This window comes from Paenibacillus daejeonensis DSM 15491 (genome assembly GCF_000378385.1).
Taxonomy (GTDB): domain Bacteria; phylum Bacillota; class Bacilli; order Paenibacillales; family Paenibacillaceae; genus Paenibacillus_D; species Paenibacillus_D daejeonensis.
In genome coordinates, this window is record NZ_KB899662.1 from 1 (window position 1) to 57,671 (window position 57,671).

At 54.7% G+C, this 57,671-nt stretch carries 55 protein-coding genes and 1 rRNA gene (1 of these 56 running past the window's edge); 14 read left to right on the forward strand and 42 right to left on the reverse strand.

What is annotated here, in order from left to right; translation table 11 throughout:
- The 10 genes from F556_RS33975 to F556_RS0113450 form a co-directional block, all read right to left on the reverse strand.
- Positions 1-192, reverse strand: a 16S ribosomal RNA gene (locus tag F556_RS33975); the annotation flags it as partial.
- 240 nt (positions 193-432) lie between these two features.
- Positions 433-1,332, reverse strand: a complete 900-nt coding sequence (gene sdaAA, locus F556_RS0113410; protein ID WP_020617478.1) for an L-serine ammonia-lyase, iron-sulfur-dependent, subunit alpha — start codon at positions 1,330-1,332, stop codon at positions 433-435.
- On the reverse strand, positions 1,329-2,012 hold the full coding sequence (gene sdaAB / locus F556_RS0113415; protein ID WP_020617479.1) for an L-serine ammonia-lyase, iron-sulfur-dependent subunit beta: 684 nt from the start codon (positions 2,010-2,012) through the stop codon (positions 1,329-1,331). The genes sdaAA and sdaAB overlap by 4 nt, the downstream gene beginning before the upstream one ends.
- 48 nt (positions 2,013-2,060) lie before the next feature.
- Entirely contained in the window at positions 2,061-3,125 is a 1,065-nt protein-coding gene (locus F556_RS0113420; RefSeq protein ID WP_020617480.1) for a dihydrodipicolinate synthase family protein, read from the reverse strand.
- Complete coding sequence (locus tag F556_RS0113425) at positions 3,126-4,145, reverse strand: NAD-dependent epimerase/dehydratase family protein (protein WP_026297278.1); 1,020 nt, start codon at positions 4,143-4,145, stop codon at positions 3,126-3,128.
- Between the two features lie 156 nt (positions 4,146-4,301).
- Positions 4,302-5,633, reverse strand: coding sequence for a GGDEF domain-containing protein (locus tag F556_RS0113430; RefSeq protein ID WP_020617482.1), 1,332 nt, complete (start codon positions 5,631-5,633; stop codon positions 4,302-4,304).
- A 48-nt stretch (positions 5,634-5,681) separates the two neighbouring features.
- Entirely contained in the window at positions 5,682-6,401 is a 720-nt protein-coding gene (locus tag F556_RS0113435; protein ID WP_020617483.1) for a response regulator transcription factor, read from the reverse strand.
- A gap of 133 nt (positions 6,402-6,534) precedes the next feature.
- Entirely contained in the window at positions 6,535-8,337 is a 1,803-nt protein-coding gene (pnpS, locus tag F556_RS0113440) for a two-component system histidine kinase PnpS (protein ID WP_020617484.1), read from the reverse strand.
- A gap of 38 nt (positions 8,338-8,375) precedes the next feature.
- Positions 8,376-9,233, reverse strand: a complete 858-nt coding sequence (locus F556_RS33980; RefSeq protein ID WP_245583063.1) for a bile acid:sodium symporter family protein — start codon at positions 9,231-9,233, stop codon at positions 8,376-8,378.
- A 136-nt stretch (positions 9,234-9,369) separates the two neighbouring features.
- Complete coding sequence (locus tag F556_RS0113450; protein WP_026297279.1) at positions 9,370-10,908, reverse strand: fumarate hydratase; 1,539 nt, start codon at positions 10,906-10,908, stop codon at positions 9,370-9,372.
- 185 nt (positions 10,909-11,093) lie between these two features.
- Between F556_RS0113450 and yfbR the strand changes: the two genes are divergently transcribed.
- On the forward strand, positions 11,094-11,717 hold the full coding sequence (yfbR, locus tag F556_RS0113455) for a 5'-deoxynucleotidase (protein ID WP_020617487.1): 624 nt from the start codon (positions 11,094-11,096) through the stop codon (positions 11,715-11,717).
- A 1-nt stretch (position 11,718) separates the two neighbouring features.
- Here the strand turns inward: yfbR and F556_RS0113460 are convergent, their stop codons facing one another.
- The 5 genes from F556_RS0113460 to F556_RS0113480 form a co-directional block, all read right to left on the reverse strand.
- The gene (locus tag F556_RS0113460; RefSeq protein WP_020617488.1) at positions 11,719-11,955 is read right to left on the reverse strand and encodes a hypothetical protein; all 237 of its coding nucleotides are present in this window, start codon (positions 11,953-11,955) and stop codon (positions 11,719-11,721) included.
- A 22-nt stretch (positions 11,956-11,977) separates the two neighbouring features.
- Positions 11,978-14,902: a DEAD/DEAH box helicase gene (locus tag F556_RS0113465; protein WP_020617489.1), complete on the reverse strand. Its 2,925-nt coding sequence runs from the start codon at positions 14,900-14,902 to the stop codon at positions 11,978-11,980.
- Positions 14,899-16,485, reverse strand: a complete 1,587-nt coding sequence (locus F556_RS0113470) for an SWIM zinc finger family protein (RefSeq protein ID WP_020617490.1) — start codon at positions 16,483-16,485, stop codon at positions 14,899-14,901. The genes F556_RS0113465 and F556_RS0113470 overlap by 4 nt, the downstream gene beginning before the upstream one ends.
- Before the next feature lie 427 nt (positions 16,486-16,912).
- The gene (locus F556_RS33985; RefSeq protein ID WP_020617491.1) at positions 16,913-18,130 is read right to left on the reverse strand and encodes a hypothetical protein; all 1,218 of its coding nucleotides are present in this window, start codon (positions 18,128-18,130) and stop codon (positions 16,913-16,915) included.
- Between the two features lie 49 nt (positions 18,131-18,179).
- Positions 18,180-18,857, reverse strand: coding sequence for a tetratricopeptide repeat protein (locus F556_RS0113480; RefSeq protein WP_020617492.1), 678 nt, complete (start codon positions 18,855-18,857; stop codon positions 18,180-18,182).
- A 202-nt stretch (positions 18,858-19,059) separates the two neighbouring features.
- Between F556_RS0113480 and glsA the strand changes: the two genes are divergently transcribed.
- Together glsA and F556_RS0113490 are read left to right on the forward strand one after the other, a co-directional pair.
- Complete coding sequence (gene glsA, locus F556_RS0113485) at positions 19,060-20,004, forward strand: glutaminase A (protein ID WP_020617493.1); 945 nt, start codon at positions 19,060-19,062, stop codon at positions 20,002-20,004.
- Positions 20,005-20,122: 118 nt separating this feature from the next.
- Positions 20,123-20,989, forward strand: a complete 867-nt coding sequence (locus tag F556_RS0113490) for an SDR family oxidoreductase (protein ID WP_020617494.1) — start codon at positions 20,123-20,125, stop codon at positions 20,987-20,989.
- Positions 20,990-21,287: 298 nt separating this feature from the next.
- On the opposite strand, the gene F556_RS0113495 is transcribed toward F556_RS0113490, so the two are convergent.
- Positions 21,288-21,710, reverse strand: coding sequence for a thiol-disulfide oxidoreductase DCC family protein (locus tag F556_RS0113495; protein ID WP_020617495.1), 423 nt, complete (start codon positions 21,708-21,710; stop codon positions 21,288-21,290).
- Positions 21,711-21,857: 147 nt separating this feature from the next.
- On the opposite strand from F556_RS0113495, the gene F556_RS0113500 reads away from it, so the two are divergent.
- The 4 genes from F556_RS0113500 (at position 21,858) to F556_RS0113515 (ending at position 25,365) form a co-directional block, all read left to right on the forward strand.
- Positions 21,858-22,880, forward strand: coding sequence for a GntR family transcriptional regulator (locus F556_RS0113500; protein ID WP_020617496.1), 1,023 nt, complete (start codon positions 21,858-21,860; stop codon positions 22,878-22,880).
- Between the two features lie 22 nt (positions 22,881-22,902).
- Positions 22,903-24,381 carry an alpha-N-arabinofuranosidase gene (locus tag F556_RS0113505; RefSeq protein ID WP_020617497.1) on the forward strand — a complete coding sequence of 493 codons (1,479 nt, stop codon included), beginning with the start codon at positions 22,903-22,905 and terminating at the stop codon, positions 24,379-24,381.
- A 1-nt stretch (position 24,382) separates the two neighbouring features.
- Positions 24,383-24,667, forward strand: coding sequence for a DUF6171 family protein (locus tag F556_RS0113510; protein ID WP_020617498.1), 285 nt, complete (start codon positions 24,383-24,385; stop codon positions 24,665-24,667).
- 221 nt (positions 24,668-24,888) lie between these two features.
- Entirely contained in the window at positions 24,889-25,365 is a 477-nt protein-coding gene (locus F556_RS0113515; protein WP_020617499.1) for a hypothetical protein, read from the forward strand.
- A 17-nt stretch (positions 25,366-25,382) separates the two neighbouring features.
- Here the strand turns inward: F556_RS0113515 and F556_RS0113520 are convergent, their stop codons facing one another.
- The 8 genes from F556_RS0113520 to F556_RS0113555 all read right to left on the reverse strand — a co-directional run bounded on the left by F556_RS0113520 (position 25,383) and on the right by F556_RS0113555 (position 33,078).
- Entirely contained in the window at positions 25,383-26,522 is a 1,140-nt protein-coding gene (locus tag F556_RS0113520) for a response regulator (protein WP_020617500.1), read from the reverse strand.
- 4 nt (positions 26,523-26,526) lie between these two features.
- A complete protein-coding gene (locus F556_RS0113525; protein ID WP_020617501.1) occupies positions 26,527-29,613 on the reverse strand; it encodes a hybrid sensor histidine kinase/response regulator in 3,087 nt (1,028 codons plus the stop codon).
- A gap of 124 nt (positions 29,614-29,737) precedes the next feature.
- On the reverse strand, positions 29,738-30,370 hold the full coding sequence (locus tag F556_RS0113530; protein ID WP_026297280.1) for a fumarylacetoacetate hydrolase family protein: 633 nt from the start codon (positions 30,368-30,370) through the stop codon (positions 29,738-29,740).
- A gap of 63 nt (positions 30,371-30,433) precedes the next feature.
- Entirely contained in the window at positions 30,434-30,820 is a 387-nt protein-coding gene (locus F556_RS0113535; RefSeq protein WP_020617503.1) for a LytTR family DNA-binding domain-containing protein, read from the reverse strand.
- A gap of 21 nt (positions 30,821-30,841) precedes the next feature.
- Positions 30,842-30,964 (reverse strand): cyclic lactone autoinducer peptide, encoded by a 123-nt coding sequence (locus F556_RS37125; protein ID WP_020617504.1) that lies wholly within the window; start codon positions 30,962-30,964, stop codon positions 30,842-30,844.
- Between the two features lie 4 nt (positions 30,965-30,968).
- Positions 30,969-31,484 carry an accessory gene regulator ArgB-like protein gene (locus F556_RS0113545; protein ID WP_020617505.1) on the reverse strand — a complete coding sequence of 172 codons (516 nt, stop codon included), beginning with the start codon at positions 31,482-31,484 and terminating at the stop codon, positions 30,969-30,971.
- On the reverse strand, positions 31,481-32,116 hold the full coding sequence (locus F556_RS0113550) for a hypothetical protein (RefSeq protein ID WP_020617506.1): 636 nt from the start codon (positions 32,114-32,116) through the stop codon (positions 31,481-31,483). The genes F556_RS0113545 and F556_RS0113550 overlap by 4 nt, the downstream gene beginning before the upstream one ends.
- 86 nt (positions 32,117-32,202) lie before the next feature.
- Entirely contained in the window at positions 32,203-33,078 is an 876-nt protein-coding gene (locus tag F556_RS0113555; protein WP_020617507.1) for an AraC family transcriptional regulator, read from the reverse strand.
- Positions 33,079-33,213: 135 nt separating this feature from the next.
- On the opposite strand from F556_RS0113555, the gene F556_RS0113560 reads away from it, so the two are divergent.
- On the forward strand, positions 33,214-34,050 hold the full coding sequence (locus F556_RS0113560) for a sugar phosphate isomerase/epimerase family protein (protein ID WP_020617508.1): 837 nt from the start codon (positions 33,214-33,216) through the stop codon (positions 34,048-34,050).
- Positions 34,051-34,132: 82 nt separating this feature from the next.
- On the opposite strand, the gene F556_RS0113565 is transcribed toward F556_RS0113560, so the two are convergent.
- Both F556_RS0113565 and F556_RS0113570 read right to left on the reverse strand, forming a co-directional pair.
- Positions 34,133-34,357 carry a helix-turn-helix domain-containing protein gene (locus F556_RS0113565; RefSeq protein WP_020617509.1) on the reverse strand — a complete coding sequence of 75 codons (225 nt, stop codon included), beginning with the start codon at positions 34,355-34,357 and terminating at the stop codon, positions 34,133-34,135.
- Between the two features lie 240 nt (positions 34,358-34,597).
- Positions 34,598-35,182 (reverse strand): YhcN/YlaJ family sporulation lipoprotein, encoded by a 585-nt coding sequence (locus F556_RS0113570; RefSeq protein WP_020617510.1) that lies wholly within the window; start codon positions 35,180-35,182, stop codon positions 34,598-34,600.
- A gap of 231 nt (positions 35,183-35,413) precedes the next feature.
- On the opposite strand from F556_RS0113570, the gene F556_RS0113575 reads away from it, so the two are divergent.
- On the forward strand, positions 35,414-36,415 hold the full coding sequence (locus F556_RS0113575) for a ketoacyl-ACP synthase III (protein WP_020617511.1): 1,002 nt from the start codon (positions 35,414-35,416) through the stop codon (positions 36,413-36,415).
- A 53-nt stretch (positions 36,416-36,468) separates the two neighbouring features.
- Here F556_RS0113575 and F556_RS0113580 read toward each other — a convergent pair whose 3' ends face one another.
- The 13 genes from F556_RS0113580 to F556_RS0113640 all read right to left on the reverse strand — a co-directional run bounded on the left by F556_RS0113580 (position 36,469) and on the right by F556_RS0113640 (position 49,513).
- Positions 36,469-37,662, reverse strand: a complete 1,194-nt coding sequence (locus F556_RS0113580; protein WP_020617512.1) for an ATP-grasp domain-containing protein — start codon at positions 37,660-37,662, stop codon at positions 36,469-36,471.
- Positions 37,659-38,792 (reverse strand): DegT/DnrJ/EryC1/StrS family aminotransferase, encoded by a 1,134-nt coding sequence (locus F556_RS0113585; protein ID WP_020617513.1) that lies wholly within the window; start codon positions 38,790-38,792, stop codon positions 37,659-37,661. The genes F556_RS0113580 and F556_RS0113585 overlap by 4 nt, the downstream gene beginning before the upstream one ends.
- Positions 38,793-38,831: 39 nt before the next feature.
- On the reverse strand, positions 38,832-39,857 hold the full coding sequence (locus F556_RS0113590; RefSeq protein WP_020617514.1) for a glycosyltransferase family protein: 1,026 nt from the start codon (positions 39,855-39,857) through the stop codon (positions 38,832-38,834).
- Between the two features lie 21 nt (positions 39,858-39,878).
- Positions 39,879-41,162 carry a glycosyltransferase gene (locus F556_RS0113595; protein ID WP_026297282.1) on the reverse strand — a complete coding sequence of 428 codons (1,284 nt, stop codon included), beginning with the start codon at positions 41,160-41,162 and terminating at the stop codon, positions 39,879-39,881.
- A gap of 5 nt (positions 41,163-41,167) precedes the next feature.
- The gene (locus tag F556_RS33990; RefSeq protein ID WP_020617516.1) at positions 41,168-41,452 is read right to left on the reverse strand and encodes a FliH/SctL family protein; all 285 of its coding nucleotides are present in this window, start codon (positions 41,450-41,452) and stop codon (positions 41,168-41,170) included.
- Between the two features lie 26 nt (positions 41,453-41,478).
- Positions 41,479-42,801, reverse strand: a complete 1,323-nt coding sequence (locus F556_RS0113605; protein ID WP_020617517.1) for a glycosyltransferase family 2 protein — start codon at positions 42,799-42,801, stop codon at positions 41,479-41,481.
- On the reverse strand, positions 42,798-43,805 hold the full coding sequence (locus tag F556_RS0113610) for a GT-D fold domain-containing glycosyltransferase (protein ID WP_245583065.1): 1,008 nt from the start codon (positions 43,803-43,805) through the stop codon (positions 42,798-42,800). Before F556_RS0113610 ends, F556_RS0113605 begins: the two co-directional genes overlap by 4 nt.
- Before the next feature lie 100 nt (positions 43,806-43,905).
- Positions 43,906-45,048: a CgeB family protein gene (locus tag F556_RS0113615; RefSeq protein WP_020617519.1), complete on the reverse strand. Its 1,143-nt coding sequence runs from the start codon at positions 45,046-45,048 to the stop codon at positions 43,906-43,908.
- A gap of 33 nt (positions 45,049-45,081) precedes the next feature.
- Entirely contained in the window at positions 45,082-46,068 is a 987-nt protein-coding gene (rfbB, locus tag F556_RS0113620; RefSeq protein ID WP_020617520.1) for a dTDP-glucose 4,6-dehydratase, read from the reverse strand.
- A complete protein-coding gene (locus F556_RS0113625; protein ID WP_020617521.1) occupies positions 46,068-46,787 on the reverse strand; it encodes a sugar phosphate nucleotidyltransferase in 720 nt (239 codons plus the stop codon). The genes rfbB and F556_RS0113625 overlap by 1 nt, the downstream gene beginning before the upstream one ends.
- Positions 46,788-46,805: 18 nt before the next feature.
- Positions 46,806-47,534, reverse strand: a complete 729-nt coding sequence (locus F556_RS0113630) for a glycosyltransferase family 2 protein (protein ID WP_020617522.1) — start codon at positions 47,532-47,534, stop codon at positions 46,806-46,808.
- A gap of 12 nt (positions 47,535-47,546) precedes the next feature.
- Positions 47,547-48,689: a glycosyltransferase family 2 protein gene (locus F556_RS36280; protein ID WP_157272768.1), complete on the reverse strand. Its 1,143-nt coding sequence runs from the start codon at positions 48,687-48,689 to the stop codon at positions 47,547-47,549.
- A gap of 11 nt (positions 48,690-48,700) precedes the next feature.
- On the reverse strand, positions 48,701-49,513 hold the full coding sequence (locus F556_RS0113640) for a glycosyltransferase family 2 protein (RefSeq protein WP_020617524.1): 813 nt from the start codon (positions 49,511-49,513) through the stop codon (positions 48,701-48,703).
- A gap of 194 nt (positions 49,514-49,707) precedes the next feature.
- Between F556_RS0113640 and F556_RS34000 the strand changes: the two genes are divergently transcribed.
- Entirely contained in the window at positions 49,708-50,595 is an 888-nt protein-coding gene (locus tag F556_RS34000) for a hypothetical protein (protein ID WP_020617525.1), read from the forward strand.
- Positions 50,596-50,884: 289 nt separating this feature from the next.
- Here F556_RS34000 and F556_RS0113650 read toward each other — a convergent pair whose 3' ends face one another.
- The 3 genes from F556_RS0113650 to F556_RS0113660 are packed head-to-tail and all read right to left on the reverse strand — an operon-like array spanning position 50,885 to position 53,811.
- Positions 50,885-51,643 carry a GT-D fold domain-containing glycosyltransferase gene (locus F556_RS0113650; protein WP_020617526.1) on the reverse strand — a complete coding sequence of 253 codons (759 nt, stop codon included), beginning with the start codon at positions 51,641-51,643 and terminating at the stop codon, positions 50,885-50,887.
- A gap of 2 nt (positions 51,644-51,645) precedes the next feature.
- Positions 51,646-52,590 (reverse strand): SDR family oxidoreductase, encoded by a 945-nt coding sequence (locus F556_RS0113655; protein WP_020617527.1) that lies wholly within the window; start codon positions 52,588-52,590, stop codon positions 51,646-51,648.
- A gap of 12 nt (positions 52,591-52,602) precedes the next feature.
- A complete protein-coding gene (locus F556_RS0113660) occupies positions 52,603-53,811 on the reverse strand; it encodes a glycosyltransferase family 4 protein (protein ID WP_020617528.1) in 1,209 nt (402 codons plus the stop codon).
- A gap of 189 nt (positions 53,812-54,000) precedes the next feature.
- Between F556_RS0113660 and F556_RS0113665 the strand changes: the two genes are divergently transcribed.
- The 4 genes in view from F556_RS0113665 to F556_RS36285 are tightly spaced (at most 19 nt apart) and all read left to right on the forward strand, a layout consistent with a single transcriptional unit that may run on beyond the window.
- Positions 54,001-55,275 (forward strand): nucleotide sugar dehydrogenase, encoded by a 1,275-nt coding sequence (locus F556_RS0113665; RefSeq protein WP_020617529.1) that lies wholly within the window; start codon positions 54,001-54,003, stop codon positions 55,273-55,275.
- Between the two features lie 8 nt (positions 55,276-55,283).
- Positions 55,284-56,297 (forward strand): glycosyltransferase family protein, encoded by a 1,014-nt coding sequence (locus F556_RS34005; RefSeq protein ID WP_020617530.1) that lies wholly within the window; start codon positions 55,284-55,286, stop codon positions 56,295-56,297.
- Complete coding sequence (gene cuyB / locus F556_RS0113675) at positions 56,284-56,994, forward strand: cysteate racemase (protein ID WP_020617531.1); 711 nt, start codon at positions 56,284-56,286, stop codon at positions 56,992-56,994. The genes F556_RS34005 and cuyB overlap by 14 nt, the downstream gene beginning before the upstream one ends.
- Before the next feature lie 19 nt (positions 56,995-57,013).
- On the forward strand, positions 57,014-57,671 hold the 5' end (the start) of the coding sequence (locus F556_RS36285; protein ID WP_020617532.1) for a YheC/YheD family protein. Its footprint extends 1,727 nt past the window's final position; 658 of the gene's 2,385 nt are visible here — the first part of the coding sequence; its start codon is at positions 57,014-57,016; its stop codon lies beyond the right edge, outside the window.

Here is a 57,671-nt window from a genome sequence, read left to right on the forward strand (position 1 = left end):
CTCGACTGCGTATCCGGTATTAGCTGTGGTTTCCCGCAGTTATCCCAGGCTTGCAGGCAGGTTGCCTACGTGTTACTCACCCGTCCGCCGCTAAGTTTCAGAGAAGCAAGCTTCTCATCAACTCCGCTCGACTTGCATGTATTAGGCACGCCGCCAGCGTTCGTCCTGAGCCAGGATCAAACTCTCCATGATAGAAAGCTGAATAGCTCATTTCTTGCTGGTATTGCTATCTGTAACTCCGAAGAGCTACAGGACATTTCGCTCGTTGTTCAGTTTTCAAAGAACACATTTTCTTTCTCGTCCAGCCCGTATCTCTCGGCCGGAATTAGAATATACCATAGACTTTTAGGTTTTGGCAAGTGTTTTTGCAAAAAAAATATAAAAAAGCGTATAATACTGTTTTTCTCTATTAAAACCGTTTATTTGTGATACTTATGGAGTGCTATTCCGACGGCGACGGCTGGCTTGCAGCTCCTTCATGATCTTGCGGCCCGTTGGGGTCTGAGCCAAACCACCCTTGGCCGTCTCACGATGCTTGTCAGGCATAGCCTGCCCTACCTCCAGCATCACTTCCACCACTTCGTCCGAGGGAATGACACTGCGGATTCCTGCAAGGGCCATATCTGCAGCAGTCATGGCAGATACAGCGCCGAAGCCATTGCGAACGATGCACGGAATTTCGACCAGCCCGCCAACTGGATCGCAGATGAGTCCGAGGGAATTCTTTAGCGCCAGTCCCACCGCATGCATGGCCTGCGTCGGACTGCCACCTCTCAATTCGGTCAGCGCGCCTGCAGCCATAGCGACTGCTGAGCCGACCTCAGCCTGACAACCGCCTTCCGCTCCAGAGATAAAAGCATTGTTGGCGATAATATATCCGATTGCGCCAGCGGTGAACAAACCATCGACCAAGCGATCGTCAGTCCAGCCGAATCGTTCCTGGCAGCTCACAAACACACCAGGGATAATGCCACAAGAGCCGGCAGTCGGCGTGGCGATAATTCTTCCCATAGATGCATTGACCTCCGAGACAGCCAGTGCATAAGCCAGCGCATTGCCCGCGTCCTTACCCAGCAGAGATTCCGCCTGGCCCAAATAAGAATGTACCCGCTGGGCATCTTTTCCGGTGAGCCCGCTCCTGGATGTCGTATCCTCCGTAAGCCCCTTCTGCACCGCTTCTTTCATAATGCGGTAGTATTCGCTCATCTGTCCGCGTATCTTGATTTCACTCTCGCCGCTCTCCCGTACCTGCTCAGCAATCATCAGTTCTGCAATACTTACTGTCTCTTGCTCGCATAGCGCTACAATTTGCGCCAGGCTTTGGAATCTCATCCCGAACCCTCCACTTCGCTTGGATCAATACGGCTCACCCGCTGGACGCCGACAAGTCGGCTAAGCAGCTGAACAGAACCATCCGGCAGCATGCCGTCGCTCTCGATGACCGTGAGCACATCTCCGCTCCGCGACTTGCGGTCCACTTCCATATATCCAATATTCAGTCCCGCATCCCGATATAGGTCCGTCATGTCCGCAAGCATGCCAGGGCGATCACCATGAAAAACCAGAATTGTCGGATACCCCGCCGTGAACTTGACATCAAATCCGTTTACACCTGTAATCTCGATATTGCCGCCACCGATCGAACAGCCTGTCACCACGTGCTCCCGGCCGCCGTTTCGGAGTCGCATACGAACCGTATTGGGATGGGCAACGGGTTTATGTCCTGTTTTGAAGGTTACTGCCATCCCCTCCTGTTCCGCAATCGAGAGCGAATCGCGGATACGGGTATCGCTCGGAATGTAACCCAGCAGACCCGCCACGAGTGCCAGATCGGTACCGTGTCCTTCATACGTATCAGCAAATGAACCAAACAGCTCGATTTCCGCTTGCTCTGGCGTCTCTCCGACAATCGCCCGTGCAGTGCGTCCCAACCGGGCCGCCCCTGCCGTATGCGAGCTGGAGGGCCCAATCATGCTTGGGCCAATAATTGAGAATACATCTCTGAAGCGCATCGCTCCTGCTCCCTTCTCCTGCTGACACTGGGTGGCAATCGGTATATCTCAGGCCAGCCACTTCTCCAAATGCTCACGGACAAATGCATCGTCATGCAAATGCGGATACTGGGCATACACCCGATCAATCTCTTCCGCCTGACCCTCGGACAACTGTTCCTGTGGATTGAGGCACCACGTTCCCTCCAGCAAGCCTTGACGCCGAAGCACTTCATGGATACCGGGAATGCAGCCCTCGAAATGATGGGCAGGATCAAAAAAAGCAGCATTGCTGTCCGTCACCTCAATATTGCGGGTCAGCCATTCCGAATCCATGACCGCTTCGCCACGAACACGCTTGACCTCCTCTAGCAGCTCCACAGCCTTGCGTGTCCACACGGCCCAGTGACCGAGCAGACCGCCCACGATACGTTTTTCAACGGTTTGCCCCTCAACCTGGAAGCGATAGACGGTTAATAAATCATTGACGATATTGTCATCATTCCCGGTATAGAGCGCAATCTCATCGCGACGGCTCGAATGCATCACTGCCCGCACTACATCGATAGTCTGGTACCGATTGAACGGAGCCATCTTGATGGCCACAATTCCCGGAATCTCGGCAAACGCCTGCCAGAACGCATAACTGAAGATTCGTCCGCCTACCGAAGGCTGCAAATAAAAACCGATAACAGGGATCTGCGCCGCCACTGCACGTGTCCGCTCCAGAATCTGCTCCTCTGTCCACCCCTGCAGGCCGCCCATGCTAAGGAGTCCCGCGTCATAACCGAGAGCGATGGCTGTCTCCGTTTCACGCAGCGCCTGCTCTGTAGGACCGCAAATACCGGCTACCAGCAAAAAGGGACGCTCCGGCGCCGCACGGCGCACTTCCTCCGCAGCCAGCCGGAGCACAGGCTCAAACAATTGATGCTCCGGATCGCGAATTTCGAATTGGGTGGAATGAACCCCAACCGCGATGCCGCCTGCCCCGGAGGCGACATAATAGCGAGTCAGAGCGCGCTGCCGCCGCTCATCCAGCTGCCGATCCGCATTCAGTGCAAGCGGATGTGCCGGAATGACCAGTCCTTCATGGAGCGCTGCCAGCTGCTCCTGAGATAGTGCTCTTGTTGCCATCTAGAATTTCCCCTTTCGTTGCTGAAAATGCGTCGGCTTGTTCCATGTGGCTCCACCGGCCTGTACCCAATCACTAAGCCAATCGATCATCTGAAGCAGCGAGACCTTGGGATAGCCGAGCAATTGATGCGAGCGAGAAGCATTATTGAGGAGTGCCGTTTCCGATTCGGTCCCGATGATTTGTGGTTCTTTGCCAAGACGCTGACCGAAGACGTGGGCCGCCCAACGGATCGAGACTGTCTCTGGACCTGTAATGTTAACAATGGTTGGAGGGTTACTGCACAGATTGAGACAACGCAGCGCCATCGCATTGGCGTCGCCTTGCCAGATGACATTGGCGTGCCCCATCGTCACATCGACCGGACGGCCCTCATGGACGGCGCGTGCAATCTCCAACAGCACGCCGTAGCGCAGATCAACGGCATAGTTCAGCCGGTACATGGCCATAGGGGTTTCATTTTTGCGGCCATGATATTCGAAGATCCGTTCTCTACCCAAGCAGGATTGCGCATATTCACCGAGCGGCTCAGGCGCTACCGATTCATCGGCACCACCGCTGCCCACCGGGGTGAAGGGATAGATGTTGCCGGAGGAGAAGACGACCGTGCGGGATTGTCTAAAATGGTTGGCCACCCGACCTGGAAGATAGGTGTTCATAGCCCAGGTAAAATGTTCATTGCCGGTCGTGCCGAATTTGTTGCCAGCCATATAGATGACATTGGCCGCCTGCGGCAGCGAGGTTAGCTCCTCATCATTCAAGAGATCACAGGCAATGGTCTCCACGCCACCCTCTTCCAGTTCCTGACGCGCCTCTGCGCTGGAAAAACGGGAAACAGCAATAATGCGCTTGCCCCCAAGTCCGCCTTCCCTGACTGCACGAGCTGCCAGTCTTGACAGGCTTGGCCCCATCTTGCCTCCAGCCCCCAACACCATGATGTCTCCATCAATTGCCGCCAAATCGCGCACCAATTCCTCACTGGGCGTACTTAAGAGATCTTCCAATTGTTGTACCGATTGAATCACGTAAGTTCCTCCTTCGCTGACTTTGATATTGCTATCTTACCGAGAAATCCTATATAAAGACAAATCTTTTAATCGTCTTTAAATAAGCAAAAAAAAGAACCAGGAGCTTGCCTTCGGTTGGCACATACCTGGCTCAACTTCATGAAACGAATATTACACATCCTGCAGGAACGCTATGCGATAAATTTGGCGTGGCCTGCCCTTCGGGACCTTCTCCATTCCTGCGATCGTTACCAATTCATGATCCATCCATAATAATAGCAGCCGGTGAGCGCTACGAACCGTGATGTCGAGCAGCGAGGCCAACTCGTGCACGGTATAGTCCACTTTGCCGAACTTGGCTTTGCTGCCGAGCAGCCTGCTCAGATAGGCGCTCGTCATCCCGGCGTCCTCCGCGCGCTTGATCACCCCGGCTTCCGTCGGCGCCAAAACGGCTTGTACCGGGTCCGTCATCTCGAGTGGACCGATGAGCGTTCGGTCTTCCCGGACGATAAAGCAGGCATTACCGCCGGATTCCTTGGCTTTGCGAAGCGCCGCCCGCGCATGGGTGCCCGCTTCATTGGCCGAAGCCCCGAAGCCCACACCGATACTGAGCGACAGTCCGTAAGACTTGGAAGCTTCCCTGGCCAGCGGAATCATCTTGTAGCCTCCGGTCTCCCGCTCGAAGATGCCCCGGGTTGTAATGAACAGATATTCATCGCCCCCCAGCGCCGTCAGATACCCGTCCAGCGTCGCTACGTACCCCAGCAGCAAGCGATGGATATCCAGCTTCAGTCGCTGTACCTCATGCTCATTAACACTGCGCATCACAAGGCCGTTAAAATCATCAATGTTGATCATGCCGATCACCATCTGTGATTCTTTGCTGCGCCTGGACTCCGTAGACAGCAATGCTCGCTCCAGAGCGACGGAAATATCCTGCGGGGAGGGAGCCAGATGCCAGCTGGCGATACCGGCCACTTCCAGCGCTTCCGCGACCGCTCCATCTCCGGTTAACGCAGCGCTGCACCTGCCAGCCTGCGCCGTATGGAAACGCAACAACTCAGCTTCTGATGCATGAGAAGGTCCGTCATAGAGGACGACCTCTACATCCTTCAAGCCAAGTTCGGTAAGCGCTCGCTTCACCATGGTAGATGTAAGAGAGTCAATGGATAGTCCACCTACCAGCTTACCTGCCTGCCACGCCATCATCAGCGAACGATACAAAGCCACATCCGTCAGGGGTACATGCAGCACGGGGATCCCCGCCTCGACTTCTTCTTTAACTGCCCGATGCAATCGATCGCCTGCGATCAGCAGCACTTCTGCTTGTGCAGCCAGCTCGGTTGCCGCCTGAACCGCCTCTCGTTCATGCTCTGCGATGCGGGACAGCGGGGCAAACGTAGGGAATCGGCGCGCGACCTCTTTCATAGAGGCAACCGCCGGCTCAGGGCCAATCAGACCGATTGTTATCTGCGGCACATGCGGGGTATCCCGAATAACCATTCTCATCGCTCCCTTTTTGCATCATCTATAAAAAAGACCCACTCACCTCTATTTAGGTGACGTGAGTCTTTTGGGCATGACCAGCTTGTAGCCGACGCCACGAATCGATTCGATGCGAACTGATTGTTGGCCCAGCTCCAGCTTCTTGCGCAAGGAGCTGACATGAACGTCCACTGTACGCTGGCCTCCAATATAATCAAAGCCCCATACGACGTTCATCAGATCATCACGGGTGATGACCATGCCTGGTCGCTGAACCAAGTAGAGCAGGACCTCGAATTCCTTGGGCCGCAGCGGGATGACTTCCTCTTGCAGCAGCACCTCATACTTGTCGGGATAGATGGAGAGCTCACCCGCTACGATGACCTTCTCGTTCGTATTCTGTTGACGCACATCCTCATTGCGCGTGCGGCGAAGCACAGCGGATACCCGGGCCAGCAGCTCGGCCACGCCAAACGGCTTCGTAATGTAGTCGTCCGCCCCGTGCTTGAGCCCCTGTACCACTTCTTCCTCCGCATTGCGGGCCGTAAGGATAATGACCGGCGTAGCCACTCCGTTCTGCCTCAGCTTGCTGAGGATTTCAAACCCGTTCATTCCCGGCAGCATAATATCCAGAATAATCAGGTCGAAATTGCGCTGCAGCGCCGTTTGCAATCCTTCTCCGCCGTGGTCCGCTACCGTAATTTCGTACCCTTCTTGCGTTAAATTATACGATAATAGACGAGCCAGAGTCGGCTCATCCTCGATGACCAGCACCCTCTGCGACATGAAAACCTCCAGCTTCGCGTTCCATCCTACCGCGTAATGTACTGCTCTTGCACAATCACTTGTCCGTCCAGTGCACACCCTAGGCTGGGTGCGACCTTTTCCTCCCTAGCATACCACACCTGCCGATGCATTACTATGAGTGCAGCACCGGCAGTTCAATGGTAAAGGTCGATCCCACACCAGGTGAGCTGTCCACGACAATGGTTCCCTTATGGAGCTCAACCAGATGCTTCACAATGGAGAGACCCAGACCTGTTCCTCCGGAGCTGCGCGAGCGGGCTTTGTCGACCCGGTAAAAGCGTTCGAAGATTCGAGGCAGATCCTTCTTGGGAATCCCGATACCGGTATCGGCGATTTTGATCCGGATCATGTCATAGTTCTCATGATCCTTCACCCCGGATTTATGAACCGGCTCAACCGTGATAGAAACCTTGCCGCCCTCCGGTGTATAGTTCACGCCATTAGCCAGCAGATTAATCAAAATTTGACTCAAACGGTCTTCGTCCGCCTCTACATAAAGGCCTTCCTCGACGGACATCTCCAGCGAGATATGCTTGCGCGTCGCTTCAGATGAGATGAATTCCATCGTCCGCGCAACGAAGGGCGACATTTCCACAGGCGAGAGCTGCAGCGGCACCCGTCTCGATTCAACCTTGGAGAGCTCCAAGATATCACCAATCAACCGGTTAAGTCGCTCACTCTCGTCAAAAATAATCTGCAAGAAGGAATTTGCCGTAGCCGGGTCATTCACCGCACCGCCCAGCAGTGTCTCGGCAAAGCCTTTGACAGCGGCAATCGGTGTCTTGAGCTCATGCGATACATTGGCTACAAATTCGCTGCGCATCCGCTCCAGCCTGCGAATCTCCGTGACATCCCGGAGTACGAGCAGCACCCCTCCGAACTCTTCCCGGGTATGGAAGACCGGAACCAGATGGATTTCCAGCAGGCGTTCATCGGGATAATAGAACGTAATCTCTTCCCGAATATGCTCCCGCTCCTCCAGCCCTTCCTGGATGATCTGTGCCAGCTCGTATTGCTGCTTGGCTTCGGCATAGTGCCGCCCGACCAGTTCGCGCGCCGAGAACCCGAGCACCTCTTCAGCCATCCGATTGAGCAAGACGATGGTCCCTTCCCGGTCGATCATGACGATGCCATTAATCATGTTATCCAGGACACTTTCGAGCCGAGTTTCGTTCTGCTTCAGCTGACGCATCTGACCTTGCAGACTGTCAGCCATCGCGTTGATGGCATGCGCCAGCTCGCCGATCTCGTCCGTCTTGCGAACCGAGACCCGGGCCTGATAATCCATATTCTTGATACGCTGGGCAACTCGGGTAATCGACTCCAGTGGCCGTGTCAGTCCCCGCGCGATTCGGTAACTGACGAGCGCAGCCAGAATGAACAGCACTACCAGCCCGATCAGCACAACGGTCCAGAGCTCGCCGACACTCTCATCCACGTCCTGCAGACTCATCGCAAGTCGCACATAATCACTTGTGGGAGAGCCAGGATCGATGGGGATAGCCACATACATGGAATTGACCTGGGTCGTATCGCTGCGACGAATCTCCCGACCAATGCCGTCTTCTCGTGCCTCACGGATCTCTTCGCGGTTGAAATGGTTCTCCATTAACTGTGCGTCATAACCCGAATCCCCCAGCACCGTACCGTCCCCACGGATGAAGGTCACCCTCACACCGGCAATATCATGGTACATCTTCGCCGTCTCCGTGAAATACGTGTAGACATCTTGGGTGTTGCCTGTGGGCCATTCCATCTTGGCAATCATAATTTTCATCTCTCGCAGCATGTTGTCCTGCAGCGCATCGAGATGATTATTGCGGAACGTTTGCGCCATGAACAGACCTGCCGTAAGGACCGACAGGCCGATCATGCCGATAATAATTAAGGTGAGTCTTACTCGAAACCGGTTCATTCCCTCATCCCGCCTTTTTGCTCGCATCATGCCCGTGACTATCGTACCTGTCCCTGACGGGGAATGCCAGTCCTCCGTTTGTTAAACTTTTGTAAAACGTAGAAGTGTAAAGTCGCTATCGGCTGTTGAATCATAATGCCAAGCACGACCGGCACGGCGGCTGGCGGGCTGAAATACCCCAGTGCCAGTACAATTCCCAGCGAGATATTGCGCATCCCCGAGGCGTAGGACAGTGTCACCAGCAGCTCATGATCGCGGAACGGCAGCGAGCTGAAAAATCCGGCGGCATAGCAAATGCCGACCAGCGCAATCACCGCTGGCGCGAGCACCAGCAAATCTCCCTTAAGCTGCATCACGTAAGGCTCGATCGCCGAGGCATTCAAAGCCACAACCGCGACGAAGCATAGCTTGGAGAGCGGCGCTGCAACCGGTCGGACGGTCTCGTTAATGCGTCCGCGTGTCAGCTGGTTGAGCACCACGCCGACCAAAGTCGGTAACACGACAATGATGAGCAGATCGCCCATCATTTTGCCGATCTCTACCTCTACGCCGGTTCCAAAGAACAGCTGGATCCCTGCGGGCACGACAAGCGGGCTAATCGCCGAATCGACGACGACCAGGGCCAGCATCAGGGCGATGCTCCCTCCCGAGAGACTGACCCAGATGACGGAGGAAACGCCGAGCGGAATGAGAGCAAACAGGACAAAACCGATGGTATAGGGTGAATCCGCTCCGAACAACACCGTTCCCATCGCAAAACCAATCAGCGGAAGTACAATATGGGCAATGGAAAGCGACCACACGATTGGTAGCGGCCGCAGCAGGACGACCCGAAGCGCCTCCAGGCTGCAACCAATGGCCATCGTCAACGTGACAAAAGCGAACAGATACGGCACCCAGGAAACGAAGGGCGATAAAGCGCCAGAAAAAAGAAACCCCAGAACAAGAGATCCGGGGACAATGAGAAACATCCATTTCTCAAACCATTTATTAAACGTTAATCCGAATAAACGCGTTGTTAACGCCTCTTTTCTATTGGAACACGGGTTCCTTGAGCTCAGATAGCTTGGCGAAGGAATCCTTCTCTACATCTGCGTGCAGGCTGTTGCCATGGGAATCCATCGTTACGATTGCGGCAAAGCCTTCGGTTTTGAGGTGCCACATCGCTTCGGGAATACCGAATTCCAGGAAATCTACGCCATTCACCTCTTTGAAGCATTCGGCATAGTATTGCGCAGCGCCGCCAATCGCATTCAGATAGACAGCTCCGTGCTCTCCGAGTGCAGCAAGCGTTTTGGCGCCCATGCCCCCTTTGCCGATCACTGCGCGAATACCGAATTTCTTGATAATGTCGCCTTGATACGGCTCCTCGCGAATACTTGTGGTCGGTCCTGCCGCCTTCACTTGCCAACCGGACTCATCCTTGAGCATGACCGGTCCGCAATGGTAGATGACCGAGCCGTTCAGATCAATCGGCGCGTCATGATCCATCAAGTGCTTATGCAGCGCATCCCGGCCAGTATGCATCTCGCCATTAATGACGACGATGTCACCCACCTTCAAGCTGCGGATCTGTTCTTCGGAAATTGGCGTTTGCAGCACAACCTCGCGGCGCTCCTCCACTGGAGTTGCAGCAGCTGTTTCAGAGGCTGCAGACGTCATCTCTACCTCCTGGCCTTGTGGATAAATCCAGGACTTGATCTCGCCGGTGTCCGCGTTCAAGAGCACGCCTTGTCTGCGATACGCCCAGCAGTTATAAGCAACTGAGACAAAGAAGCTGGCTGGCAGACGGTTCATCACACCGACCTTGCAGCCGAGCAATGTCACTTCGCCGCCGAAGCCCATCGTCCCGATGCCAAGCTGGTTGGCGTGAATCATGACATATTCCTCAAGCGCCGCGAGATCGGGATTCTCATTGGTGTCATCGACACGACGGAACAACTGCTGCTTGGCCAGATCGTAGCCGGTCGTCCGGTCGCCACCGATGCCAACGCCAATGAAGCCTGCACTACAGCCTTGGCCCTGAGCCTGGTACACCGCATGCATGATACATTTGCGGATGCCGTCCAGATCACGGCCGGCTTTGCCCAGACCTTCCAGCTCGGCTGGCAGGCTGTACTGAATATTCTTGTTCTCGCAGCCGCCGCCCTTCAGAATGAGACGGATATCGATATCGTCCTTATCCCACTGCTCGAAGTGGATGACCGGCGTTCCCGGTCCAAGGTTGTCACCGGTATTGGAACCAGTCAGCGAGTCGACAGAGTTGGTCCGCAGCTTGCCGTCTTTGGTCGCCTTGGCAATCGCAGAGCGGATCTGTTCCTTCATAATCAATTGATTGGCACCGACAGGTGTGTGCACAACAAACGTTGGCATCCCGGTATCCTGACAGATTGGCGATACCTTGTTCTCAGCCATTGTAATATTATTAGCAATCGTCGAGAGCGACAGTCCCGCGCGTGTCGCCCGGTCCTCGGCTTCGTTCGCGGCGCGGATGGCCCGTCTTACATCACCAGGTAAATTGGTCGAAGTCTCCACGATCAGATCGTATACGCTTTGTTCAAAATGCTGCATCATGACGTACGCTCTCCCCTTTTCAAACGTTCTCATTATGAATCTATCATATCACAGAAACCGCTATCCGGCATCTGCTAGCCTGTCCGTTTATGTCCTCTCTACCACGTCTGTACAAGCTTCACCCTGCTTGATATGATGAACCAAGCACATCCTATAATTCCGCAGTAGAAGGAGCCCTGCCGATGCAAAGTCATTTCTACGCTTACATGTACCGCCTAAAATATATTGAACGCTGGAGCCTGATGCGTAATACAACACGCGAGACGGTGGCCGAGCATTCCTATCACGTAGCCTTGCTTGTCCACATGCTGTGCGAGATCGGCAACCAAGTCTACGGACGCAGCCTCAATGCCGACCGCGCGGCCGCCATGGCACTGTTCCACGATGCGACTGAGGTCTTCACAGGCGATATCCCTACCCCTGTGAAGCATCACAATCCCAAAATGCTGGCCAGCTTCCGGGAAATCGAAGGGATGGCCGCCGAGCGTCTGCTCGGGATGGTGCCCGAGCCGCTACACGACACCTATGCGCCGCTGCTTCTTCCAAAAAGCGCGCAGACAGACCCGGAAGGCAATCCCGCGGGGCTTCCGGATCAAGTGCTGCTGCGTTATCTGAAGGCAGCCGATCTGCTGGATGCCTATCTGAAGTGTCTCTCTGAGCTTTCCTCTGGCAATCGGGAGTTCATGGTTGCGAAGGGCCAGACCGAGCAAGCCTTGGCCAAACTGGAGATGCCCGAGGTGGAATGGTTCCTCACCCATATGGCCCCCAGCTTCGGCAAAACGCTCGACGAGCTGTCCGAGGACTAACTCACTCGTCTTTCGACTTGGGCGTGGATCGCAGCTTCAACACGGACTCGCGAACGCCCTCATACATGACCTGCCATTGCGGATCAGCATCTCCCCGCAGCGGCTCTTCGGCCTCGCCCGCTGCATGCGCTCCACTCTCGGATGGCGGCGGGCCACCAGCGCTAACCGGCGGAACTTCCCCCTTCAATCGGGCCTGCAACTGTTTTAGCCGCTGCCTTGGATCGCCGCTCATACTCATCTCATCCCTTCTTTCTCCATCGTTACCCGTCCACTAATGTCTTGCGCAGTGTGAACAGCGAGGCCAGCTCTTCATTGGAGAGCTCAGTGATCCAATTTTCCGAAGCGCTGACCACCTGCTCATTCAGCTGCTGCTTGCGGTTAATCATTTCATCAATTCGCTCCTCCAAGGTGCCGAGCGTCACGAACTTGTGGACCTGTACCGTCCGCGATTGACCAATCCGAAAAGCTCGGTCCGTCGCTTGGTTCTCAACAGCAGGATTCCACCAACGATCAAAGTGAAAGACGTGATTGGCCGCCGTTAGATTGAGACCGGTGCCCCCAGCTTTGAGCGATAATACGAAGGCGCCCCCCTGATTGTTGCCTTGCTGGAAGGTATCAATCATCGCATCGCGTTCCGCCTTGGGCACACCTCCGTGCAGGTAAGGCACCTGCCAGCCGAATTGTTTCTCCAGCTGCTGCTGAATCATCCGTCCCATCCCGACAAACTGCGTAAAGATCAGGCAACGCTCATCCTCTGCGGCAATCTCTTCCACCATCTCCAGCAGACGCGTCACCTTGTTGGAACGCACCGGATCCCAGTGCTCGAGGGCCAGCCTGCTATCCTTGATCAGCAAGGCCGGGTGGTTGCAGAGCTGCTTCAGCTTGGTAAGCGTTGAGAGAATCAGACCGCGACGCTGCATGGGAGAGAGGGTATCCAGCTTCTCCAGCAGCTCACTCACGGTATTCTCATAGATCGTCCCTTGTTCAACTGTCAAGGAGATGTAGGTCCGCGCCTCATTTTTCTCTGGCAGCTCCAGTTGAATGGCGGGATCCTTCTTGAGCCGCCGCAGCATGAACGGATTCACCCACTGCCTCAGCCGCCGGATCTGCTCAGCATCCCGGGACCGCTCGATCGGTTGGACGACCTCACGCCGGAACCGCGCCAACTGACCGAGATAGCCTGGGTTCATAAAGTCATGAATGGACCACAGCTCTGTCAGCCGGTTTTCCATAGGCGTCCCTGTCATGGCGATTCGATGCGCGGCAGGCAGGCGGCGAATGGCAGCCGATTGTTTGGTATAGATGTTTTTTATATTTTGCGCCTCGTCCAGACATAACGCGTTCCATTCCATGCTGCCCAGCTCTTCTTCATCGAGCGGAGCGAGCGCGTAGGACGTAATGACCAGATCCGCCCCTTCAACAGAGGCTGCGAAGTCCTCGCCCTTGGCGCGGCGCGGGCCATAATGAATTCTGATTCGCAGCGACGGCGCGAATCGTTCGAGCTCCTTCTCCCAGTTGCCGATGACCGAAGTTGGACAAATCAATAGCGATGGCGGAGCCGCTTGCTCGTTGCCAGACGCCGACGGGCTTTGTCTGCGCTGCTCCGATTCCTTGACGTGCAGCAGATAGGCTGTAAACTGGATGGTTTTGCCCAATCCCATATCATCGGCCAGACAACCGCCCAGTCCAAAACGCCGCAAGAAGGCAAGCCAAGAGACGCCTTGCAGCTGGTAGGGCCGCAATTCACCCGTGAATCCCTCAGGTATGTCGATAAGCGGCAGCTCGGATACGGTCTGCAGCTGCTCCAGCCACCGCTCGAGATGCCTGCTTAGCTCCACTTCGGTCTGCAAGCTTTCCTCGTGCTCCTCCGGGGACTCGATCTCCATCGACTCGCCTCGCAGATGCAGCTCCAGCACTTCACGGAAGGTCAAACCGCTTTTTTTGCCCGATCGTTTCATCCATTGCTGCAGACGCCGCAAATCGCCGGCATCCAGATGCACCCATTCATTGCCCATCCGCAGCAGCCGCCGGTTCTCCCGAACCATGCGCATGAAGTCCTCTTCACTCAAATCGAGGTCGCCCACAGCCAGCTTCCAGTCAAACTGGATGATCTGGTCCAGCCCGAACATGGATTGCTCGGATGAACCCACCGACGATTTCACCTTGGCCTTCAATCGTGGTTTGCGACTGCGAACCGCTTCCCACCAGCCTGGCAGCAAGACAGAGCCGCCAGCCTGCAGCAGCCTTAAGCTGCCTTCTTCCAAAAACGTCCACGCTTCCTGCTCGGCAAGCTCAAGCCGGATTCTGCCTGGCTGCTGCGCGTCCTCCCAGTCCGGGAAGATGCGCGCCCAGCGCCGCTCTTCCTTCTCCAGAATAGGCGCAAGCTGCCGCTGCCATTCTTCGGGAAGCGCGGGCTGGGGATCTTCCTCATCGCCTGCAACGACCCAGCCCGCTTGCCCCTCATCCTGACGGAGCTCATATCGTCTGGACGATTGCGATTTGTCCTGAAGCACGACAGCCAGCCGCCAGCCCGCTTCCTCAGTCGGCTCCAACAGCTGAAGAAGAACGCGAAATGGCGTATCATCACGCTTCCAGCCGACCGTTACCCACCATTCTTCCTCGTCTTCTCCGCCTTCGCCACCCATCAGACGGTTGGACATTTCCTGTGCGGCCGCAGCTGCACCCGGATTGCGAGCAATCGCTTCATCGACCGCGCGGCTTAACCAGTCATGCAGAATGAGCGGATCCGCTTCTTGCATGATCGTTTCATCTGCGGCTTCCCGGCTCTCCGCCGGGGGCAGCCAGAGCTGCCAACGCGGTCCACCGCTCTGCCACCCGGAGGGCTGCGGGGCATACCAACCGTTCAATAAACAACGCCGGATGAACGCCGCGGTCTGGAGCAGTTGTCTTGCTTGATTGGACCACTGCACGGCAAGCAGTCTGACCGGCTGCGGCTGGGAGGCATAGTCCATCGCCAGTAATGGCGGCAGCAGCAAGCCGTCGTGTCCGTCCACTCGCCGCTCTTCCGCTTCGGCACCATACCAGGAGCCCTCATGCCACGCGAACAGCAAGTACTTGAGCCGCTGCAGCGGACCCTGCCAGCCCGAACCCGCCAGCCACAAGCCTTCGCCAGGCAGCCAACGGGCGTCAACGATCCATTGCTTCTGCTCTATCGTCTTGCTCATGTCATGACCTTTCCTTTCCACAGCTCTTCCTGCAAAGCGCGCAGGCGCAGATATTTGTTGGACAACTGCTCGACGAACGTCTCCCACTGCCCTGTTCTTCCATCCGCTTGATATAGCTTCTCCAGCTTCTTCATTAATTTGACGGCGTTGCGGTAGCCCTGACGATTGCGAGAGAGGATGGCCTCATCGACCGCCTGATGGTACATCGGTATCAGAACGGATGGCGCATGCCGGGTAATGGTGCGCAGATCCTGTAGATCAAGCTCCTGCGGTCTCGCACCGATGAACAGCTGCAGATCTGCCCATGCTTCATAGTCCGAACGCTCTAACCAGTGCTCCGCTAGCTCGCTGTAGGCATGAGGCAGGAGGGCAATCATCCGCTCCGTCCACTGCTGACCCGCCTGCTCCTGCCGGATGTCTGCCTGACGGCATAGGGTGAGGTAAGGACGAAGAATCGCCGCATTGCGGCAATCTGCCAATTGCTCGTGCAGATAATCCATCCACAGCCGGACAGCAGACCAATTCCGTTCCTCCAGACGCTGGCTTGCAAATCCGTAGACCAGCTCCGCAATGGGATCAAATGCAGCTTGAGAGAGACGTTCTACCGCGTTACTGTCTGCCCCCGCCACCACATCGAAATGCGCCAGCGCCGACTGGACAAACGTTAGCTGCCGCTGACCCGTCATGCTCTCCCCGCTCAATGTCTGCTCCAGCATGCGCTGCTCGGTCTGCCGCCACCTCTCTGACTCAATCAGCTGCGCCCAGACCAGGTGGTAGAGGCGGTCCCAGCGCAGCAGACTCGCTTCGCTATCCAGCGCACGGGTGCGAAGCGCGCCGATAAGCGCCCAGAGCCAGCTGTCTTCCCATTCCGACATTCCGTCTACGTTCAAGGATTCGGCGAGCTCCTGGAAATGGGCAATCCAAGGATCGACCGATCGGGTAAAGGACATTTCATAATAATAACGGCTATAGGAATCGGTGGATGCATAGGCAAGCTCCACCTGTTCGAGTACAAATTCAATCGTATGGAGCCAGTGATAACGCTGCTTCGCCTTGTCCCAATACTTGGCTGATCCCTTCATCTCGGAAAGGACCGATTGCATCGGGTGAAGGGATTGTCTGCATTGCTGCCAGATTTCCCCGTACACATCCTGGAACCAGCTGCGCCATGCTTCGACGCTGCCGTCCTCTCCAGGACTCTGAGGCCGCTTGGCAGCGCCAGGCTGGCGCCGGTCACTCTGATGCCCGGCAACCTCTCCCCGCAGCAGATGCTCGTGTACCGTTTGCGGATCAATGGCCAATCTTGCGCAGAAGGCATACCAGACAGCGATCAGATGCTTGCAGATCGCCCCTCCCTCACAGGAACATTTACTGTAGTTGAGCTGCTCCAGATCTAAAATAACGGCCAGAATCCGATCATCCGACACAAAGCCGTAAATGCGTTCTTCTGCCGTCGGTTCCACCGATCGGACCAGCCCGTTGCGAAAGCAGGACATGCCCTCTTCCAATACCGTCTTGGGAACACGGGAGATCAATTGTTTATTTATGTCATTCCACTGTCCTTCGGCAAGGCTTGCAGTCATATCCGCAGCTCCTCCGTTCCATTAAGGCATCTTATAATTATACCACAAACTCCGCCTAGAAAGTGACTCCCCCTTGTTGGGGAGACTAGCTAGCGAATTCCCAGCGAGGATGTGCGATACAGTGGCTACGGCGATGGTGGAAAGGTTGGATGGTTGTCGATAGGTTGGATGGTTATGGTGCATATATTCCGTTATTCGCTGCATAACGGGGGTTCTACCAGATATATGGAGCATATATTCCGTTACTGGCTAACTAACCATTGGTTACCTTGGCATGTATAGCGAATAGCGGAAAATAGAAGCCATATTCTTGAATGAATGCGCATTACGGACAGTTTAGCGGAAAATAAGAGACCTATTATTTCTCCCCCACTCTCTCCAGCATAAAAAAAGGCCTTCACGCCACTGGGGTGTGAAGACCATTACCTTATTTTCTCTTAAAATTAAGCCACTTGCGCGTATAGTCCTGTAGCTCTTCCAGCCGTCCCTGCTCTGCCAGGGAGCGGACATGACGCATATGCTCCTCTAAACGCTGCTCAGACGCTGAAGCCTTGGCGCTGCACGATTGTCTCGCCGACCATCCGATAACGAGCAGACAGACCAGCATCACAGCACCCATGCCTGCCAGCAGCAGCCATTGTCTGGTCAGTGACTGCTGCACCTGTCCGTAGTCGGATACGACGGTCAGCACGTAGCGATCGAGCGGCTCCCCATCAGCGTCCAGAATGCTGGCCACGCGATCAATCGCCACGGGAACGTACTTTTTGAGCACAGACTTGCCCTGGAGGTTCGCCTTGATCGTAATCGGCTCGCCTGTCTGGTAGACTGTCTCGATGTACTCCAGCTCCCGAGGGTCCGTATACGTGTTGGACCCGTAGAACACAGGCAGCTGTGTAATATGACGCAGCTCCTCGCCCAGCTCCGTTTCGGTCAGAATTTCGCCAAGCGGAAATGTGCTGGGGTTGATCGCACCAATTTCCAGAATCGACGGATTCTTGTTCAAGGTTTGCTCGATCAGCCGGTCGGCTCCCGTCAGCTCCTCGTACTCCCGCTGCATGTCATAGCTTACATAAGGATCAATGATGTAATTGGTCGTCCCGTCGTAATAGTAGCCCCACTTGCGGACCTTGCTCGTATCCGAAGTCGCAACCTCGAAGGGGCCGGTCCAGAAATTATCCAACGACTGTCCCCAGTCAATAGTCACTTGCCGCTCGTCAAACAATTGGTTGAACGCCTCGTACCATGGAGTCCAGTTGGCCGTCTTGAGTCCCAACTGCTGGGGATCGGAGGATTTGTAGAGTACGATATTATCTTCAACTCGCTTGAGCAGCGTAATATGGAGGACGCCCAGCCGCTCGCTCAATTCCTCCAATTGCTCGTTACGCACGTTCTCAATGTCGGCGTCAAGCGCGTATTGGGCCGCGATCGAGACGCTGCGCAGCTGACGTCCGATCTGCTCCTGGTATTGCTCCGCACCAAGCCTGGACTGCTCGATGGCAATTTCGATCTGACCAGCCACCGCGCTTAATTCATGCCCAAGGCTGCGCTCCAGCGACTGCTTGGTCAGCAGATAATAAACCGTATGCGTGCTGCCAACAATAACAATGACAACTAGCAGGGACTTCCACCACAGATTTCGCTTCATCCTCTTGCAACATCCCCTGGTTAATTGTTCTCGTGCATCCGCAATTGCATCAGGACTGGAGCTTGCGCAATTTACTCAGCAGTGCCCACCGTCGCTCCTGACGCTTCTTGTAACGGGGCAGCGACTGATAGATCAGCACGGCTTCATCAAATGCCTGCTTGGCTTCTGCCTTGCGCTCCAGACCCAGGTAGAGCAACCCAAGCTTGTAATACGCTTCACTCGATGAGGAGTGGATATCGCGAAAGGCCTCCAGGTAGCGTATCGCTTCTTGCGATCTGCCCTGGTCCCCATGCAGTTTTGCAAGCCGCAGGTATGGTTGACCGTATTTGACTCTTGGATTAATGCTTAACGCCTGCTCGATGGCCTCAGCACCGCGTTCTGCCTCACCGGTGTGGAGAAGGGCCGTCCCCAGGTCATCCCAGTATTCCGCGGAGTCCGTCATCGCGTCGCCCATCGATTCCAGCGTACTGCGCGCATCCCGGTAACTCTTGCGTTCGAGCAGCGCCCGTGCAAGCTCATGCTTGGCTGCAATATCATTGGAGTTAAGAAGCAGCTGCTGGCGCAGCTTGGCAATCCGGCTCCGTCTGCGCAGCGGCTTGGTCAAGCTGGGCGATAACCCCAGAAATCGGCGATCCAACAAATATAGAACAACCAGTAAAATCAGAATGGCAATAAACGGATTGCCAACAATCCACCACAGCAATGAAAAGATTAAAAATTTCCCCATAGGTCCCCTCCAGCTCAATTCCTGACCTTTTTTTGAACAGCCTCTTAAACAATCTAACCTCAATGATAGCATATTTTGGCTGGCTTGGCGGCATACATATTGCATGCGAACAACCACGCAGAGCGCACACTCGCAAGGATAGCCGGGACCCGTGTCGAAGTTAAGTAGTCTGGAGAAACCGATTGTGGAGAGGAGCATCATCATGCCAACCGAAATGGAACATATTACAGAGCACCTGCCGGGATGGCTAGAGGAAAGTCGTCATGCTGCCTCCGAAGGCAAAGTTGCCGACTATATTCCCGAGCTCGCCCACGCCCCTGCCGATGCGCTCGGCTGCACTTTAATTGATACGAATGGTAATACCGTTACCGCAGGGGACTGCAGTCTGTCGTTCACGATGCAGAGTATATCGAAGGTCTTTACCTTGCTGCTGGCCCTGATGGACCGCGGAGAAGAGCGAGTGTTTAACCATGTCGGGATGGAGCCGTCGGGTGATGACTATAACTCCATGCTGAAGCTTGAGCTCGTGGAGCCTGGCAAGCCATTCAATCCCCTTATCAATGCGGGCGCGATCGCAATCACCGCGCTAATCAAAGGAGACAGCACGGATGAGCAATTTACACGGATTCGCGATTTTTTCCGTACAATTGCCGGTAACCCTGATATTGATTACAATCACGGGGTCTACACTTCTGAGCAGCAAACGGCACACCGCAATCGCTCCTTGGCTTATTTTCTAAAAGATAATGATGTGCTCTCCGATGACACGGAGGTCGAAGATGTACTCGATGTCTACTTCCGGCAGTGCGCCCTTGAAGTGAATTGCGAGCAACTCGCCCGGATGGGGATGGTGCTGGCCAATGGCGGATTCGATCTGGTTACTGGCCAAGAGCTTATTCCGTACCGATACGTGCAGATCGCCAAGACCTTCATGGTGACATGCGGCATGTACAATGCCTCCGGCGAATTCGCCATTCAAGCTGGTATTCCGGCCAAAAGTGGTGTCTCCGGCGGCATTCTTGCCCTGGTTCCTGGACGCTATGGCATTGGTGTCATTGGACCTTCCCTCAATAGGAAAGGCAACAGCACAGCCGGACTTCATCTACTGCAAAAGCTCTCCGCTCAATATAACTGGAGTATATTTTAACCCGATCCAACGAATCCTTTTGGAGGTAGGATTTTGCGTTTCTTGCTGTCGTTATAAGGGTAAACGCAAAGTAAATATCTTCGCGGGCGTGTCCCGCCTTAGGAAAGGATGGATACTTATGCCTTCAAGCAATGGAAAAAAGATTAACCCGCCTCAGCATCAGGATCGCCGCCCGGGGCTGGAGTCCGAGATGCATCCGCAACCCGAATTTGACTCCGCCTCATTTCACCCCGGGGGCAAACTCACGGATAAAGTAGCGATTATTACAGGTGGAGACAGTGGAATTGGCAGAGCGGCAGCCGTCGCCTATGCCAAGGAAGGTGCCGATGTCGTAATCGTGTATTTGAACGAGCATGAGGATGCCAAAGTGACAGAGCGTCATATTGAGCAAGCCGGGCGTCGCTGCCTGCTGTTGGCCGGAGACGTCGGCGATTCGACCTTCTGCGCCGATGTAGTCAAGCAGACCATTGAAACCTTTGGCAAGCTGGACATCCTGGTAAACAACGCCGCGGAGCAGCATCCCCAGCAGCAGTTGGAAGACATTTCGGACGAGCAGCTGGAGAAAACCTTCCGTACCAATATCTTCTCGATGTTTTACTTAACCAAGGCTGCGCTGCCGCATTTGAAGAAAGGCGCTGCCATTATCAATACGTCCTCGGTAACAGCTTATCGGGGCAGTCCGAACCTGCTTGATTACTCTTCGACCAAAGGAGCCATCGTCGCCTTTACGCGCTCGCTGGCTACCAACATCGCTGGCCGGGGCATTCGGGTGAACGGGGTGGCACCAGGACCGATCTGGACGCCGCTCATTCCTTCGACGTTCGAGGAATCCCAGGTAGCGACATTCGGCGCCGATACACCGATGCAGCGTCCCGGACAACCCGAGGAGCTCGCTCCAGCCTACGTGTACCTTGCTTGCGACGACTCCTCGTACATGACCGGTCAAATGCTGCATATCAATGGCGGCGAGATTATTAACGGCTAATAAGCCTTCTCCACAACTTATTAAGTCAACAAGGCTGTCTCCCGGCTGCAATGCAGCACAGGGAGACAGCCTTTTTTCCTACATCCTATTTAACTAGCAAAACGCCTTCAAATTTTATTACGCGGTCAGAGTTGAGTGGAGAGAAGAGGGAAGCTGGAGAAGTGAAACGCTCGCCTTTGTCCCCGGATTTCAACCGCTGAGAGGTTAAATCAAGAAATCTGGGGGACAACAGCGATCGGAAGCTCCCTCTTCTCGCAACGACTCATAAGAACGCGAACGAGATTTTGATTGAGATTTGCTAGTCCTCCAAAAATCGATCTCGGTCCTGCGGATCAGGCCGCATGCAGGCGTCCATCTTGCCAAACCACCGGTAGCGATTGCTCGCAATCCAATCGTATACGGCATCGCGCAGCCCCCGCGGAATGAACAGCAGCAAGCCGCATAACCGCCACAAGCCACCCAATTGCCGGCCCACCCGCAGCGCTGCCTCCGACTTCATATACAGCTCTCCGTTTTGCAGCAGCATAAAACTGTCGGCCCCCGCAGCCTGATGCGCATCGACGATACGCTGACCAACCGGGCTCTGCAGTGGGGCAAATTGAAACTGTCTCCGTTGATCCCGCTTCAGTACAAAACGGACGCTGCGGGTGCACAGGCCACAGACCCCGTCAAATAATAAAATCTGCTCCTGCTTGCCCGACTCGCTTCTACTGTTCCTCATTGCTCCTCCTGCACTTCTGTTCTGTCTCTCGTGTTAGTCTCCTAATGCAAGTGTACACAAAAAAGCGCTTTACAACCAATTTGATTATTGGTACTCTATTGGCATTAAAGGTATTGCATTGGTATTGCAATCAGCTGGAGGGATGGAATGGACAAAAAACCGCTGCTCCGCGAGCAGCTGGCTACGAGATTGCGCGAGCAAATCCTGCAGCTGCAGACGACCTCACCTGTTCGTATCGCTCCTGAGCGAACGCTAGCTGAACAATTTGGCGTCAGCCGGATCAGCATCCGAGCGGCCGTCAAGCAGTTGGCTCTGGAAGGGCTGCTGTCGCAAACTCAGGGCAGAGGCACATACATTACTCCGCGTTCCCAGGTCCGGACCCTGCATTTGTTCTGCTCGCCTGACATTAAGGGAACAGACCCGTTTTATAACGAATTTCTAGTCGAGATTACCACGACCGCAGCGCTGCAGGCGATGACGCTGCAGATGGTCCACGAGTCACAGATTACTCTGCAGGATCCCCACGTGCCGCTGGTTGTCATTGGTGTCATCTCCGATACCCTTAAGACAAAACTGGCTCAGGCTTACCGAACCATCATTGTGGTTCAGGGGGATGGCCATCTGCCAGGCGCGGTACATCTCAGTTTCGATGATTATGCGATTGGCCAGCGTGCTGCTGCGTTGTTTTTGGAATCCAATTATCACAAGATTGCCCTGTTAAGCGGGCCTGACCGCTTCCCATCGGCGAATCAGCGCAAGCAGGGATTCCTCGACAAGCTCCATGAGCGCAACCTGCAACCGATTACAATAACGAGCAAGATGAACTGGTCTGGAGGCTATCATTCAGCCTCTGAGCTGGAATCGTGGCTGTATCAGGAGGATGAGCCGAAGGCGCTGTTTGCCGCGAATGACTGGATGGCGGTCGGACTCATTCAGCGGTTCAAGGAGCAGGGGATCGCCATCCCCGAGAAACTGGCTGTGCTGGGCTGTGACAATATCCAGCTGGCTGCCCAGTTTACGCCGTCCCTGTCCACGTTTGACCTGGATATGAAGCTGCTGACAACTGAACTGTTGCAGTTCCTCAGCAGCGACGCGATTCCGACAGAGCAGGAAAGCGTGCACCGCATGCTTCCAGCCACACTGATTCTTAGAGAAACCTTCACCCCCTAATTTGAGAGGAGCATGGTATTCCATGGTACAAGTATCCGTTCGTTCGCAAGCAAGTAAAGGTACAATCAACAAAAACATTTACGGTCATTTCTCCGAGCATCTGGGCAGATGTATCTATGAAGGCATCTGGGTTGGTCATGATTCCCCGATTCCGAATACCGAAGGCATGCGTAATGACGTGCTGGAAGCCCTGCGCGAGCTGAAGGTTCCCGTCCTGCGCTGGCCTGGCGGCTGCTTTGCAGATGAATACCATTGGCGGGACGGCATCGGCCCTGCCGAGCAGCGTCCACGGATGATCAATACGCACTGGGGCGGAGTTGTAGAAAATAATCATTTTGGCACGCATGAGTTCTTCCGCCTGTGCGAGCTGATCGGCGCAGAGCCCTACATTAACGGTAACCTGGGCAGCGGCACGGTCCATGAGATGCAGCAATGGGTCGAGTATATGACATTTGACGGTGAATCTCCAATGGCCAATGAGCGTCGTGCCAATGGCAAGGAAGAGCCGTGGAAGCTCAAGTATTTTGGCGTGGGTAACGAGAACTGGGGCTGCGGCGGCAACATGCGTCCGGAATACTATGCCGATGAGTATCGTCGCTATGCCACGTATGTCCGTAATTATGGGGACAACAAACTTACCAAAATTGCCTGCGGTCCTAACTCGCACGATTACGAATGGACCGAAGTGCTGATGCGCAATGCCGGCAAATACATGGATGCGCTCACGCTGCACTACTACACCCTGCCTACTGGCGACTGGAAGAGCAAAGGCTCTGCGACAGATTTTGATGTGGCCGCCTGGTTTACAACCCTGAGACGCACGCTCGAAATGGAGACCTTGATCGAGAAGCATTCCGCTATCATGGACAAATACGATCCGGAGAAGCGCGTGGGCCTGTATGTGGATGAGTGGGGCACCTGGTACGATGTCGAGCCGGGCACCAATCCTGGATTCCTGTATCAGCAAAATACAATGCGTGATGCGCTTGTTGCCGGTATTAACTTGAACTTGTTCAATAATCATTGCGACCGTGTCACCATGTCTAATATTGCCCAAATCGTCAACGTGCTCCAAGCGATGATCCTGACCGAGGGCGACCAATTGGTACTGACGCCTACCTATCATGTATTCCATATGTATCAAGTGCATCAGGATGCCCGTCATGTGGCATTGGAATTCACAAGTCCAGATTATACGTTTGGGGCGGAACGCATTCCACAACTGAGCCTGTCTGCATCCATCGACAGCACTGACGCGCTGAACATTTCCATCTGTAATCTGCACCATGAAGATGCGGCAACCATTACGATTGATCTGGAAGACAACAACCGTACAACGGTTAGCGGCTCCGTTCTGTCTCATAACGCTTTGCAGGGCCACAACAGCTTCGAGCAGCCGGAAGCCGTGAAGCCGCAAGCCTTCACAGATGCCAAGCTGGAGAACGGCAAGCTGTCTTTGACAGTTCCTGCTGCATCCGTACTTGTGCTGAAGCTTCAATAAAATGAGTCGCGCGCCAGAAACCGCAAGCGGCCGGGAGCCCTGCAAGGGCTGCTCGGCTGATGTGAAGGTGTCTGAGGAGCAGATGGCCAGACTCTGGGAACGGATGGGCCGGCTGCCCGCCGAGGATCTGGCAGAACCAGAGCTCTATGATGAGCGGTTGGCGTTGTGCCGGGACTGTCCCTCGCTTCAATACGGAACCACCTGTCAGCATTGCGGCTGCCTGGTGGCTTGGAAAGCCAAGCTTCGGCGATCACGCTGTCCGATGCCCGGGGCAGCCCGGTGGTAACTATGTCCCCACAAAGTGGGGTTTGGCTTCGAAGCGTACTCAGGTACTTTGCGGGGGCCCCCGGAATCTAATACAAGTTAAATGCAACACAAAAGGTCATGACCTCCTAAACGGATGGCCATGACCTTTTGTGTTATGCTATGATGTATCAACGTGAATCGGCCGTCGCATCTAATATCGGCGGCGCCAACATTCCAACTCTTGATAACTGGAGGGCTGACATGCTGACCTTTGAACAAAAAATTGCTATTATGGCCGAATTTCCCGAGCTGACCCGCAAGGATGTGTCGCTGGGCCGTGTAAACTTCCATTACGAAGACAGCAAGTATGAGAAAAAAACGGTGGTCCATCATCTGCACCCTAACGGCAACGGCTTCATTTATGCTGCACGCATTCCGGGATTAGAAACGGATGAGAAAGGCTTTATTAACATTCGCTCTCACAGTGATCAGGAGCTTCGCGAGCTGCTCCGGGCGGCTATCGATTCCCTCGCTGTCCGCAATGAAAGCGAGCCGCCTCCCATTGGCAAAAAAACTAAGCTTGCTGGTCCATGGATCAATGCCGATGGACAACAACTTGTCCTCTCGCATGAAGACAATCTCTGGTATCTCTTTGACGGCCCAAATTTGGAAATGGCATTTGAGACAACGGCCGAAGCCCGGGCTTATCTGCAGGAAGAAGGATTCTCCCCCGCGTAGTTGTCTTCGTCTATCATTCAACCTGATAGCAGGGTGCGGGCCCATTGCTGGAATTCCTGCTCGGGCTCGATTCCGAGTTCTTCCCGAAGCAGGGTTTCGTAGCTCTGGTAATGCACTCTTGCCTGCCCCTGGTTACTCGCCTTCATATACCCCTTCATGACCATCTTGCAGATTTCCTCGGAGTATGGCTCTTTGTCCTGTAACTGCAACAACCGGCTCAGTGCTTCATCATTTCGGCCTCTGTCAAAATCGTACTCTGACAGACGCAGATTGGCTGTTATGTACTGCTGGTGCAGCTGTTTGCGCTTGGCCGAAGCCCAGCTGTAATCATGCTCCTCCAAGTATTCGCCCCGATACAGAGAGACCGCCTGCTCGTTGCGCTTGGCATGCGCTTCATCCCTAATCTGGGACGAGTCGATGATCGCTTCAAATTGCTCGACATCCGTCTGCAGGTTCGACTTCAGGAGACGGTAACGCTCTTGCGAGAACTCCACCTTGGCTTGTACGCCCCACTCCTTCAGCAGCTTGCGAATATGATAGACGGTTGTATGCAGATAAGTAACGGCCTTGTCTTGCTCATATTCCTGCCAGACGCTATCTACAATCTGGTCCTTCAGCACCCATCTTTCGTTATGATGCAGCAGATAGGCGAACATCTCTTGGGCTTTGTAGGTGCGCCATTTCAGCCGTTTTTTGGCGTCGCCGGCAGGATACAGCTCCAGCCGCTTGAAACAGCTGATGGAAGCGGCAGCAGGAGCAGCGGGCTTCACCGGTTCCGGTCGCGGCTCGGTTGCGGCCTGCATCGATTGCTCGATGCGCTCCAACGTTTTTTGAAATCGCTCGGGATTGATGGGCTTGAGCAAATAATCCAAAGCGTGTAGTTCAAACGCCTCGACAGCGTAGTTGGCATATGCCGTAATATAGATAATCCGAATGCCAGGATGAATGGCCTGGATGTGCTCCGCTGCCTCCAGGCCATTCATCTCCGGCATCCCAATGTCCAAAAATACGAGGTCTGTTTTTTCTTCCTTGAGGTGCTCCAACCCTTTGCGAGCAGAGGTATACTTGCCCGCGATTTGTATCCGACCATCCTTCTTGAGCAGTCGCTCCAGCTGCTGCAGGGCCGGCTTCTCATCATCAATCAGAATCGCGTTCATCGCTCTACTCACTCCTGTCCTCGGATATCATCGTACGCGGTCCTCCAGGAATTCGGAACCGGATGGTCGTCCCTTGCTGTTCTCTGCTCTCCACTTCCAGCCCTGTTCCGTAAATGGACTGCAGACGCTTATTGATATTCCGCAATCCCACGCCGCCCGGGCCTCTGTTGCCTGAGAGCACAGCCTCGGCTCGCTCTGCAGACATGCCTACGCCATCGTCTTCGACTACAAATTCAACTTCTTGTCCGACCTGCCGGATGGACAGACGAACCGTTCCGCCGGACTCTTGCTGCATGACCCCGTGCCGGACAGCATTTTCCACAATAGGCTGGATACTGAGCGGCGGAATCAGCACGCGCACGGATTCGTCGATATCATACTCGATGACCAGCAGATCGTCGAAGCGGGCTTTTTCCAGTGCAAGATACGATTTGACCAGCTCCAGCTCCTTCGAGAGCGGCTTGGTCTGCTCCCGGTTCTGGAAATCGAAGCTGCTGCGCAAATATTGACTCAGTTCAAATAAGAGCTGAATGGCTTTGTCCGGATCATCATAACAAATGGAGATGATCGTATTCATTGCATTGTACAGGAAATGAGGCTTGATCTGCGCTTGCAAATACGCAATCTCGGTCTGGATCGATTGTTTGACGGATGAGCGGAGCTCCAGCAAGGTCCGCACGCGGGCTCTTAGCTCGCCGAGGTCGACCGGCTTGCTTAGATAATCATTGGCTCCGGAGGCGAAGGCCGCTTGACTATCCTCCGAACGACTGCGAGCCGTCAGCATCAAGATTGGCAAATCAGACAGCAGGCGATGCTCTCTAATCTGACGGCACAATTCCAGGCCCGACATCTCCGGCATCATCCAGTCCGTGATCACCAGATCGATTCCCGGATTGCGGTTAATCTCCAGCAGCGCCTCCCGACCACTCTGCACGGGGATAACCACATGCCGCTCCAGCGACAGTGCATTAATCAACACCTGCAGATTCACGGGATCATCGTCCACCACAAGGATTTGGCAGCGTTCACCATCCCGCGGTATCGCGACTTCCTCCTGATGCTCCGCCAATGCAGCGGCCGTCATGGCCTGAGCCGAATAAGTAGCCTGTCCAGCCAGGGACTGATCCTTCGCAACCGGCAGCGTGAAGCGAAACACCGAACCGACGCCCGGCGTCGATTCTGCCCAGATGCGTCCGCCATTAAGCTCGATCAACTTGCGCGTAATACTAAGCCCGAGCCCCGTCCCCTTATAACTGCGGTGAACCGCCGAGCCATTCTGATCATAAGCATCGAAGATAGAACCTAACCGCTCAGGTCGAATACCGACCCCCGTATCGGCGACTGAGATGATTAACAGGCTGCCCTGAATATCAGCGGATAGCGTAACACTGCCTTGTTCTGTGAATTTGAGCGCGTTCCCCAGCAGATTAAAGAGAATTTGATGCAGCCGGTCCTCATCCGTATCCAGCAGTGGCAAATATTCCGGCCAGCGTACCCGCAGCTCCACGCCGGTCTTGGCGTCGACATGGCGAATAACTTCTACGACGGAGCTTGCAATCATACGCAGATCGACAGGTTTTCGTTGAATGACAATATCACCATTTTTGAGCTTGGCGAAATCAAGGATATCGTTAATTAGCGCAGAGAGCCTCTTGCCTGTTGAAACAACCATCGACAGATGCTCTGCCTGCTTGCGGCTGAGCGGTCCAGCCGAGCCTTCCAGCATCGTTTGGGCCATATTGACGATTCCATGCAATGGCGTGCGCAGCTCATGGGATGTATTAGCCAAAAATTCGTCTTTTAACCCATCCAATGTCAGCAGCCGCACCGATAGCTGTTCCACTTCGCGGAAGGAAGCCGCATAACGGAGCGCCATCAATACACCCTGGGCAAAAACAAAAACAATAATTTCAAACAGCATCAAGTAGTAGGGCATGTTCAAGCCAAGCAGAAAAAGAATATTAATCATGATGATCGCCAAGATGCTATAAATACTCACCATCATGAAGAACAAATTTTCGGATTGCTGCTGCAAGCCTTTAATCATGGCATACAAGACGTAGCCCACACTCATAAAGGACACCGCCAGCATGAAATCTTCCACTTGACTGAAAATAACCGGCGGAAGAACAATGGAAGCCGTTGCCATCACTACAGTCACCCAGAATGCTGCTCTGGAGATGACAGGAATTACCGTCCCTGGCAGTGAAATCGCGACGTAGCGAAGCAGAAAATAATAGACGAGCACGGAGCAAAAAAACTGGATTTTCATAAAAATGACATAATCCATGCCAGGTATGAGAATACCAAGCAGCTTCTCTCCATGCGTCAAAACATACAGCATGGCCCCCAAGCAAAACAACCCGAGATAGAGCATAGCCGATTCACTCTTGCGGAGGCGAGAGACAAGCATGAACATACACGCGGGAATAAACAAACCGACAATCGACATCCAGTCAATTCCGGAAGCAAACTCGCGGCTCTGGATAATCGTCTGCTGATCGCCAAAGAGGATGGGTGAAATGATGCCGCCGGACGAATAGCTGTAGTTGGCTGCTTGCACCAGCACCTCGATGGTATCTCCGGAGATATCCGCATAACCGACAAAGGGAATGTTGCGTTGGACGCCTGCTTGCGGATGGTCTGCCGGCTTGCCACTGGCCCCTACCTCGGCATCACCCAGAAAGATGCGGCTGGCTGACCGGATATTCTTCATATGAATGCCATAAATTCCGTCCGAGCCCTCAGGCAGCAGGATCTGAAGTCTGAATGTCGCATACCCGGAGTTGCTAGATTGGCCATCCTCGCTAATGTAAGGATTCCACTTGCCTGGAACTTGGACCGTTACAGCCTCCATGGGGGAAGCCTGCATGCTCCCTGGTGTGAGCAGCTCGCTGCGGTATAGCTCCCACTCCCCTTCCAGCGGGACCGCGCCACCCTTCTCAAAATTCCAGCTGCGCAGATCCATCACGCCCTGCTGTGCTTGCGGCGGCACTTGCGGGTCCGTTATCATCTGTATGATCGCGATTAGCGGTATTGAGATTACGACTGCCAAGCTAGTGAGGATCGTCAGCCAATAGTTCTTACTCATCTGTCCTCCATTTAAAAACCTTTTTCCTTACCCGGTATTTCTTTCCACTTTGTAGTTTACCATCTTCCCCCTTTGATTTCACGCCTTCTTTCGTCATCTTTCGACTTTTATTTCTTGACCGTCTTCAATAGGTTAGATGGACTTGACTCCCGCCTTCCCGCCGATCATTCCAGTAGAGCTCCAGCCTGTCGCCATCCGCGAGTTTCCCCACACCTGCCGGCGTTCCAGTGAAGATCAAGTCGCCTTCTCCCAGACCGTAATGCTGGCCGATATGATCAATCAGAACCTGCAGCCCAAAAATCGCCTCACTTAAGGAGCCGCGCTGCCGTTCTTCTTGATTAATGCGAAGCGAGAATGGGGTATGTAGCAATGCATCTAGACTACTAAAAGGAGCAAAGGCTGTGATCGGCGCGGAATGACGGAATCCTTTGGCCCTCAGCCAAGGATGCTGTTTTTCCTTCAGCACGGTCTGTACATCACGAAGTGTCAAATCCAGACCAAGGGAATAATGACTGATCATGGCTTCCGCCTGCAAACCCTCCTCGTACGATTGGCCTATACGAACGACGAGTTCCGTTTCATAATGCACATCCCCCTCCGTTCCCGGCACTTCCAGCCTTCCTTCGTCAAGAAAGGTTATCGCGTGCGTAGGCTTCATAAAAATCATTGGGCTTTCCGGCACGCTGTTTCCCAGCTCCGCTGCATGCTTGCCATAATTGCGTCCGACACAATAAACGTTTTGAATCGAGATTGTCATGGATAGCTCCACTCCCTGCTCTGAAATGTAAAAAAAACCGCACAGCATGTGCGGTTCTCCGGATTAGTAGCCTAATATGGCCTTGCCTGCGGGCAAGCCGCGCACGACCGAATCAAAATGCTTGGCTGAGAAAGTACAGCATTTGGCGTTAGGTCCGAGCGGCCACTCAAAGTAGGCTTTCTTCGTCCCTTTGTCCAAGTAAGCAATATTATGAATATTAACGGCGTTATTCCGGTCGACGAGTTTGAAGTTAAAACCACTGTTGTTCAGCAGCTCAACATAGAACCGCAACGTACCCATCGTGTAGTAGCTGGCGTCGCGCGTATGCACAACGATTCGATTAATAATGCCATCACACTCGAAAAAGATAATGTCTTCGATTTGAACCAGCTTAAGCCCCAATCCTCCATCAACATCGAGCGCGACGGACAAATGCTTACAATCATGCATTATGACCATCCCCTGTCTGGATTATTTGAGCAGCTCTTCAGGCGTCTCCGGTTGGTTCCAGAACGTCCAACTGGCCGTGCTGACGACCAATACCGCTGCAGAAGACAAAACGGTTGCCAGTAGTGTAAAGAAGCGCTTTTTCATGTTTTCACCCCCTTCCCCGAACGAGAGTCATCGCCTGAACCAGTAAGGCTGCTGCAAGAACGGAATAGCCGATGAAGAAGCTGACCGTAATGATCCCTAGCGCAATAAGCTTGAGATACTTGAAATATCTGACTGGAATGCGGGTTTGTTTTTCAATTCGGGAAGGAGCGTAAATCAGCGCCAATAGAAAAGCTGCGCCATTCATAACTTGCGTTGTAACGGTATTAAAATCCGCATAGCTTAGTAGAGTAAAGGCTAGCGTAGAGAGGACAATACAAAGGACACTGGATTTCAGATGATAGCCCCCGGACACTTGCCGAAGAATCGCAAATGCACCCATCGCTACCGCGGTCTCCATCAACCGGCCGGTGAATACACCGACCAGCAATGTAAAAGCAATAATGGAAAAGGTATTAATGAAAAGTTTAACCGCGTACTGAAGTACGGCTACGCTCGCAGGATGCTCCGGCACCCGGGATTTGATACCCGAGGCCACACGGAGAGAGATCGCTTCGATCAATGCTCACCAGCTTCTTTCCTAAAGGAATAGATAAGAAAAATAAGAAGCGAAATGACAAATCCGATTAAACCGACAAACACATTGAGCAACTGCATCACGATAAAGAGAAACAAGATGAACAAGACAATCAACGCGATAATCAGGACATGTTCTCTCTTGAAGCGTAACTTCTCAAAGTCAAACGTAAAACCGTACCCTCTCCGGTACAAATAAGCGGTAATCAGGATAAGCGTCACGGGCAGGAACTGCATAATGTACCCTTTCATTGGCGCGGCTTGAATATCTTCAAATGAAATGAGGACATTCAGCACGAGCGTCTGTAGCACAAGCACGGAGGCAAATCCGACAATTGTCATCAAAAACGACCATAAAATGGGGATTCGGACAATTGTAGTAAAGAACAGCGCCGTAATCAATAGGTTGACGATCGGTGCGATAGCGCCCATGTTAGCAGTCGATATGAGTTCTTCCCTCGTCAAGTAGTTCTGCAGATTAATAATCTCGATGATGAGGAGCGAATGCCAGAAATACTTTCGAAAATCAAAGCGAAATACATATAACGCGACTGCATAGATTGAGAGCCCCTCAATGGTAGAGAAAAACATAAATAACAAAAAACTTATCACAATCATCGACCGTCCCTATCTGTTTGAAACCGTATGGCTATTTCTATAATAAGCCTATCGCTCGCATTTTTCGACCCTTTGTCCCATAATTTTTATCTTGACAAATCACTCTGAACCTGCTTGCGATATGTAGTCGGAGACATCCGTTCACGAGCCCTGAATAATCGGGCAAACGTTTTATACGAGCCAAACCCGACTTCGTAGCAAATTTCGGAAACATTCATGTCCGTCGAGGCCAGCAGACTACAGGCATGCCTGATCCTCAAATCGCTGAGGAGCTGCATGAATGTCTGTCCCGTTACTTCTTTGATCCGCTCGCTGATTCTCGACATGCTCATGGCGAAGCGTTCGGATAGCTCAGACAAGGTGAGAGGATCTTGATGATTCCGCTGGATGTAATGAATGATTCGCCAAGTCGGACTGGCTTTGACCGTGCTGCTCCTCTCTATAAGCATATGATTCGCCTGACGCCTGCCCCGATCGAAGGCGACCAGCACTTCGATCAGCTTGGCTTGCAGCATGGACGCCCGCCAGTAGTCATCGCCATTGTATTCTTCCATCATGCGAGCAAGGATCGTCTGTAGCCGTTCACGCATTTCGCCATCCAGCTGAATATAGGGAGCCAGCCCGGAATCGTCAGCGAGCAGACGGCTGAGCTCGTCCTTCCTGCCTGTCCCCATCAGCAGATCCATCCCGAACATGCAGTTGACCAGCTCAAGCGTCTGTCCGGGCTCGGTATGAATCTCATGAATTTGGTAGGGAAGGATGAGCGTGAAGGTCCCTGGCTTCATCGGGTGACAGACACCGTTGATCCATTCTGCTCCCCTGCCTCCGATGACAAAGGAAAACTCCAGAAAGTCATGCCGGTGCGAAGGGAATCCTGCGGTCAATCGGTTAATGCCGATATGCAGCGGCAACAACGTATCGCGATTCGGATAATTCGTAAGATTACGGGGGTACTGAGTCATCAACTTTTGCTCTCCTGTCGAAATATTGAGACATTCTCCGAAAAGATCGGCATGCTTTTCCCGAGAGTTTATTTTACCATGAAACCGTTGCTATAATGGCATTGGAATAGATTTACTACCAGAGGAGGAAGAATGATGCTGAGAGGACTGACACGCGCAGGTCTTGGACCTGTTGAGAATGATGAGCAGTTTTTGGAAATCGCTGCAAAATACGGCTTTCAGAGCGTAGATATTGACCCGACCGGCTTGATTAATCAATGGGGCCTGGAAGGGACCAAGCAGCGTCTGGAGGAACTGGGGCTGTCGATTGGCGCCATTGGCTTGTCCGTCGATTGGCGGACGACGGATGAGAATTTCCGTTCATCCCTCACGGCGTTGCCCGCGCAAGCGGCCGCCGCGGCCGCGCTGGGCGTGACCCGCTGTTGTACCTATGTTCTACCTTCTGTAGATGAACCGGCTGCACAATTCACGGTCCAGGCGACCAAGCGCCTGCGGCTGTGCGCTCAGATTCTCGGCGGCTATGGCATTCGTCTCGGCCTGGAATTCGTTGGCCCTCATCACCTCCGTACCCGCTGGACTCATCCGTTCCTGTGGACGACAGAGGATACACTTGCTTGGATTGAAGCCATTGGCGAGCCCAATGTCGGCCTGCTCTTCGATGCCTACCACTGGTATACGACGGAAATGTCGGTTGAGGATATTGGCAAGCTGCGTGCGGATCAGATCGTACATGTCCACATCAACGATGCCAAGGCTGTGCCTGTAGAGGAAGCCTTGGACAACGACCGGGTCTACCCCGGAGAAGGCGTTATTGACCTGGTTGGCTTCCTTAAGGCTCTTCAAGCCATTGGCTATACAGGACCTGTCGCCCAGGAAATCCTGACACCCGCCCCACCAACAGATTCTGTTGAAGCGCTGGCCGAGCGTTCCCGCCAAGGCTTCGACCGTGTGTTTGGCGAAGCAGGATTGTAATTGGGGAGTCAGTTAAAAAACCTCCTCGCCTTCCTTTGTAACAAGGAAGACGAGGAGGTTTACCAAGGGATGCGAGTATAGATCAAATTTTTAATTCCCCAAGCTTAATCAGCTCGACCACAGCTTGCGAACGACCTTTGACATTTAACTTCTGCATAACATTGGAGATATGATTCCGTACGGTCTTCTCGCTGATGAACAGTTGCTGGGCTATATCTCTCGTTGTCTTATCCTGCACCAACAGCTCGAACACTTCGCGCTCCCGATGGGTCAATAAAAACTTGCTCTTATGGTCGCTACCCTTCACGTGTTTGTCACCCCTCCTTGCCCGGGTTTTTATGGTATAACAAGGTTAAGGGATACAGTCAAATTATAGTATGAATGCGCCCTGTTTATGGTGCGCTCCCCAACAAAATTGGGCAGTAGTACTGTGCTAAGCCTATAAGGTAAGACCTGTGGTTATAGTATGAAAGCATCACAAAAACGGCTCCTGAGCAGGAGCCGTTTTTTGTCATGTTTTTGATTACATCCTGATACTGGCTTGTCCCTATTCGATCCCTTCATCCAATGCAAAGACACGATCGACCATAGCATTGAATTCGGCGATGTACGGCTGGACAGGGCGCTTGAGCTGCGCCTCATTCATATACATGGTCATACGCTCCACGAATACCGGGTCGGAGGATACATAGACCAATTTCCGATTGGGATGCAGCTCTTTAACGATCCGGGCCACCTTACGTTTGATGTCGTATGATGGCTCTTGAATCGCCGGATCCTCCAACGTGATGGCTACGTAAATGTTCTGATCCGCAAGCAGCACATAGGCGGCACGGATGTCCGGAAGCGCCGCCACGGCCTCCGACACATCACTGTTCATCTCCATGCGGTAATTTTTATGGGCGCCGACAAGATTATTGCTGTTCAATCGGTTGCTGCCTGCACGGTTCATTTCGTTCATCTGGTCAACTGCGAATCGCTTGTCGATTACCCAATTGCCGTTAGCGTCTTTTTTATGCTGCTGCTGACGAATGTTGCGGTTGCCAATATCCCCCTGACGCTCATCGATACATCCGGTTAACATGGCTGCGATGACTAAGGCCGCTGCTCCGAGCTTTGCTGCACGCTGCATACGCTGACCTCCTTGAACTGTAATATGCAATTAAAATAGGACGGGAGCTCTGTTACCGAAGAGGCAATACAGAACGAACCGTTAGGGTTAGGATGCCGGGAATCCGCATATCCTATCCGCGGCTCGGGGAGATTAGAAGCATTGACTTTTAATCAATGGCAGGATTATAATACTAGGTATTAGTACCAGGTATTAATATCAGATCATAACCGAATAAGGAAGGTGATCCCAATGTCATCTCACCGCTTGCACTCCAATGCACGAATTACTGCTATAGGGACATATGTACCGGAGAAGATCCTGACGAATCTTGAACTTGAAGGCATGGTCGATACCAATGATGAATGGATCGTCCAGCGTACAGGGATCCGGGAGCGGCATATCAGCGAACCCCATCAATACACCAGTGATCTATGCTTTCATGCCGTTCGCAACCTGCGGGAACGATATCAGGTCGGCCTTGAAGATGTGGACCATGTTATTGTGGCCACTTCTACACCGGATACTGTGTTTCCCAGTATGGCAGCACGCGTTCAAGGCGAATTTGGTATTCGAGCAGCTGGTGCATTAGATATTCAGGCCGCCTGTGCAGGCTTTGTGTCCGGGCTTCAGCTGGCTAATGGATTATTGCTGAGCGGCAGCTGCCGCAAGATCCTGGTCATTGGCGCCGAGACCTTGTCCAAGATTACGGACTATACCGACCGTTCCACCTGCATCCTTTTTGGAGACGGAGCGGGAGCCGTACTCGTTGAGGCCGGAGCCGAGGGCAGCTTCATTGCCTCGCGTTCTGCAACAGACGGCACCATTGGTCACCATCTGTACCGCTCCGCCTTGTCTGACAACATTGCCGGCTCACCTATTGCGACCCATGGCTGCATTGTGCAGAACGGACGTGAAGTCTACAAATGGGCCGTTACCCAAGTGTCGGAGGGCATTACAGACTTGCTGCATACCAGCGGGACTCCTGCGGAGCAACTGGATTGGCTCATCCCGCACAGCGCCAACCTTCGGATTCTCGAATCGATCAGCGAACGTACTGGAATAGGCATGGACCGTATCCTGGAGAGCGTGGTTCGCTACGGCAACACCTCCGCTGCCTCCATCCCGCTTGCCCTGGACAGCGGCATCCGGGCAGGACGTGTGAAACCGGGACATTCGGTTCTCCTGTACGGCTTTGGCGGGGGTCTGACGCAATCCGGCTTGCTGTTGCAATGGGTGGCTGAGTCACAATAAACCAAACAAGACGGGCCGCGTTTATGCGCAGTCCGTCTTGTTCGTCCATTTTGTTAGTCCTCTCCTGACAGGGGAGCCGTTTCAACCACAATATTTCGTTTGACGGACTGCAGCAGCTTCAATGCCTCTTCCAGGGTATTGCCTTTGACCACGATCTGTCCTATGCGGTCAGTTCCCACCTTGAACTGGCGTACGGGATCACCCGGCCCATAGTCAAAATTCACCTGGATGATGTCCTCTTGCTCGACATTTTCATTCTCCTGCTTGGCAAGGGTGCCGTTGCTGTCATGAATAAGCAGCTCGCACGCACATGGCGTACCTCCCAGCCGATTGAACTGCGGAGCTCTGCCTAATGCTGCCAGGACAATATGCTCGTAATAATTGCAGCCATAATACGTGGATACTAATTCAGGCAAGCAGGTCGCACCTGCACGGCCACCGATTTCCAGTACGTAGACATCCTTGCCTACCAGCATAAAGTCTGCGTTGATGGCGCAATTATCCAGACCGAGCGCAGTAATGCTGGCCTCCAGCTGATGATGAATATCCTGCAGCACCTCATCGCCAAGCACATAAGGCACATAATGCCCGATCGGCACCCCGGCGTCACCGTAAAACATGAAGTCGCCATGAGGCATCACAAATTGAATATTGCCCTCATAGACAAAGGCTTGTGCACCGAATTCAATGCCTTCCAAGAACTGTTCTACAATGAAAAATGATTGTCTTGTGGCCTGCATCACTTGCTCAAATGCGTAGTCGGTCTGCTCCAGCCGGTCTACCTTCACAATCCCTTTGCTCCCGCCGCTGTCTGTTGCTTTGAATACGACTGGCTGATTCAGTGAGAGAAAGGCCGCTCGGGCTTCCTCTTTGCTGCTTACTCGCACATACGATGCCGTACGTACCCCGTGCTTGGAAAATGCCTGTTTCATCTCCCATTTGTTCGAAGAGAGACGCGCGGCAGCTTCACTGATCCCCCGAAGCCCCATCGCATCGGACACGACGCCCACCGCTCTGACGGCTACATCCGTTCCCGTCGTACATATGCCATCAATTGCTTCCTTGCGGGCAATGGCCAGCACGCCTTCCAGATCCGTCGTATCGACATCATACACGCGGTCGGCGAAGCGAAAGCCCGGATATTTGCCGGGACGGCTGATGACGATGACCTCCAGTCCCAGATCCTTGGCTGTCTGAATGAGGGGCAGCTGGGAAATCCCTGCCCCCAGGACCATCAGCCGACTCATGGCTGGTACTCCCTCACCCGGCTAATGATGCGATCCAGATCCGCATCGCTCAGATTAGGGTGAATCGGCAGCGTCAGGATATGCTTCCAGATAGCCGTTGTCCGCGGTACAATGGCCTGACTGTCAATATAGCAAGGGTGCAGATGGCAAGGATAGTAGTGCACTCCGGTTGCAATATTATGCTCTTGGAGATGGCCAATCAGACGGTCACGATTCGATTCGTCAGGTAATCTCACCTGGAAGAGGTGCCATGAACTGGAGGCATAGTCCTTCTCCTGGGGCAACGTGAGCCAGGCCAGATCACTCAGCTCCGCCTGATACCGCTCCGCCACCGCCCGCCGTCGTCCGTTCAACTGGTCCAGCTTGCCCAGCTGAACTAGCCCAATGGCCGCTTGAAGATCATTCATATGATATTTATAGCCGACATCATCCACATAATATTGCCATGCGTACACTTTTTCCGTCGATGAACGCATCCACGTATCGCGGGAGATGCCCACCCAACGCTTCGCCCGGATTTTGCGGTCCATCCACTCCGCTTTACAGGTAATGGCGCCACCTTCGCCGCTCGTCAGGTTCTTGACCGCATGGAAGCTGAAGCAGGTGAGCTCACTGATCGAGCCGATGCGTTGGCCTTTGTAAGACGCCCCGCAAGCATGAGCCGCATCTTCAATCACCTGGATGCCATGATTCTGGGCAACCGCATGAATCGCGTCCATATCGCAGGGGTGGCCACCCATATGAACGACGATGACCGCCTTGGTCCGGGGCGTAACCCGCCGGTCAATCTCGTCTGCGGAGATGTTCAACGAATCCGTCTCAATATCGGCAAAGACGGGAGTTGCTCCCACATAACGCACGGCATGGACCGTAGAGATAAAGGTCATCGAGGGCACAATGACTTCATCCCCCGGCCCAATCTTCAATACGTCCAGGGCAAGATGGAGCGCAGCTGTTCCAGAATTGAGGGCACTTGCAAAGCGAGTACCGGCAAACGTGGCAAATTCTCGTTCAAACTGCTCGGTTTTGGGTCCCAGTCCCAGCCAGCCCGAACGCATGACCTCCGACACGGCATCGATCTCTTCCTGGCCGATAGATGGCTGCAGGACAGGGATATGTTTATGCTCCAACGCGTTTTGCTCCTTTCTTACACAGGCAAATTTGATAGACTAGGCTTCCAAAATCAACGTTCGCCAGCTTTCCGCACAGGCGTCAATGGAGAAGCGCTCGCGCGCTTGGGTCAAGGCAGCCTCCCGGATCTCGGCACGGAGCTGCGGTTGCTCGATCAGCTCGCAGAGCGCTTCATACCAATCGTCTCTCCCGGAGCCTGCCAGCATGCCATTCCCTTTATGCGTAATCCAATTGTTATAAGGCGGCGTATCGGCATAGATCCCAGCGATCCCGCAGGCGGCATACTCCCGATACTTGTTGTTGGTTTTGCAATCATGCAGGAGCGTATGCTCCAACGGGGCCAGCCCAATATCCCAGTTGGAGCGGTAGAGACGCTTCAAGAAGTTCTGATAATTACCGTCATGATGGGCAAACGTTACTTGATGCAAGCCCTCCAGCCCTTCCGGGATGTAGCCAAAAAACTCAATTTTGATGCCATCCCCATATTTTCGAGCAATGCCACGCAACGCGTGAATGACTGGGCCGAAGGCTGCTTCTTTCTTGCCGCCCTCATATCCGATGAAAACCCGGTCATCCCGTTTGTCAGATTTATCGAAGCTGTCCAGCAAGGCGAAGTCGACACTTCCTGGGAAGCTGACAATATGGCGTGGTTGAAAGTGCGTCTGTAGATGCCGGGCGAAAAAATCTGAAGCTACTTTGACGATTGCCGCATGCTTCAAAAACTTGACATAGGTATCCCGTCTTGCCGGCTCATGATAATAGCGTCCCATGTCTGAGCCCGGGGCCATTGCCATAAAATGATCATCAATCACATAGACCGTTTTCTTGCCCATCCCGTTTGCCAGCTCCAGAAGCTTGTAGGCCGCAGGCTGCACCGTTCTGAAAAATAAAATGACATCGGCAGACGCCAAGTCTCCTTTGCTCACATCATCATCGGAGAGAACCTTGAAGTTGCATACCCCCTGCCGTTCCAGATGACGAAACGGCTGTTCGATCCCGATCTTGTACGAGACAATCCTCTCAGATCCGATGATCAGTACCTGCATCCCTGCTCTTCTACCCATCTTATGCTCCCTCCCTCGTCTCTAATGCCGGAAGACATGCTGGTTCCACTGGGCTGCACAATGCTCCACCGAGAACTCGCCGCGCGCCTGGGCTTCCGCTTGTACGCGGATGCGCTCGCGCATCGCTGGATCCTCGATCATCTCGCGCAGACCTTTGTACCATCCGTCTTCCGTGTGAGGGACCAGGTATCCCGTCTCGCCCTGCTTGATCCATGGACGATACACGGGCGAATCCGTATAGAGACCCGGGATGCCGCAGGCCCCGTATTCTCTCAGCTTATTGTTGGTCTTGCAGTTATTGAACGGATGCACCGCCAGCGGGGCAATCCCGATATCCCAACCACTCTGCTTCAGCTTGCGAATGAAGCTGCGATATTCCTGGTTGCCTTCCACATGCTTGACATTCGGATGGTCCGCAAGCTCTGCCGGGACGTACCCATAGAACTCCAGGGTAATAAAACCGCCGTAGTAATCGAGGATCCGCCGTAATGCTGGCACGACAACGACGAAGTCTTCTTCCTTGCTGCCGCCCTCGTAGCCGATAACTACCTGACCGCTGGTTCTCGATGTCCGCTCCACGCCATCCAGCCAGGCGAAATCGACGCTGGCAGGGAAGTAAACGACTTTGCGCTTGAACTTTGCTTCGATATAGGAGCCCAGCTCCGGCGAGTCGACCTTGATGATATGCGCGTGTGTCAAAAACTGGCGGAACGTCTCCTTCCGCTCAGGCACCTGATAATAATCGCCTACAGGCGTGTTCGCCGGAATCTCAAGGAAGTTGTCGTCAATGACATAGACGGTCGTTTTGCCCAGCGCATGGGCAAGCTCAAGCAGGGCGAAGGATGACGGTTCGACATTGCGCAGGAAGATGATCGTATGGGCTGCCTCGATCAGCTCGCGGCTCACTTCCTCCTCTGTATGCACCGCAAACGAGAAATCCCCCCGCTTCTGCAGCTCGCGGAACGGCTGGACAATGCCAATGTCGAGCGATGCGATATGGCCTGCCGTAATGACCAGGACATCCAGTTGTCCGATGGCAGGAGCTGGCGTGGCGGGCGTTTCCGACAGGACCGCCTCCGGCGGCTGCTCGGCCACGGCAGTCTTCGCATTCTCCACCCCGCGGGCATAGCCGTCCCGGCGGCCTTGCTCGAAGCCTGCGATGTGCCCTTGCTGGTACGGGCTCAAGCCTGGCTTCACACCATTCTTCCGCGCCACCTTGCGCGAGGGCTGCCGCCTGCGGGAGGCGCCCCCTCGCTTGGCGGCTTTGGGCCGTCTGACTTTCTTCTTGTGCTTCCTCAGCGCCATCGCCATCATGCTCCTTTATAAGCTTCCTGGTGGCCGGCCTCCATGCCCTCTGCATAACCGACATTGAATCCGTCATTATAAGCCTCATCAAACCCTGCATCGAAGGCCTGATTATAGGCTGCAGCGGTGGGTGCTACGGGGATGCTCGCGCTTCTATTGCGGGCAACGAGACGGCGGCCAGTTTTGCGTTTGCCTTTGACGCCCTTGCGTAACGGAGCTTTTCGTACCACTTTGCGGATTCGCTTCTTGCCTGCTGCGGCCCCTGCGCTCTTCTTCTTGCGCTTCATCATCGTTCTCCATCCTCCTAATAATGGGATTAGATATGTTCCGACTTGATCAGCGGCGGGGCAATCAACGGAACGCCCTCCGGCAGATTGTCTTCCACAACTAGACTGTGGATGGCATCCTCTGTGAAATTCCAGCCGGCAACAGCACGCCGATTGATGAACCGATGACACTGTCCCGCACGGTATTGATACATTCCCCGGGGCTTGCTTACCACCAATCCGTCGCACAGCTTACCCGACAGACCGGCTTCGCGAATGGCAGCCAGTCGGTGCAGGACCTCCTCGGAGGTGAACACCCCGCCCAGCGGCCACCCCGACAGATCCACCCTGGAGACACGCACGGCTCTCTGTTCGCAGGGACCGCCCGGGCCTTCCTCGATCTGATAGCGGAATCCGCCCTCTATCCAGTAGAGCTTGGGGCCGGGCCCTTTGACGACGATGCTGGTCGGATACAGTTCTGTCGTCTTTACCGACGTTCCTGACTGCCAGCCAAGGGCAAGCAGACCATGCGGGTCCGACCATTTGTCGGCATAGTACTGCAGATTACGGCCGTACACCTCGTCGAACTTGCCTTCCAGCGATTTCATGGACACACTGCCATAGTGATGAATGAACGTATCCCGCGCGATAATGAGCTGCTCCCCCAGTATGCGCGTTCGCAAGCCGTAATCATCATCCTCGCAGTTGCCAATCTCGAAGCCTTCGTCAAAATAACCAAGCCGCTCAAAGGTGGACCGTCGCATGAGCATGCAAAATCCCGTAAGCCGGGCGGTTACCTGCCATGCTGCCGGATCCGGACGGTTATAGGCGCTCGCAAACGCCTGCATCTCCGTCATTGTCGCGTAGTCAACCTCCAGCAGTTGATCCCCGCTAATATAGTTCGTCATCGGTCCCACAATGCCGTGCTGTGGATTGTGATGCAGACAATATAGCAGGTTGGATAGCCATCCCTGAGTAACCACCGAATCATTATTCAGGATCATCAAGGTCGTTCCTCTGGCCATCATCAGCCCCTGATTGACCGAACCGGCAAAACCCAGATTGCCCGGGTTGATCCGGTACCGGACGCCTTGGAGCGAGCGCAGATACTCACCCGTTCCGTCATTGGAGGCATTGTCAACGATAATCAGCTCGTAGGGCTCCGGCGTATAAGCGCGGATGCTGTCGATGCATTCCCGTAGATAATGGACTTTATTATAGGTCGGAATAATAATACTGGTCCCTTGAAAAGGCATCAAAAATTGGGCACTGCCTGCCGCAACCCCGCGGCTGTAGCCATCATCGAAGCCCTGCGCATAGCCTTTCCTGGCTCCGTCGGCATACCCGCCCTCCATCTGCAACGGTTTGCTCATAAGACTGCCTCCCCTTTGCTGAAAGCATCGGCAAGGTGACCGAAGTCGATGGCCGTCCGGCCAAGCTCGGATGCGATGCGTTGCACAATGATGACTGCGGGGATGCCGGCGCTGACCAGTGCAATGTCAAAGGTATGGCTGCTGATCGCGTGCATCACCCTCGGCACATCCTGGATACCCTCCACAGGCGCGACCGTACCGGCCACTTGAATACCGCCTCCGCGGAGCGCCGCGGCCAGCCCTTCCGCAGCGTTGCCGACAATCAGCACCCGCCGTCCCTGAAGCAGAACCGGCAAGTACCGCTCCAGATAAATGGCATAATTAACCGTCGACAGCGTTAGCTGGAGCTGCCGGTAATCGATCCCGTGCGCCCGGAATACAGCAAAAGCAAGCGGCTGAAAATTCGGTAAGCGCAGCTTGGGAATGCCGACGATATCTGCTTTGCATACCGCCTCGACCAGTTGGTTACGGGCGGCGTGATCCGGCAGCCGGATGCCTGCATACGGCAGAAAGTCGCCTTGCTTCAGCAATTCTTCGTCACTCAGCACGGTCCCCTGCGCCATCGTCAGCAACTCCCCGTCACCCAGCCTGACCACGGACAATGGCCGCCCCGTGTTCATGGCATGACCCAGTCGGCCTGTAACCTCCATGGCGTTCAGCACATGAATCTTGGCCGGCTGCAGGGCCCGGATGCCAGCTTCAATAATGTGCTGCACGCCGATATCCGGCAGCATTTCTTCGTCTGGCAGAATGGTATCGACAATCCCTTCGCCACCTTCGTACAAACCACGCCGATAGGCCTCTTCCTTGAGGCGGTCCAGCTCCGCTGCCGGCTCGGCCTGCCGGCTGAGCAATGCTGCATCATAGCCGGCATCGTACCCCTGATTGTAGGATAAGGCCGCTTGCTCCTGCAGGCGCTGCGTCCATTGCGCCTCTGCCGCCGCGCCCCCGCCTGCGGGTAGTCGGCGCTTGCCAGTCCGGCCAGTGGCACGGCGCAATCTCACCCTTTGCCTCTTCCTGGCACGCTGCATGTTCTGCTCCTCCTCATCTCCATCCTGTGAGTATATATATTCGTATGACGGATGCCCGGACAGGTACAGCCAACTATATTGTCACGCCTCCCGGGAATACATGCTCCAGCAGGGTATGCAGGCGCCAGTCATACGTATGATGTCTCCGTGTCCGCAGCAACCCTCGCAGCGCTATCTTGCGGCGCTCCTCCTCGTGGGTGAGGTAGTGTTCCAGCTTGGCGATCAACTCTTCGTAGGTGGAGAAGAGGGCAATTTCCTCATCGGCCTTGTACCAGTTGCCCAGATCCGCGCGCACGTCCGCCAACTGCAAGGTGCCGCAGGCTGATATCTCGAACGTACGCGGATTGGGCGAGGCTGCAGGCAGCTTGATCCGGTTGGCATTGATGGTGTCATCGTCTACCGAACGGTGAAGGTTGATGACAATCTTGGCCCCGTTGTAATAGCTTGCCGTCTCTTCAGGCGTCATCCAATCACCCAGCCGGATACTGTCCGACAGCTGATTGTAGTGCTTCAGCCGGTCCCACCACCATCCCGCAATCACTACCTTGCGATTCTGCAGATACGGTGCCAGACGGTCAATCAGATCGATACGGTTCCAGAAGCCTGTGCCGATAAAGCAAATGTCCGACTGGTATTGCTGCGCCACCTGACGCGGATGGAAGAGCGCTGGAGTTGCAGCGAATGGCAGATAATACACCTGACGACACCCAAGACTCTCATAGAAGGCAACACAGCTCTGCTCCAGGGTGAAGATGTAGTCATAACGCGGCCCAATGGCGCTCGTCCAGTCCGTGTAATACGGGTCATCCGTAAACCAGACAGCTGTCCGGATGCCCAGCTTGCGCAGCTGCTCGACCTGCTCCGCCGGAAACACAACTCCGTTCAGTACCAGGACCAGATCCGGCCGGTGCTTGGCTGCTGTCTGGGCTACGTCATCCGAAGGCGAAGCCACCGTCACCTTCGCCGCCCGGGATCGCAGCGCCTCAATGACCGCCGCATCCAGAGCAGGGTAGGGCACACCGATGCCGGCAGTCACATAGAGCACATGAACAGCCTTCACTGGCAGCAGTGGCGGCTCAAGAGCGGCCAGACCGCCCTGAAGCATACCGATGCGATAGCCTTCCTCGTGGCCGCGCCGAAAGCCCGCCTCCCTGCCGGCTGCCGCCGCTTCCGGAATCGTCTGCGATTCCGGACTGACTGTATCGTTTGTATGCATGCTTAAGCCTCCATTTGCTATTCGTTTCTTGAATCAGGGCTGACCAGGAGAACCATCGACAAGTCGGCCCCACCAGCCGGGATGGGCGACATACCATTCCACTGTCTGACGCAGTCCTTCGGCAAAGGTATGCTGCGGCAGCCATCCCAGCTCACGGCTCATTTTGCCCGCATCAATGGCATAGCGGCGGTCGTGTCCCGCGCGATCGGTCACGAATTCCAGCTGCGACTCCGGCTTGCCAAGATGCTGGAGAACCAGCCTGGCAATCTCCAGGTTCGTATGCTCGTTATGACCGCCGATATTGTAGACCTCGCCAGCCTTTCCTTGATGAAGCAGCAGATGAATGGCCCGGCAATGATCCTCGACATGCAGCCAATCCCGGATATTCAACCCGTCTCCGTAGATCGGGATCGGCTGATCTCGCAGCGCGCGAATGATCGCCATCGGGATCAGCTTCTCCGGATATTGGCGGGGACCATAGTTGTTGGAGCAGCGCGTAATGATAACGGGCAGTCCGTACGTTTCACTATAGGCGCGAGCGATCAGGTCGGAGCCCGCCTTGCTTGCAGAGTAGGGGCTATTGGGCATGATGGGACTGTCTTCTGTGAAGTAGCCATGCTCGCCGAGCGAGCCATAGACTTCATCCGTGGAGATGTGGAGAAAACGGGGAATCTTGTGCATTCTGGCGGCCTCCAGGAGTACCTGGGTGCCAACGACATTCGTATCAATGAAGGGGCGGGGATCCGAGATGCTGCGATCGACATGCGATTCGGCGGCAAAATGGATGACAGCATCAACGCCTTCGGCCATCAGAGCGTTGACCAATGAAGAATCTGTAATGCTGCCATGCACCTCGCGGTACCCGGGATGCTGCCGGACCGCAGCCAGGTTATCCGGATTGCCCGCATACGTGAGGGCATCGAGGTTGATAATCTCGCATCCTTTCTCCTGATCCAGCATATGCAGGATGAAATTGCTGCCGATAAATCCCAAGCCTCCGGTAACGAGCACTCGGTTCATCAGTTGCTCCCCCCCATCAGACGATTGCCGGCCTCCTGCAGCGAGTCGAAGGTGCCTGCGTCGGTCCACCAGCCGCTGAGCATCGCATACCCCAATTCGCCCCGCGACGCATAGACATTATTGACATCCGTGATCTCCAGCTCACCGCGGGCCGAGGGCTCAATGCCATCGATGATGTCAAATACGCTGTAATCATACATGTAGATCCCTGTCACACAGTAAGAGGAAGGCGGCTGCTCCGGCTTTTCCACGATCGAAACGATGCGGTCACCATCCAGTACGGGGACGCCGTAACGCCGGGGGTCTGGCACCTGCTTGAGCAACACTCTTGCTCCCCGTTCCTGCAATTCGTAATCCGCAGCATATCCGCTCAGATCATCCTCGAACAGATTATCGCCGAGAAGCACCACACAACGCTCATCCGGCTTCACAAAAGCCTTGGCACTGCTCAGCGCCTGCGCAATCCCACCGGCTTCTTCCTGGATTTTGTAGCTTAACTGCACGCCCCATTCCTCCCCGCTGCCGAGGAGCTGGGTATACATGCCAGCAGAATGCGTACCGATCACGAGCAGAATGTCCTTGATGCCCGCCTTGCGCAGCTTCTCCACACTATGGATGATCATGGGCACCCGGCCAACCGGAAGCAAATGTTTGTTGATGATCTTCGTGAGCGGATAGAGCCGGCTGCCGGTACCGCCAGCCAGTATGATGCCTTTCATAAGATCCTCCCTCTCCTTCTAGATAAAGACTGCCGGATCAACCTGCCACTTGGCGATGAACTGCTGGCGATTGCGCTCGATCAGCTCCTGCACCCGCTGCTCTCCGTCGCGCGAGAAGCTGGAGCTGCCATGATGGAACACGAACACATCACCGGCGATCATCAGCCGATAACCGGCCAGCCTGGCACGGTAACAATAATCGTCGTCCTCGTAATGGCCCTGCCCATACCGCTCGTCAAGGAAGCCGATTCGCTCCAACAGCTCGCGCTTGAACAGGAAGCAGAGACCGACAATCCGCTGAGCAGGCTGCCAGCTCCCCGGATTTTGACGGTTAAAGCGTTCCGTCATATCGTCCACATGGGTGAAGGGTTCGGTAATCTGCTGACGTCCGCTGGCGAAATTGGTCAAAGGTCCGACAATCCCGATTTCTGGTTCGCTGTGCAGACAGGCAAGCAGATGCTTCAGCCAATCCCGGGTTACCAGCACATCATTGTTCAGCAGCAGCAACGAATCGCCAGAGGCCAGCTTGAGACCTGCATTGCAAGCGGCAGGAAACCCACGGTTTGCGGGCAACGAGATGAACGTCACCTTCTCTTGGCGGCAGATATCGGCAGTTCCGTCGGTTGAGCCGTTGTCGACGACAATGATCTCCACGGGCTCCGGCGTATGCTGCCGAATCGCATAGAGGCAGTCCTTCAGCAGATCCCTGCCGTTGAACGTGGGGATGATGATGCTCGTTTTTGACATAGGCTCTCCCTTCTATGACATGATGTAGCCGCGCTGCCGCAGCTGATCCGGAAATCCCAATCGGGCGCCGCGACGCTGCATCGCCGCCTGCAGCGCTTCGATATGGTCGCCCACGATCATCTGTGCTACCGCATTGTTGCCGCCAGTATTCTGCGAGCGGATCCGATTGCCGCTAATGACGTCGACGCTGGCCGGACAGACTAGCTTGAGTCCTTGCTCGATAGCTATGACTTGCGCTTTGGGGGGGACGGACAATTGCGGCGCACCGATGCGGAGCAAGGCCTCCCGACTGAGGGCATGCGGCACCGCTGTGAGTGAATTGGCTGCCAGGTCGGCTCGCCCCATGGCGCGGTTGACGAATTCCTTGACAACCGTTACCTTATCCCGTACCGCGAATAAACCAAGCAGCGGCGAAATATCGTTCAAAGCCACGTCTGACCCTTCGCTAATGGCCGCTACAAACGGCACGAGCTGCTCTGCCTTGACTGGCAGATCGCCGTCCAGAAACAACAGAATATCTGAATCCGCCAGCTTGGCTCCGACCGCGCGGCCGACATCATGGCCTAGTGGCTCATCATAATGCACGATAATACTCGAGGATTGATTACGAATCCGCTCGAAGCTGGCGTCAGTCGATCCATTGACGACAAAGATCATCTCATGCAGCGGCAACCGCTGCAGCTCCGCAATGATCGCTCCCACTGTCTCCTGCTCGTTCATAACAGTAATGACTACACCGATTGTTTTGGTTGTCGGGACCAGCACCCAGCGTTGATCGTAGCCTCCCGCCATGCTGCGCCATCCCTCCATGAATCGGGCGGCTGCGGCGGAATAGAGCGTCCAGGGCGGCTTGCCGGCAGCCTGGCACCAGGTGGCCCACGCCTCGTTTACGCGGGCATGCTCGGATTCACCCGGAGCCTCAACAGACCGGTGATTTGCAGCTGCCGTAGCTGCTGCGCAGCCTGCTGTATAGGCCCTGCCGGCCCAGTACGCCGCATGCTGCTGGGACACCGGTGCTCTCGCCCGGCGCCTGACCACGCCTTTGCGGCGGAGCGGCTTTCGCTTGGCTGCCGGCCCTTTGCGCACGCCGGTACGCAATCTCGCTCTAGTGCCAGGACGCGCCTTGCGCTTTGCGGGTCCCCTCTTGCCTGCCATACGCGCCGCCATCAGCACACACTCTCGCGGCTGCGTCCGCCATCGGTGAGACGGCCTCTGACATCAGTTTGAGCCACATGCCAGGCCAGAGCTTCCAGATGGTCGCCGATAATGAGCCGCTCCAGCGGATCGACGCCCCGCACCCTGCCTCTCGCGCGGCGGCGATTGCGTCGTCCCACCTCCACATAATGGGCCGCCCGCACCTGTAGACCGTGAAATGCGGCGATGGTCTGCGCTTTCGGCGGCACCGCCAGATTCTCACAGCCAATAATATCTCTGGCGCGCCTGCTCATCGCGTGCGGAATCGTGGTCAGCGACGCGCCCGTATTCACAGCATCCCCTACCATCAGATTCAAGGCATGCTTTGCCAGCACGACGCCGTGCACGTGCATCAGTCCCGTCGGCCCCAGATATTGATTCAACGCCACGTCAGCCCCGGCGATGACCGCATTTGTCATCGCTGCCAAGTCTTTGGCGGCTATGACGATATCCCCGTCAGTGAACAGCAGTACCTCTCCCCGGGCCGCGCGGGCTCCGATGCTCCGGCCCACATCGTGTCCCAGCGGCTGAGCATAGCGAAGCACCCGGGCCCCCATGCGTTCCGCCAATTCCGCAGAGCCGTCGGTCGAGCCGTTGGCGACGACGATGACCTCCGTGGACGGATGAGCCAAGGCGGCCTGACGAATCACCGCGCCCAGCGTACGGCGTTCATTGACGACGGGGATGATGACCGAGACCTTGGGGGTGTCCGTAGGAGGGATGGTGAACAGAGAACGCCGAAGCCCCGTTCGTGAGCCAGGCTTCACTTTGCTTCGTTTCGGCATATTCCTCACCTGCTTCATCAGTTTTGTAATCATTGCTACCCACAGTGTATGTACAGCCGCGCATAAGGCAACGGCATTCGTCCCACGATTCGGGAATTCGGCAGGCGGGCCCCGAACCGCCTGGTGCACTTATCCCTTGCAGGCCCGAATCCGTCGCATACAATACAGAAGAGTATGGAGAGGAGTGATAGGATATGAGAGCGATGGGGATTGCGCCATTTGTTTTTGGCGATTATACGCGGTTCATCCCCTTCTATATCTACAGCATCCTGAGCAACTACCCGGATTACGGGATCAAAATTTTTACGCAAGGCACGCTTGACCGGAACGAAGAACGCTGCCTGCAGCTTCTTGAGCAGCGATTTCCTGGTTCATTCGAGATTCGGACCAACTATATGCGTAAGCTTGTTTTGCCGCCTGGCGATCCGCAGACCCGGACCAAGATCAAAAAAGCACTGCGGTGGCTCATCCCTTACAAGGAGCTTAAAGGGTTTCAAAACGTCTATATTGGCGATGTCGACTTTCTGATCGTCAAGGAATCGCCGGCTATGCTTGAAGCCCATCTGCATCATTGCAAGACGACAGGTCTGCCATTCAGCAATGCTATTCGGCCCGGTACCCGCAGACTATCGGGTTTGCATTTTTTCAGAGTCGATGAGTATTTTCAGAAAATGACCCCAGTCATTGATTACTATATGGAGAACTTGAATGAGGTCGGCGATATCGTGACCAGAGGAAAGGGAAATGAGGAATTCTTGTACCATATGATTGAACGGGGTATCGGCTTCAAGGGCATCGACAAGCTCCGCTACCGGCCCCACCACGGTTTTCATCTGGGCAATGTCATCAATCGGCAGATCAAGGCAGGTTACCTCGGATACGGCCAGCCAGCGAGCAGCAAGCCCGGCAAGCCGAGTCTGGATCGAATCAAACCGCAATTAAAGGCATACTATGAAGATCCGCTGTTTCTTGACATGTTGGAGCTCATCCCCGATGAGCAATTGATCTCGCTGGGTGGCATCCTGTTTGGCGACAAGGCCGGCAAGCGACTGCGCAAGCTGATAGCTGGGCTGGATGGCTGAGACAGACGGAGAGAGAGGAAAACGAGCTACACTCAGCACTCAGTATCCTCCTGCGGTCATGAATCGATATTCGGTAATCAGAAGACTGCCCCCTGAAGCAAGGGCTGCTCACAGTTCCCAGCGCGAGGAACAATTGTGCGCTACAGCAGATAACCAGCGGGTGGCCTGGCACATCTGATCCACAGCATACAAAAATACATTTTAAAAGGCTGCTCTGCCGCATTCACGGTCAGAGCAGCCTTCTTTTTAGCTTAACCTCTTAACCTGGCTGTCTCATTAGACATTCATCTTACATCTTCATCAGCTTGCTGAGCCCCACCTTGCGGATGAAGCCCGTTTCCACGACTTCTTTGGTTGCCAGCGACGTCATGCCCTGGCCGATATCGAAGGCGACCTTTCCATGCGTACGAGCGATGTAGGGAGCCAGCACAATCGCATTAACTCCTGCCGATAACAAGCAGAGATCATAGTCCAGCTTGTCAAGCTTGCGTTTGACGCTGCCAATCTCGGTATAGGACTTGATCGGCAGCGAAGCAACGATCTCAAAATTCAATTTATGCTTCCAACGCCGGTTCATCTCGTTGCGAGCAGCTTTGGCCGTGTTGCCGATCAGCACGACCTTGCGTCCGCGCATCATATCTTTGAATTTGGGACGCTGTGAGAACATGACAACCCGGCGGATCAAGGAATCATAGACGTATTTGGGCTGAATCCCATAGGTTTTGAAGACAAGCTCGGTCATCTTGCCAGCCTTCATCGTATTGCGCAACTGGATGTTATACCCGACAATATCCGCTTGCTTGACGGCCGCCACCAAGTCGTTTCTGAGGGCAATATTCGGAAAAGTAAACCCCCGGAGCTTTACCCCACTGTTCGTCACAATCGCTTCCTTGTGATTCATAAATTCCTCTTCGGACAAGATCCGGTACTGGGCCATCGCGTAGCTCTCCGTCGCGCCGACTGAAATGACCGACAACGGCTTTTTTTGCTCCAGCGCCCGAATAATCCGATCCATCAACCGTCCGCTATTCAATACTTTGGCTTCCATCCTCATCCCACTCCCTTGTTCTCTTGGTACCAGCCGAGCGTCCGTTTCAAGCCCTCGTCGAAGGCGACGACCGGCCGATAGCCCAGTAGACGCTCTGCCAATCCGATATCGGCATGGGAATGCTTGACGTCCCCTTGCCGGTCGGGGCCATGAACGGGCTCGATCTGCAAGCCAAGCATACCGTTGATCCGGTCAACAATATCAGCTAGCGCAACACTTCCCCCGCCGCCGATATTGGCCGCCTCCCCTCGCAGCAAGGGCGCCTTCAGCGCCAGGAGGTTGGCTTCAATCACATTGTCGATGTACGTGAAATCTCGGGATTGGCGGCCATCGCCATGGATATGCGGGGACTGGCCAGAGAGCATGGCACGAATGAATTTGGGGATAACCGCGGCATATTCCGAGTCCGGATTCTGGCGGGGACCGAACACATTGAAGTAACGAAGCGTCACCGTCTCCAGCCCGAACAGCTCAGCGTACAGCCTGGCATAGGTTTCTCCCGCCAGCTTGTTCAGTGCATAGGGCGAAGCCGGAGCTGTGCGCATGGTCTCCACCCTCGGCAGCCCTGGCTGATTGCCATAGACAGAGGAAGAGCCTGCGAATACCAGGCGCTCCACCCCTGCGGCAGCGGAGGCTTGCAGCACATGAAGGGTCCCCGTAATGTTCACCTCGTTGCTGCTGAGCGGATCTCTGATCGAGCGGGGCACCGATGGAAGAGCGGCCTGATGCAGCACAGCTGTGGCCCCGCGCACCGCCTTGTGAACCGTCGCATAATCTCGGATGTCGCCTTCGATAATCTCGCAATCCGCCTGGACCTCGCTCAGATTGCCAGGATGGCCGGTAGAGAAGTTATCCAGCACAGTAACTCGCTTTCCCTGCGAGAGCAGCGCACGTACCAGGTGCGACCCGATGAAGCCGCCGCCGCCCGTCACGACAATTTTACTCACCTGATTCCCTCCCTACATATAAATGCCTGTCAATCTGCGATAGACGGCCTCGCAAGCTTCCAGAATGACAGCTGCGTCATAGTGAGCTGCCACCCGGCGGCGGTTATGCTTACCCGCCCGTTTGCGCAGCTTGTCGTCCTTATACATGGTCAGCATGGCTTCACCAAGCGCAGGGACATCCCCATAGTCATACATAATGGATGGATTGCCCTCCCCGAGCAGCTCCGGCACGCCGCCAACCCTGCTTGCAATGACCGGAAGGCCACAAGCCATAGCCTCCAGCAATGTGTTCGGGACATTCTCATTGCGTGAGCCGAACAAGAAGGTGCGGAAGCTCTGATAGTGCTGAATCAGTTCATGGCGCGGCACATAGTTGACATGATGAATGCGGCGGCGCACCGATTTGGGAAGACCTTTGATTAACCGGGTATAATAGTTGGTTCCATCCCCCGCGCTCTTGGGTCTGCCTACCAGATGCAGCTCCGCTTCCGGTCCGCAGCGATCTGCTATTTGGGCAAAGGCTTGAATGATTGTGTCCACCCCTTTGGCCTGACTAAGCTTGCCTACATAGCCAAACACAAAGCGCTCCTTATTAGTCTTGGTACTGGGATTGAATAATGTGGCATCAATGGCGTTGCCGACGAAGGCGACCGGCTTGGTCTGATCCAGTCCGACGGCTCGGCGCACAGCGTCCCAAGTCGCCTGGCAGGGCGAGATGACAAGATCACAGCGTTGCAGCTGCTTGCGTTCCATGCGTAGATTCCGCTCCTCGTCAGGCGTCAGGAGTCGATGCTGCTTCTTATAGGGCTTGGAGGAGGAATGGAGCCGAACGACTACCTTGGGCTTGCGGAGCAGCGGATTCGTGTTCCGAACCTGGAAGAAATCATATCCCTCGGCATTAAACTCAGCGAATTGAACGATGTCGTAAGCATAGCGCTGAAGCAGTTGCTCCAGCGCCTGAGCGACAGCCCGGCTCCGGGAGCGGACGCGCGGGTACGCATCCGAACGCATCGGGTCGGACGGGATCCGCCATACTTTCACGTGACCGTCAATATAGGAGAGTTCTCCTTCAGGCGAATGGGTGAGGACCGTGATATCATGTCCCCGCTGCGCCAGGCCCTGCGTCAGCTCGTAGTAAGTTGTGGCAATCCCGCTGCCCCCGAAGGCTCCGTCCGGATAAGGGTATTCATAGGTCACGAACAGGATCGAGAGAGGTTTCAAACGCTACACGCTCCTTAACCAAACTATGAACTACGTTTCCCACAATGTATGTCGCAACTGGTCGGACGGACCCGCCACCCACCTAGTACGCTTCTCTTTTTTATGCTGGTAGTCTTGCCCACGCCTTTCGTAGAGTCGGTGCATAAGCTGTCGATAATTCGATCTGAACAGAAAAGGTGGAGATGAACCATGTACCGTACCATTGCTGTAGTGGGGCTCGGGTATGTCGGGCTGCCCCTGGCATTGACCTTCTATCAGCAGGGCTACCATGTGATCGGTCTGGACAAGGACCCACGCAAGCTGGAGGCTATCGAGCGGGGAGAAAGCTATCTTCCGGACATCGAGAACCATCTGCTAGTCGAGGCGGGCGGTTCGGGCAGGTGGCGGGTAACGGACCAAGCCAGCGCCATTCGGGAAGCGCAAGCGATCATCATCTGTGTACCGACCCCGGTTCGCGACCAGACACCAGATCTAAGCTATCTCATTAGTGCTGCGGAGTCGCTGGCGCCTCACTTGGTTAGACAACAGCTTGTCATTCTGGAGAGCTCCACCTATCCAGGTACGACCCGCGACGTCTTGATGCCGATTCTGGAGAAGAGCGGTCTACGTACCGGTGATGACCTCTATATTGGCTACTCCCCCGAGCGGATTGATCCCGGGAACCGCGCCTATCCATTCCCCTCCATTCCCAAAATCATCAGCGGCATTACCGAAGCATGCCTGGTTCAGACACATCACCTGTATAACTCGGTATTCGATCGCTTGGTGAGTGTCTCCACCCCGGAGTCGGCTGAAATGACCAAATTGCTGGAGAATACGTACCGGTTTATCAACATTTCATTCATCAATGAATTTGCACGCATATGCGATCGTATGAAGCTGGATGTCTGGGAAATCATCGATGCTGCCGCCACCAAGCCCTATGGCTTCTCCCGGTTCATGCCCGGCCCCGGCGTTGGCGGCCACTGTATCCCCGTGGACCCGCTCTATCTGCAGTGGAAAGCGGAGCAGCTCGGCATGAACAGCCGGTTCATTGAACTGTCCGAGCATATTAACAAGAGTATGCCTCAATATATTGTGGAGCGATTGCGTGAGCATTTTCATACCGAATCGCTGAGCGGCCGCCGCATTCTCGTCGTCGGCGTCACCTACAAACCCGATGTAAGCGATGTTCGGGAGTCCAGTGCGATGGATTTGTTGAAGCTGCTGGTCGAGGAAGGCTGTGAGGTGTCTTATCATGACGAGCTGGTGCCTTGGATTACCCTCGAAGGGGACAGCCTGCTCAGCACTAGCCTGAGTCCAGAGACGATTGCGGACAGCGATGTCGCCATTATCGCTACCGCACATCAGGGATTGCCTGTATCTCTGCTGATGGAGCATGCCAGCCTAATCTACGACACGCGAAATGTGACACGTGGACTTAGCGGCAAAGCCACGGTGCTCCGTCTCGGCGGCGGGGAGTAGGGGAGCTGATGCGAGTCCTTCATCTGCCGGTAGGCAGACAAATGATTGAGATGTGCGAGGCCCTGCGGAGCATCGGGGTGAGGGCCACCTCCTGCCACTTCCGTCAGCGCAGCGTACCCCAGCACCCGGATCGTTGCTTGCATCTGGAGAGGTTGTCGCGTAGAGAGCGTCTGCAGGCGCGGGAGCAGTGGCTCTCGGAGGCTGTACAACGGTACGATGTATTTCACTTTCATTTCGGCCAGACGTTTTTCGAGGATCATAGTGATCTTCGCTATTTAAAACGGCATGGCAAGAAGCTGATCGTTCAGCATCGCGGATCCGATGTGCGGATGCTCTCGGTAGCACGAACGGCAGACAATCCCCATGTGCGTGTAAAAAGCGGCCGCAGGCGTAGTGAGGAGGCGATTCAGCGCGAGCTGCACATCCTCTCCGGCTACATCGACCATGCTATCGTTGCCGACCATGAATTGCTGGCCTATATCAAGCCCTACTACAAGCACATCCACCTGCTCCGCCAATCCGTCACCTTGTCCAAATTTCTGCCTGCCTACCCTGCATTAAGCAAAACCAGACCGCTGATTCTGCATGCACCGACCCATGAGTACGTGAAAGGGACGGAGTATGTGCTGAAAGCCGTAGCCCGGCTGAAGGCACGCGGCTTTGACTTCGAATTTGAGCTTGTACAGGACTTGACGCATGAGGCAGCCATTGCCCGCTACCGCCAGGCAGACATCATTATTGATCAGCTGCTGCAAGGGTCCTGCGGCGTGTTCAGTCTGGAGGGGATGGCGCTCGGCAAGCCGGTCGTCTGTTATATCAAGGATGAGCTGCTGCCTACCTACCCTTCTGGACTGCCGCTGATCAGTGCCTCACCTGCCAATATCTACTCCACTCTCAAACGGCTCATCCGTCATCCCGAGCTGCGGAGCCGAGCTGGACGCGCAGGGAGACGCTATATCGAACAGTATTATGATGCGGTTGGCAGGGCCAGGGAGTTGAAGAAAATCTATGACCAGCTATAGAAAAACCAAGACGATCGGCATCCTCGGTGGGATGGGTCCACGGGCAACCGTCGATCTGTTCGAGAAAATTGTGGCCAACACGTCTGCCGATTGCGACCAGCAGCATCTGCCGATTCTCATCTACAATAATCCCGCCATTCCTCCCCGTTCCTATGAAGCTTCCGGCAGGACAGCGTCTCCACTACCCGAGCTGATACGTACCGCCCGTCAACTGGAAGCTGCAGGTGCTGATTTTATTGTCATGCCCTGTCATACTGCCCACCGATGGACGGCGGAGCTGCGTAGCCAGCTAGCCATTCCTTTTCTGAGTATGATCGAGCACACCGTCTCCTGTCTTGAGGAAGAGGCCTCGGAGGAGCCGATCCTGCTGCTGGCCACCGAGACAACAATCCGGCATCAGCTATACCCGCGGGCTGTGCGTGGAACATATCCTCGCTTTATCGAACCAGCCGCCGCAGAGCAGAGCCTCGTCGACGAGGCAGTTGCCCGGATGAAAGCTGGCGAACCCGAGCCGGGCAACTGGTTAAAGCCTCTGGATGCCATGCTTGCGCAATACGATCACTCAGGCGTCCGGCGCTATGTAGCGGGTTGCACGGAAATTCCATTGCTACAGAAACATCTCGAATCAGACATGACCTGTATCGATCCCACTCTGCTGTTGGCCCGGCTAGCTGTTGCCAAATCGCTGGAGAACTAAGCTACAGGAGGTTACTTGGATGTCCAAACCCCAATTAATTGCCAAGATTGCCGTCACGGGGAGCTGTGGCAAAACAGCAACTCGCGAGTTCATTGCAGCCATCCTCAAACGGAAATGGAAGGTACTCACCACAACGGATAACCGTAATCTGCCCGGCCATACCAAGCAGACTATGAATCAATTGAGCACAAAGCATCAAGCAGTCGTCTTGGAAATGGGAATGGGTAAGCAAGGCGCCGGCGCCCGGCATTGCCAGCATGTGACCCCCAATGTGTCGGTCATCACCAACATCGGCACAGCCCATTACGGAAATCTCGGCAACAGTATCCGCTCTACTGCTCAATTCAAATCTGCCCTTATCAAGCACATGAATCCAAAGGGCCTATTGCTGATCTGCAAGGATGACAAAAACTCCAGCCTGCTGGAAACCAAAGAGTTCCAAGGCCGCCTCCTGACCGTCGGCATCGACCAGCCGTCAGACTATCGCGCCGAAGAGGTGCGGTATACCAGTCATGGCATGCGGTTTGTCGTTCGTCTTGGAAGCCAACAGGAGCGTTTCTTCATTCCCGTCTTTGGTCACCACAACGTGTACAACGCCTTGTTTGCAATCGCGATTGCGGATCAGCACCATTTCACGGCGGCAGAAATTCGAAGCGGCCTGGCCAGCTACAAGGTAC

Coding starts and splice junctions, on each gene's coding strand:
- F556_RS34005 (WP_020617530.1), top strand. CDS start 55,284: ATGCGAGTCCTTCATCTGCCGGTAGGCAGACAAATGATTGAGATGTGC.
- sdaAB (WP_020617479.1), bottom strand. CDS start 2,012: ATGCGCTTCAGAGATGTATTCTCAATTATTGGCCCAAGCATGATTGGG.
- F556_RS0113490 (WP_020617494.1), top strand. CDS start 20,123: ATGCCTTCAAGCAATGGAAAAAAGATTAACCCGCCTCAGCATCAGGAT.
- F556_RS33990 (WP_020617516.1), bottom strand. CDS start 41,452: ATGATGAAGCGCAAGAAGAAGAGCGCAGGGGCCGCAGCAGGCAAGAAG.
- F556_RS0113435 (WP_020617483.1), bottom strand. CDS start 6,401: ATGTCGCAGAGGGTGCTGGTCATCGAGGATGAGCCGACTCTGGCTCGT.
- F556_RS0113615 (WP_020617519.1), bottom strand. CDS start 45,048: ATGCATACAAACGATACAGTCAGTCCGGAATCGCAGACGATTCCGGAA.
- F556_RS0113535 (WP_020617503.1), bottom strand. CDS start 30,820: ATGCATGATTGTAAGCATTTGTCCGTCGCGCTCGATGTTGATGGAGGA.
- glsA (WP_020617493.1), top strand. CDS start 19,060: ATGCCAACCGAAATGGAACATATTACAGAGCACCTGCCGGGATGGCTA.
- F556_RS0113480 (WP_020617492.1), bottom strand. CDS start 18,857: ATGGGGAAATTTTTAATCTTTTCATTGCTGTGGTGGATTGTTGGCAAT.
- F556_RS0113530 (WP_026297280.1), bottom strand. CDS start 30,370: ATGACAATCTCGATTCAAAACGTTTATTGTGTCGGACGCAATTATGGC.
- F556_RS0113595 (WP_026297282.1), bottom strand. CDS start 41,162: ATGGCGCTGAGGAAGCACAAGAAGAAAGTCAGACGGCCCAAAGCCGCC.
- F556_RS0113470 (WP_020617490.1), bottom strand. CDS start 16,485: ATGACTGCAAGCCTTGCCGAAGGACAGTGGAATGACATAAATAAACAA.
- pnpS (WP_020617484.1), bottom strand. CDS start 8,337: ATGAACCGGTTTCGAGTAAGACTCACCTTAATTATTATCGGCATGATC.
- F556_RS0113625 (WP_020617521.1), bottom strand. CDS start 46,787: ATGAAAGGCATCATACTGGCTGGCGGTACCGGCAGCCGGCTCTATCCG.
- F556_RS0113550 (WP_020617506.1), bottom strand. CDS start 32,116: ATGATTGTGATAAGTTTTTTGTTATTTATGTTTTTCTCTACCATTGAG.
- F556_RS0113575 (WP_020617511.1), top strand. CDS start 35,414: ATGTCATCTCACCGCTTGCACTCCAATGCACGAATTACTGCTATAGGG.
- F556_RS0113420 (WP_020617480.1), bottom strand. CDS start 3,125: ATGGCAACAAGAGCACTATCTCAGGAGCAGCTGGCAGCGCTCCATGAA.
- F556_RS0113590 (WP_020617514.1), bottom strand. CDS start 39,857: ATGGGTAGAAGAGCAGGGATGCAGGTACTGATCATCGGATCTGAGAGG.
- F556_RS0113505 (WP_020617497.1), top strand. CDS start 22,903: ATGGTACAAGTATCCGTTCGTTCGCAAGCAAGTAAAGGTACAATCAAC.
- F556_RS0113570 (WP_020617510.1), bottom strand. CDS start 35,182: ATGCAGCGTGCAGCAAAGCTCGGAGCAGCGGCCTTAGTCATCGCAGCC.
- F556_RS0113510 (WP_020617498.1), top strand. CDS start 24,383: ATGAGTCGCGCGCCAGAAACCGCAAGCGGCCGGGAGCCCTGCAAGGGC.
- F556_RS0113630 (WP_020617522.1), bottom strand. CDS start 47,534: ATGTCAAAAACGAGCATCATCATCCCCACGTTCAACGGCAGGGATCTG.
- F556_RS33985 (WP_020617491.1), bottom strand. CDS start 18,130: ATGAAGCGAAATCTGTGGTGGAAGTCCCTGCTAGTTGTCATTGTTATT.
- F556_RS0113580 (WP_020617512.1), bottom strand. CDS start 37,662: ATGAGTCGGCTGATGGTCCTGGGGGCAGGGATTTCCCAGCTGCCCCTC.
- F556_RS0113450 (WP_026297279.1), bottom strand. CDS start 10,908: ATGCAGCATTTTGAACAAAGCGTATACGATCTGATCGTGGAGACTTCG.
- F556_RS0113500 (WP_020617496.1), top strand. CDS start 21,858: ATGGACAAAAAACCGCTGCTCCGCGAGCAGCTGGCTACGAGATTGCGC.
- yfbR (WP_020617487.1), top strand. CDS start 11,094: ATGCAAAGTCATTTCTACGCTTACATGTACCGCCTAAAATATATTGAA.
- F556_RS0113520 (WP_020617500.1), bottom strand. CDS start 26,522: ATGAACGCGATTCTGATTGATGATGAGAAGCCGGCCCTGCAGCAGCTG.
- F556_RS0113465 (WP_020617489.1), bottom strand. CDS start 14,902: ATGAGCAAGACGATAGAGCAGAAGCAATGGATCGTTGACGCCCGTTGG.
- F556_RS0113430 (WP_020617482.1), bottom strand. CDS start 5,633: ATGGTTATTCGGGATACCCCGCATGTGCCGCAGATAACAATCGGTCTG.
- F556_RS34000 (WP_020617525.1), top strand. CDS start 49,708: ATGAGAGCGATGGGGATTGCGCCATTTGTTTTTGGCGATTATACGCGG.
- F556_RS36280 (WP_157272768.1), bottom strand. CDS start 48,689: ATGGCAGGCAAGAGGGGACCCGCAAAGCGCAAGGCGCGTCCTGGCACT.
- F556_RS0113560 (WP_020617508.1), top strand. CDS start 33,214: ATGCTGAGAGGACTGACACGCGCAGGTCTTGGACCTGTTGAGAATGAT.
- F556_RS0113665 (WP_020617529.1), top strand. CDS start 54,001: ATGTACCGTACCATTGCTGTAGTGGGGCTCGGGTATGTCGGGCTGCCC.
- F556_RS0113555 (WP_020617507.1), bottom strand. CDS start 33,078: ATGACTCAGTACCCCCGTAATCTTACGAATTATCCGAATCGCGATACG.
- F556_RS0113460 (WP_020617488.1), bottom strand. CDS start 11,955: ATGAGTATGAGCGGCGATCCAAGGCAGCGGCTAAAACAGTTGCAGGCC.
- F556_RS0113525 (WP_020617501.1), bottom strand. CDS start 29,613: ATGAGTAAGAACTATTGGCTGACGATCCTCACTAGCTTGGCAGTCGTA.
- F556_RS0113495 (WP_020617495.1), bottom strand. CDS start 21,710: ATGAGGAACAGTAGAAGCGAGTCGGGCAAGCAGGAGCAGATTTTATTA.
- F556_RS0113605 (WP_020617517.1), bottom strand. CDS start 42,801: ATGAGCAAACCGTTGCAGATGGAGGGCGGGTATGCCGACGGAGCCAGG.
- F556_RS0113515 (WP_020617499.1), top strand. CDS start 24,889: ATGCTGACCTTTGAACAAAAAATTGCTATTATGGCCGAATTTCCCGAG.
- F556_RS37125 (WP_020617504.1), bottom strand. CDS start 30,964: ATGAAAAAGCGCTTCTTTACACTACTGGCAACCGTTTTGTCTTCTGCA.
- rfbB (WP_020617520.1), bottom strand. CDS start 46,068: ATGAACCGAGTGCTCGTTACCGGAGGCTTGGGATTTATCGGCAGCAAT.
- F556_RS0113650 (WP_020617526.1), bottom strand. CDS start 51,643: ATGGAAGCCAAAGTATTGAATAGCGGACGGTTGATGGATCGGATTATT.
- sdaAA (WP_020617478.1), bottom strand. CDS start 1,332: ATGAGATTCCAAAGCCTGGCGCAAATTGTAGCGCTATGCGAGCAAGAG.
- cuyB (WP_020617531.1), top strand. CDS start 56,284: ATGACCAGCTATAGAAAAACCAAGACGATCGGCATCCTCGGTGGGATG.
- F556_RS0113640 (WP_020617524.1), bottom strand. CDS start 49,513: ATGCCGAAACGAAGCAAAGTGAAGCCTGGCTCACGAACGGGGCTTCGG.